The organism is Pantoea sp. X-Soil-ISGK-285, assembly GCF_059730815.1.
Window position 1 is genome coordinate 1 of sequence record NZ_AP035938.1, and the last position, 57143, is coordinate 57143.

General features: G+C 56.4%; 53 protein-coding genes. 39 read left to right on the top strand and 14 right to left on the bottom strand.

Annotated elements, in window-relative coordinates; all coding sequences use genetic code 11:
* The first annotated feature begins 324 nt into the window (after positions 1 to 324).
* From mnmG to AC6I8B_RS00095, 19 genes are all read left to right on the top strand, one after another.
* Positions 325 to 2214, top strand: a complete 1890-nt coding sequence (mnmG, locus tag AC6I8B_RS00005; protein ID WP_010258857.1) for a tRNA uridine-5-carboxymethylaminomethyl(34) synthesis enzyme MnmG — start codon at positions 325 to 327, stop codon at positions 2212 to 2214.
* Between the two features lie 48 nt (positions 2215 to 2262).
* Positions 2263 to 2880, top strand: a complete 618-nt coding sequence (gene rsmG / locus AC6I8B_RS00010) for a 16S rRNA (guanine(527)-N(7))-methyltransferase RsmG (protein ID WP_010258859.1) — start codon at positions 2263 to 2265, stop codon at positions 2878 to 2880.
* Between the two features lie 711 nt (positions 2881 to 3591).
* Entirely contained in the window at positions 3592 to 3972 is a 381-nt protein-coding gene (gene atpI, locus AC6I8B_RS00015) for a F0F1 ATP synthase subunit I (RefSeq protein WP_010258861.1), read from the top strand.
* Positions 3973 to 3980: 8 nt separating this feature from the next.
* A complete protein-coding gene (gene atpB, locus AC6I8B_RS00020; RefSeq protein WP_010258863.1) occupies positions 3981 to 4799 on the top strand; it encodes a F0F1 ATP synthase subunit A in 819 nt (272 codons plus the stop codon).
* A 105-nt stretch (positions 4800 to 4904) separates the two neighbouring features.
* On the top strand, positions 4905 to 5144 hold the full coding sequence (gene atpE / locus AC6I8B_RS00025; RefSeq protein WP_003849523.1) for a F0F1 ATP synthase subunit C: 240 nt from the start codon (positions 4905 to 4907) through the stop codon (positions 5142 to 5144).
* Between the two features lie 105 nt (positions 5145 to 5249).
* A complete protein-coding gene (atpF, locus tag AC6I8B_RS00030) occupies positions 5250 to 5720 on the top strand; it encodes a F0F1 ATP synthase subunit B (RefSeq protein WP_003849528.1) in 471 nt (156 codons plus the stop codon).
* A gap of 14 nt (positions 5721 to 5734) precedes the next feature.
* On the top strand, positions 5735 to 6268 hold the full coding sequence (gene atpH, locus AC6I8B_RS00035) for a F0F1 ATP synthase subunit delta (protein ID WP_003849530.1): 534 nt from the start codon (positions 5735 to 5737) through the stop codon (positions 6266 to 6268).
* A gap of 14 nt (positions 6269 to 6282) precedes the next feature.
* Positions 6283 to 7824 (top strand): F0F1 ATP synthase subunit alpha, encoded by a 1542-nt coding sequence (gene atpA / locus AC6I8B_RS00040; protein ID WP_010258868.1) that lies wholly within the window; start codon positions 6283 to 6285, stop codon positions 7822 to 7824.
* A gap of 52 nt (positions 7825 to 7876) precedes the next feature.
* On the top strand, positions 7877 to 8743 hold the full coding sequence (gene atpG, locus AC6I8B_RS00045; protein ID WP_010258869.1) for a F0F1 ATP synthase subunit gamma: 867 nt from the start codon (positions 7877 to 7879) through the stop codon (positions 8741 to 8743).
* 30 nt (positions 8744 to 8773) lie between these two features.
* The gene (atpD, locus tag AC6I8B_RS00050) at positions 8774 to 10171 is read left to right on the top strand and encodes a F0F1 ATP synthase subunit beta (RefSeq protein ID WP_010258870.1); all 1398 of its coding nucleotides are present in this window, start codon (positions 8774 to 8776) and stop codon (positions 10169 to 10171) included.
* A gap of 24 nt (positions 10172 to 10195) precedes the next feature.
* Positions 10196 to 10615 carry a F0F1 ATP synthase subunit epsilon gene (locus AC6I8B_RS00055; protein WP_010258871.1) on the top strand — a complete coding sequence of 140 codons (420 nt, stop codon included), beginning with the start codon at positions 10196 to 10198 and terminating at the stop codon, positions 10613 to 10615.
* Between the two features lie 160 nt (positions 10616 to 10775).
* Positions 10776 to 12146 (top strand): bifunctional UDP-N-acetylglucosamine diphosphorylase/glucosamine-1-phosphate N-acetyltransferase GlmU, encoded by a 1371-nt coding sequence (glmU, locus tag AC6I8B_RS00060; protein WP_179257263.1) that lies wholly within the window; start codon positions 10776 to 10778, stop codon positions 12144 to 12146.
* Between the two features lie 153 nt (positions 12147 to 12299).
* On the top strand, positions 12300 to 14129 hold the full coding sequence (gene glmS / locus AC6I8B_RS00065; RefSeq protein ID WP_010672188.1) for a glutamine--fructose-6-phosphate transaminase (isomerizing): 1830 nt from the start codon (positions 12300 to 12302) through the stop codon (positions 14127 to 14129).
* Positions 14130 to 14294: 165 nt separating this feature from the next.
* A complete protein-coding gene (gene pstS / locus AC6I8B_RS00070) occupies positions 14295 to 15338 on the top strand; it encodes a phosphate ABC transporter substrate-binding protein PstS (protein ID WP_010258875.1) in 1044 nt (347 codons plus the stop codon).
* Between the two features lie 87 nt (positions 15339 to 15425).
* A complete protein-coding gene (gene pstC, locus AC6I8B_RS00075) occupies positions 15426 to 16388 on the top strand; it encodes a phosphate ABC transporter permease PstC (RefSeq protein WP_022624789.1) in 963 nt (320 codons plus the stop codon).
* Positions 16385 to 17275, top strand: a complete 891-nt coding sequence (gene pstA, locus AC6I8B_RS00080) for a phosphate ABC transporter permease PstA (protein WP_010258878.1) — start codon at positions 16385 to 16387, stop codon at positions 17273 to 17275. Before pstC ends, pstA begins: the two co-directional genes overlap by 4 nt.
* Before the next feature lie 44 nt (positions 17276 to 17319).
* On the top strand, positions 17320 to 18093 hold the full coding sequence (gene pstB / locus AC6I8B_RS00085) for a phosphate ABC transporter ATP-binding protein PstB (RefSeq protein ID WP_010258879.1): 774 nt from the start codon (positions 17320 to 17322) through the stop codon (positions 18091 to 18093).
* A 17-nt stretch (positions 18094 to 18110) separates the two neighbouring features.
* Positions 18111 to 18845, top strand: coding sequence for a phosphate signaling complex protein PhoU (phoU, locus tag AC6I8B_RS00090; protein WP_010258881.1), 735 nt, complete (start codon positions 18111 to 18113; stop codon positions 18843 to 18845).
* Between the two features lie 107 nt (positions 18846 to 18952).
* Positions 18953 to 20191 carry an MFS transporter gene (locus AC6I8B_RS00095; RefSeq protein ID WP_010258883.1) on the top strand — a complete coding sequence of 413 codons (1239 nt, stop codon included), beginning with the start codon at positions 18953 to 18955 and terminating at the stop codon, positions 20189 to 20191.
* Between the two features lie 166 nt (positions 20192 to 20357).
* Here AC6I8B_RS00095 and xylB read toward each other — a convergent pair whose 3' ends face one another.
* Together xylB and xylA are read right to left on the bottom strand one after the other, a co-directional pair.
* Positions 20358 to 21800 carry a xylulokinase gene (xylB, locus tag AC6I8B_RS00100; RefSeq protein WP_497817544.1) on the bottom strand — a complete coding sequence of 481 codons (1443 nt, stop codon included), beginning with the start codon at positions 21798 to 21800 and terminating at the stop codon, positions 20358 to 20360.
* A 17-nt stretch (positions 21801 to 21817) separates the two neighbouring features.
* Positions 21818 to 23140, bottom strand: coding sequence for a xylose isomerase (xylA, locus tag AC6I8B_RS00105; RefSeq protein ID WP_003849568.1), 1323 nt, complete (start codon positions 23138 to 23140; stop codon positions 21818 to 21820).
* Positions 23141 to 23484: 344 nt separating this feature from the next.
* On the opposite strand from xylA, the gene xylF reads away from it, so the two are divergent.
* The 4 genes from xylF (at position 23485) to xylR (ending at position 28475) form a co-directional block, all read left to right on the top strand.
* On the top strand, positions 23485 to 24477 hold the full coding sequence (gene xylF / locus AC6I8B_RS00110; RefSeq protein WP_497817545.1) for a D-xylose ABC transporter substrate-binding protein: 993 nt from the start codon (positions 23485 to 23487) through the stop codon (positions 24475 to 24477).
* Between the two features lie 28 nt (positions 24478 to 24505).
* The gene (locus AC6I8B_RS00115; protein ID WP_497817546.1) at positions 24506 to 26026 is read left to right on the top strand and encodes a xylose ABC transporter ATP-binding protein; all 1521 of its coding nucleotides are present in this window, start codon (positions 24506 to 24508) and stop codon (positions 26024 to 26026) included.
* Positions 26019 to 27203, top strand: a complete 1185-nt coding sequence (xylH, locus tag AC6I8B_RS00120) for a xylose ABC transporter permease XylH (protein ID WP_497817547.1) — start codon at positions 26019 to 26021, stop codon at positions 27201 to 27203. The genes AC6I8B_RS00115 and xylH overlap by 8 nt, the downstream gene beginning before the upstream one ends.
* Positions 27204 to 27296: 93 nt before the next feature.
* The gene (xylR, locus tag AC6I8B_RS00125; RefSeq protein ID WP_163638502.1) at positions 27297 to 28475 is read left to right on the top strand and encodes a D-xylose utilization transcriptional activator XylR; all 1179 of its coding nucleotides are present in this window, start codon (positions 27297 to 27299) and stop codon (positions 28473 to 28475) included.
* 58 nt (positions 28476 to 28533) lie between these two features.
* Here xylR and AC6I8B_RS00130 read toward each other — a convergent pair whose 3' ends face one another.
* The 5 genes from AC6I8B_RS00130 to AC6I8B_RS00150 form a co-directional block, all read right to left on the bottom strand.
* On the bottom strand, positions 28534 to 29667 hold the full coding sequence (locus tag AC6I8B_RS00130; RefSeq protein WP_022624794.1) for an ROK family transcriptional regulator: 1134 nt from the start codon (positions 29665 to 29667) through the stop codon (positions 28534 to 28536).
* A gap of 305 nt (positions 29668 to 29972) precedes the next feature.
* Positions 29973 to 30713, bottom strand: coding sequence for a replicative helicase loader DnaC (gene dnaC / locus AC6I8B_RS00135; RefSeq protein ID WP_010258898.1), 741 nt, complete (start codon positions 30711 to 30713; stop codon positions 29973 to 29975).
* Positions 30713 to 31249 carry a primosomal protein DnaT gene (dnaT, locus tag AC6I8B_RS00140; RefSeq protein WP_010258900.1) on the bottom strand — a complete coding sequence of 179 codons (537 nt, stop codon included), beginning with the start codon at positions 31247 to 31249 and terminating at the stop codon, positions 30713 to 30715. The genes dnaC and dnaT overlap by 1 nt, the downstream gene beginning before the upstream one ends.
* Positions 31250 to 31360: 111 nt before the next feature.
* Positions 31361 to 32041, bottom strand: a complete 681-nt coding sequence (locus tag AC6I8B_RS00145) for a hypothetical protein (protein WP_497817548.1) — start codon at positions 32039 to 32041, stop codon at positions 31361 to 31363.
* Positions 32042 to 32116: 75 nt separating this feature from the next.
* Positions 32117 to 32803, bottom strand: a complete 687-nt coding sequence (locus tag AC6I8B_RS00150) for an autotransporter (protein ID WP_010258902.1) — start codon at positions 32801 to 32803, stop codon at positions 32117 to 32119.
* A gap of 153 nt (positions 32804 to 32956) precedes the next feature.
* Between AC6I8B_RS00150 and AC6I8B_RS00155 the strand changes: the two genes are divergently transcribed.
* The 9 genes from AC6I8B_RS00155 to AC6I8B_RS00195 all read left to right on the top strand — a co-directional run bounded on the left by AC6I8B_RS00155 (position 32957) and on the right by AC6I8B_RS00195 (position 42061).
* The gene (locus AC6I8B_RS00155; protein ID WP_045139480.1) at positions 32957 to 33523 is read left to right on the top strand and encodes a DNA-3-methyladenine glycosylase I; all 567 of its coding nucleotides are present in this window, start codon (positions 32957 to 32959) and stop codon (positions 33521 to 33523) included.
* Between the two features lie 110 nt (positions 33524 to 33633).
* Positions 33634 to 34296 (top strand): OmpA family lipoprotein, encoded by a 663-nt coding sequence (locus AC6I8B_RS00160; RefSeq protein WP_033768418.1) that lies wholly within the window; start codon positions 33634 to 33636, stop codon positions 34294 to 34296.
* A gap of 135 nt (positions 34297 to 34431) precedes the next feature.
* Positions 34432 to 35412: a LacI family DNA-binding transcriptional regulator gene (locus AC6I8B_RS00165; RefSeq protein WP_497817549.1), complete on the top strand. Its 981-nt coding sequence runs from the start codon at positions 34432 to 34434 to the stop codon at positions 35410 to 35412.
* Positions 35413 to 35477: 65 nt separating this feature from the next.
* Positions 35478 to 36503 carry a LacI family DNA-binding transcriptional regulator gene (locus AC6I8B_RS00170; protein ID WP_497817550.1) on the top strand — a complete coding sequence of 342 codons (1026 nt, stop codon included), beginning with the start codon at positions 35478 to 35480 and terminating at the stop codon, positions 36501 to 36503.
* Positions 36504 to 36642: 139 nt separating this feature from the next.
* Positions 36643 to 37392 carry a hypothetical protein gene (locus tag AC6I8B_RS00175; protein WP_010258907.1) on the top strand — a complete coding sequence of 250 codons (750 nt, stop codon included), beginning with the start codon at positions 36643 to 36645 and terminating at the stop codon, positions 37390 to 37392.
* Positions 37393 to 37401: 9 nt separating this feature from the next.
* A complete protein-coding gene (locus tag AC6I8B_RS00180; protein ID WP_010258908.1) occupies positions 37402 to 38367 on the top strand; it encodes a sugar kinase in 966 nt (321 codons plus the stop codon).
* 32 nt (positions 38368 to 38399) lie between these two features.
* Positions 38400 to 39680 carry an MFS transporter gene (locus AC6I8B_RS00185; protein WP_010258909.1) on the top strand — a complete coding sequence of 427 codons (1281 nt, stop codon included), beginning with the start codon at positions 38400 to 38402 and terminating at the stop codon, positions 39678 to 39680.
* 74 nt (positions 39681 to 39754) lie between these two features.
* The gene (gene ghrB, locus AC6I8B_RS00190) at positions 39755 to 40729 is read left to right on the top strand and encodes a glyoxylate/hydroxypyruvate reductase GhrB (RefSeq protein ID WP_010258910.1); all 975 of its coding nucleotides are present in this window, start codon (positions 39755 to 39757) and stop codon (positions 40727 to 40729) included.
* Between the two features lie 81 nt (positions 40730 to 40810).
* The gene (locus AC6I8B_RS00195) at positions 40811 to 42061 is read left to right on the top strand and encodes a valine--pyruvate transaminase (protein WP_497817551.1); all 1251 of its coding nucleotides are present in this window, start codon (positions 40811 to 40813) and stop codon (positions 42059 to 42061) included.
* Here the strand turns inward: AC6I8B_RS00195 and AC6I8B_RS00200 are convergent.
* Positions 42058 to 43509: an aminotransferase-like domain-containing protein gene (locus AC6I8B_RS00200; RefSeq protein ID WP_010258912.1), complete on the bottom strand. Its 1452-nt coding sequence runs from the start codon at positions 43507 to 43509 to the stop codon at positions 42058 to 42060. The genes AC6I8B_RS00195 and AC6I8B_RS00200 overlap by 4 nt on opposite strands.
* Before the next feature lie 167 nt (positions 43510 to 43676).
* On the opposite strand from AC6I8B_RS00200, the gene AC6I8B_RS00205 reads away from it, so the two are divergent.
* The 6 genes from AC6I8B_RS00205 to AC6I8B_RS00230 are packed head-to-tail and all read left to right on the top strand — an operon-like array spanning position 43677 to position 49399.
* Positions 43677 to 45143 (top strand): hypothetical protein, encoded by a 1467-nt coding sequence (locus AC6I8B_RS00205; protein WP_346438437.1) that lies wholly within the window; start codon positions 43677 to 43679, stop codon positions 45141 to 45143.
* A 17-nt stretch (positions 45144 to 45160) separates the two neighbouring features.
* Positions 45161 to 46435 carry an ATP-grasp domain-containing protein gene (locus AC6I8B_RS00210; RefSeq protein WP_010671607.1) on the top strand — a complete coding sequence of 425 codons (1275 nt, stop codon included), beginning with the start codon at positions 45161 to 45163 and terminating at the stop codon, positions 46433 to 46435.
* Positions 46423 to 47130 carry a class II glutamine amidotransferase gene (locus tag AC6I8B_RS00215; RefSeq protein WP_497817552.1) on the top strand — a complete coding sequence of 236 codons (708 nt, stop codon included), beginning with the start codon at positions 46423 to 46425 and terminating at the stop codon, positions 47128 to 47130. Before AC6I8B_RS00210 ends, AC6I8B_RS00215 begins: the two co-directional genes overlap by 13 nt.
* Positions 47131 to 47135: 5 nt before the next feature.
* On the top strand, positions 47136 to 47936 hold the full coding sequence (locus AC6I8B_RS00220) for a 2OG-Fe(II)-dependent halogenase WelO5 family protein (protein WP_497817553.1): 801 nt from the start codon (positions 47136 to 47138) through the stop codon (positions 47934 to 47936).
* Positions 47937 to 47965: 29 nt separating this feature from the next.
* Positions 47966 to 48466, top strand: a complete 501-nt coding sequence (locus tag AC6I8B_RS00225; protein WP_031591028.1) for a YbaK/EbsC family protein — start codon at positions 47966 to 47968, stop codon at positions 48464 to 48466.
* Between the two features lie 21 nt (positions 48467 to 48487).
* The gene (locus tag AC6I8B_RS00230; RefSeq protein ID WP_406548576.1) at positions 48488 to 49399 is read left to right on the top strand and encodes an EamA family transporter; all 912 of its coding nucleotides are present in this window, start codon (positions 48488 to 48490) and stop codon (positions 49397 to 49399) included.
* An 81-nt stretch (positions 49400 to 49480) separates the two neighbouring features.
* Here AC6I8B_RS00230 and ibpA read toward each other — a convergent pair whose 3' ends face one another.
* Complete coding sequence (gene ibpA / locus AC6I8B_RS00235) at positions 49481 to 49897, bottom strand: small heat shock chaperone IbpA (RefSeq protein ID WP_010258920.1); 417 nt, start codon at positions 49895 to 49897, stop codon at positions 49481 to 49483.
* Positions 49898 to 50187: 290 nt separating this feature from the next.
* On the opposite strand from ibpA, the gene AC6I8B_RS00240 reads away from it, so the two are divergent.
* Positions 50188 to 50556 carry a YceK/YidQ family lipoprotein gene (locus AC6I8B_RS00240; protein WP_223564587.1) on the top strand — a complete coding sequence of 123 codons (369 nt, stop codon included), beginning with the start codon at positions 50188 to 50190 and terminating at the stop codon, positions 50554 to 50556.
* On the opposite strand, the gene AC6I8B_RS00245 is transcribed toward AC6I8B_RS00240, so the two are convergent.
* From AC6I8B_RS00245 to recF, 5 genes are all read right to left on the bottom strand, one after another.
* Entirely contained in the window at positions 50531 to 51790 is a 1260-nt protein-coding gene (locus AC6I8B_RS00245) for a YidR family protein (RefSeq protein ID WP_497817554.1), read from the bottom strand. The two genes, AC6I8B_RS00240 and AC6I8B_RS00245, sit on opposite strands and share 26 nt — an antisense overlap.
* A 115-nt stretch (positions 51791 to 51905) precedes the next feature.
* Positions 51906 to 52715 (bottom strand): sugar-phosphatase, encoded by an 810-nt coding sequence (gene yidA, locus AC6I8B_RS00250; RefSeq protein WP_010258924.1) that lies wholly within the window; start codon positions 52713 to 52715, stop codon positions 51906 to 51908.
* A 99-nt stretch (positions 52716 to 52814) separates the two neighbouring features.
* The gene (locus AC6I8B_RS00255; RefSeq protein ID WP_010258925.1) at positions 52815 to 53294 is read right to left on the bottom strand and encodes a NanQ anomerase/TabA/YiaL family protein; all 480 of its coding nucleotides are present in this window, start codon (positions 53292 to 53294) and stop codon (positions 52815 to 52817) included.
* A 192-nt stretch (positions 53295 to 53486) separates the two neighbouring features.
* On the bottom strand, positions 53487 to 55895 hold the full coding sequence (gene gyrB, locus AC6I8B_RS00260) for a DNA topoisomerase (ATP-hydrolyzing) subunit B (protein ID WP_010258926.1): 2409 nt from the start codon (positions 55893 to 55895) through the stop codon (positions 53487 to 53489).
* Positions 55896 to 55913: 18 nt separating this feature from the next.
* Positions 55914 to 56999 carry a DNA replication/repair protein RecF gene (gene recF, locus AC6I8B_RS00265; protein WP_010258927.1) on the bottom strand — a complete coding sequence of 362 codons (1086 nt, stop codon included), beginning with the start codon at positions 56997 to 56999 and terminating at the stop codon, positions 55914 to 55916.
* Positions 57000 to 57143: the final 144 nt, after the last annotated feature.

A 57143-nucleotide genomic window follows, 5' to 3' on the forward strand; every position in this document is an offset into this window, starting at 1 on the left:
CCGGTAGTTATCCAAAGAACAACCGTAGAATGAATTTTGAGCTGTGGATAACATGCCATTTTGATCCCAGCTTATACGGGTCAGGATCACCGATCACTAACAGGTAGTGATCCTCTTCATCCTGTTGTTTCTGCTGTGCTTCTGGCACATATCCACAGAAAAGCGGGATCCTAATAAGAGATCTAACAGAAAGATCATATACAGATCTAAGATCCTTTCTTTTAAAACCGGACGATCCCGCGGCTTTCACCCCAGACGGAATTTGAGTAGAATCCACGCCCCAGGACGACGATCCTGCAAGTTCATCAACCGAGGTACCACTTCATGTTTTATCAGGATCCTTTTGACGTCATCGTAATTGGTGGTGGTCATGCGGGCACCGAAGCCGCAATGGCGGCAGCCCGAATGGGTCAGCAAACCCTGTTACTCACCCATAACATTGATACGCTTGGACAAATGTCCTGTAACCCGGCGATTGGTGGGATTGGCAAAGGACATTTGGTGAAGGAAGTGGATGCCCTGGGTGGTCTGATGGCCAGTGCGATTGACCAGGCGGGTATCCAGTTTAGGATACTAAACGCCAGCAAAGGTCCGGCAGTGCGGGCAACCCGTGCTCAGGCGGATCGCGTGCTCTATCGCCAGGCAGTGCGTACGGCCCTGGAGAACCAGCCCAATCTGATGATCTTCCAGCAGGCGGTCGACGATCTTATCGTGGAAAACGATCGTGTGGTGGGTGCAGTCACCCAGATGGGACTGAAGTTCCGCGCGAAAACCGTCGTCCTCACCGTCGGCACGTTCCTTGACGGCAAAATTCATATCGGTCTGGATAATTACAGTGGCGGTCGTGCAGGTGATCCCCCGTCCATTCCGCTGGCAAAACGACTGCGTGCGCTGCCGCTGCGGGTAGACCGCCTCAAGACTGGTACGCCACCGCGTATCGATGCGCGCACCATCGATTTTTCAGTGCTCAGCCCGCAGCACGGCGATAACCCGATGCCGGTGTTCTCGTTTATGGGCAATGCGTCTCAGCATCCGCAGCAGGTACCGTGCTGGATCACTCACACCAATGAGAAAACCCATGAGGTGATCCGCAATAATCTGGATCGCAGCCCGATGTATGCCGGGATCATCGAGGGGATCGGTCCACGCTATTGCCCGTCTATCGAAGACAAAGTGATGCGCTTTGCCGATCGTAACTCGCATCAGATCTTCCTGGAGCCGGAAGGGCTGACCAGCAATGAGATCTACCCGAATGGCATCTCAACCAGTCTGCCATTCGATGTGCAGATTCAGATCGTTCGTTCCATGCAGGGCATGGAGAATGCGAAGATCGTGCGTCCGGGCTATGCCATCGAGTATGACTTCTTCGATCCACGCGATCTCAAACTGACGCTGGAGAGCAAATTTATTCACGGCCTGTTCTTTGCCGGCCAGATCAACGGCACAACCGGCTACGAAGAAGCCGCTGCACAGGGGATGCTGGCGGGGCTGAACGCCGCCCGTCAGTCTGCGGACAAAGAGGGCTGGGCACCACGTCGTGACCAGGCTTATCTGGGTGTACTGGTTGATGACCTCTGCACGCTCGGTACCAAAGAGCCGTACCGGATGTTTACCTCCCGTGCTGAATATCGTCTGATGCTGCGCGAAGACAATGCCGATCTGCGTCTGACCGAAACCGGTCGTGAACTGGGTCTGGTGGATGATGCGCGCTGGGCGCGTTTCAATCAGAAGCTGGAAGCGATTGAACAGGAGCGTCAGCGTCTGCGCGATATCTGGGTCCATCCGAAGTCAGAGCACGTGACGGAAGTGAATACGGTACTCAGCGCGCCGCTGACCAAAGAAGCGAGCGGCGAAGATCTGCTGCGCCGTCCTGAGCTGACCTATCTGAAGCTGATGACGCTGGATGCCTTTGGTCCGGCACTGGCTGATGAGCAGGCCGCTGAGCAGGTTGAGATTCAGGTCAAATATGAAGGTTATATCGCGCGTCAGCAGGAAGAGATCGATCGCCAGCTGCGTAACGAGAACACGCTGTTACCGGTGGAGCTCGACTATCGCCAGGTGAACGGCCTCTCAAATGAGGTTATCGCCAAGCTGAACGATCACAAACCGAGTTCGATTGGTCAGGCGACGCGTATCTCCGGTATTACGCCGGCGGCCATCTCAATTCTGCTTATCTATCTGAAAAAACAGGGTCTGCTGCGTAAAAGCGCCTGATCTGAAAACGGGGCGAGGAGACTCGCCCCCGCTGAATGGACTTATGCTGTGATCAACACACTCACGTCGCTGCTACAGGCAGCCGGTATTTCCCTCTCCGATCAACAAAAACAGCAGCTGGTTGCCTATGTCGGCCTGCTGGATAAGTGGAACAAAGCCTACAATCTGACATCAGTGCGCGATCCGCAGCAGATGCTGGTACGCCATATCCTCGACAGCATCGTGGTGGCGCCGCATCTGCAAGGCTCACGTTTCATTGATGTGGGAACCGGACCAGGACTGCCTGGCATTCCGCTGGCTATCGTGATGCCTGATGCGCACTTTACGTTGCTCGACAGCCTGGGTAAGCGGGTGCGTTTCCTGCGTCAGGTTCAGCATGAGTTAGGACTCACTAACATTACTCCGGTGCAGAGCCGGGTTGAGGCGTTCCCGGCTGAGCCGCCCTTTGATGGCGTGATCAGTCGTGCATTTGCCTCGCTGACCGACATGGTGAACTGGTGTCATCATCTGCCGGGAAGAGAAGGGCGCTTCTTCGCGCTTAAAGGCGTGCGTCCGGACGATGAAATTGCGGAGTTACCGGCAGGCTACGTCTCTGATGCTGTGATTAAGTTGCAGGTACCGCAGCTGGAAGGTGATCGCCACCTGGTCATTCTTCGTCACCAATAGGCTTTCGACTGGCAGAGATTTAGCGTTTATCTGCCAGTGATTTTCGTCAGTTCCGGGATGAAAAAAGTGCAGATGATGCGCTATCAATAAAAGATTTTGATTAAGCCCTGGCTGACCGAAGGTTAAAACGCTGACGGAAATTATCCGAAAAGCTCTGTTACATTTAACGTTTAATTCACATTCAGTTATCAGAAATATCACTTGTATAGGCGGGTCGCTGAATAAAAGTAGTCACGGCAGAAAATATATCGCGGTAATAACTTTGCGTGCGTAATATCAATTACACGATTCTTAAGCACAGTTCGATGTCAATAGCGTGTTTTCTGTGAAAATAGTCTTGCAGATGCATTTTTATAATTTCAATACTTTGATTTTATTGAGTTAATTTGTAATACAGATTGTTCTTAAATAGCGCGAAGATAAAACTCAGTGTAGTGAAAGTGCTTATTATGTGATCTAAAGCACGCTTTAAAAGCAAGTTGCGAGAGAATTTTCAGTCAGATTAGGGTGAATCTCTGCAGGGTAATCTTTGGAAAAATAGCCCTCCGGAAAGAAATTTAAATAATTGTTCACCTTTTCGCTACTTACCGATTGAAATCGCAGGTGCGGCCCGTATAATTTGCACGGCTTTTGCTGCTTGACTCAACTGCGCAAAGGCAGTCTTATACGACACGCGACATACCCCTAACGGGGCAGGAGAGTATCAGCGTCATGTCAGTGTCTCTTTACAGTGTAAAATACGCCCGAACGGTGCTGATGATTCAGCTGGTGACGATAGTCATCATCGGTGCACTCTTTGCTCTTAAAGATGTCATCTGGGGTCTCTCTGCTCTTGCTGGCGGTGCGGCAGCCTGGCTGCCAAACGTATTGTTTTTGTTTTTAGCCTGGCGCCTGCAGGGGCAAACCCCAGCTTCGGGGCGAGTCGCGTGGAGCTTCGCTTTGGGTGAAATAGCCAAAGTGTTTGCGACCATCATTTTGCTCATTGTGGCGTTGGGTCTATTCGGAGCGGTTTTCTGGCCGGTCGGAATAACCTGGTTATCGGTGCTGGTGGTACAAATGCTGGCACCGGCGGTAATTAACAACAAAGGGTAAGAGGCATCATGGCTGCAGGAGAAATCTCTACTCCGCAAGAGTACATTGGTCACCACCTGACTCATCTTCAGTTGGACCTGCGTACCTTCGAGATAGTGAATCCGCACGACGCTCCCGCGACGTTCTGGGTATTAAATATCGATTCCATGTTTTTCTCTATGGTGCTGGGAATCATCTTCCTGGTTTTGTTCCGTAGCGTGGCAAAATCTGCCACCAGCGGTGTGCCAGGGAAAATGCAGGCGGCTATCGAACTGGTTGTCGGTTTCGTCGATAGTAACGTGCGCGACATGTATCACGGTAAGAGCAAACTTATCGCCCCGCTGGCTCTGACAATCTTTGTCTGGGTCTTCCTGATGAACTTCATGGATCTGCTGCCAATCGACTTGCTGCCATATATTGGCGAGCACGTATTGGGGTTACCGGCGCTGCGCGTCGTACCGTCTGCAGACGTGAACATCACGCTATCTATGGCGTTGGGCGTATTTATTTTGATTCTGTTCTACAGCATCAAAATGAAAGGCATTGGCGGCTTCACTAAAGAGCTGACGCTGCAGCCTTTTAACCACCCGATCTTCATCCCGATCAACCTGATTCTGGAAGGTGTGAGCCTGCTGTCTAAGCCTGTATCACTGGGTTTACGACTGTTCGGTAACATGTATGCGGGTGAACTGATCTTTATCCTTATTGCCGGTCTGTTGCCGTGGTGGTCGCAGTGGGTGCTGAATGTGCCGTGGGCCATTTTCCACATCCTGATCATTTCGCTACAGGCTTTCATTTTCATGGTCCTCACGATTGTCTATCTGTCGATGGCATCTGAAGAACATTGATTTTTTTCTCAACACTACTTTCCCTCTTGATTTCGGGTTGCAGCGCACACCGCTGAAGCCCGGAAGATGAAGGGAGCATTTAACTGAAACAAACTGGAGACTGTCATGGAAAACCTGAATATGGATCTGCTGTACATGGCTGCCGCTGTGATGATGGGCCTGGCGGCAATCGGTGCTGCGATCGGTATCGGCATCCTCGGAGGAAAATTCCTGGAAGGCGCTGCTCGTCAGCCTGACCTGATTCCTCTGCTGCGTACGCAGTTCTTTGTTGTAATGGGTCTGGTGGATGCAATCCCGATGATCGCTGTTGGTCTGGGTCTGTACGTGATGTTTGCTGTCGCCTAAAGCCCTGTGTTCACTCAGCGCACAATGTGCAAGGGTGAACGGATTCTGCCGCTTATCGTTGATAACGGCAGAAAAGTTAAATACTCAATCTAGAGGCATTGTGCTGTGAACATTAATGCAACAATCCTCGGCCAGGCTATCGCGTTCATCCTGTTTGTCGCGTTCTGCATGAAGTACGTATGGCCGCCGCTCATGGCTGCTATCGAAAAGCGCCAGAAAGAAATTGCTGAAGGCCTTGCTTCTGCTGAACGTGCAAAGAAAGATTTGGATCTCGCGCAGGCTAATGCGACCGACCAGCTGAAAAAAGCCAAAGAAGACGCTCAGGTCATTATCGAGCAAGCGAACAAGCGTCGCGCGCAGATTCTGGACGAAGCCAAAACCGAAGCTGAAAACGAACGTAATCGCATCGTGACACAAGCGCAGGCTGAAATTGACGCTGAACGCAAACGTGCGCGTGAAGAACTGCGTAAGCAGGTCGCGTTGCTGGCTATGGCTGGCGCCGAGAAGATCATCGAACGCTCCGTGGATGAAGCTGCTAACAGCGACATCGTTGATAAACTGGTCGCTGAACTGTAAGGAGGGAGGGGCTGATGTCTGATCTGATTACTGTAGCTCGCCCCTACGCCAAAGCAGCTTTTGACTTTGCTGTTGAGCATCAAAGTATTGAACGCTGGCAACAGATGCTGGCGTTTGCCGCAGAAGTGGCTCGCAATGAACAGATGGCTGATCTTCTCTCAGGTGCATTAGCACCCGAAGCGCTGGCAGCGTCGTTTAACGCAGTCTGTGGTGATCAACTGGATGAACCCGCGCAGAACCTGATTAAGGTGATGGCGGAAAACGGACGTTTGACAGCGCTTCCGGCTGTACTGGCCCAATACATCGAACTGCGTGACGCTCATGAAGCTACCGCTGAAGTTGATGTTATCTCCGCCAGTACGCTGAGTGACGACCAGCTGAATAAAATCAGCGCCGCGATGGAAAAACGTCTGTCACGCAAAGTTAAGCTGAATTGCAAAATTGATAAGTCTGTGATGGCAGGCGTGATCATCCGTTCGGGTGATCTGGTTATTGATGGCAGCGTACGCGGCCGTCTTGACCGTCTGGCTGACGTCTTGCAGTCTTAAGGGGACTGGAGCATATGCAACTGAATTCCACCGAAATCAGCGAACTGATCAAGCAGCGCATTGCTCAGTTCAATGTCGTGAGTGAAGCTCACAACGAAGGTACGATTGTTTCTGTAAGTGACGGTATCATCCGCGTACACGGCCTGGCCGATGTCATGCAGGGTGAGATGATTGCCCTGCCGGGCAACCGTTACGCTATCGCCCTGAACCTCGAGCGTGACTCGGTTGGTGCAGTGGTGATGGGCCCTTACGCTGACCTCGCCGAAGGCATGAAGGTTAAGTGTACTGGCCGTATTCTTGAAGTACCGGTAGGCCGTGGCCTGCTGGGCCGCGTAGTGAACACCCTGGGTGCTCCTATCGACGGTAAAGGCGCAATCGACAACGACGGTTTCTCACCGGTTGAAGTCATTGCACCTGGCGTTATCGACCGTCAGTCAGTCGACCAGCCGGTTCAGACCGGTTATAAGTCGGTCGATGCGATGATTCCAATCGGCCGTGGCCAGCGTGAGCTGATCATCGGTGACCGTCAGACCGGTAAAACCGCAATGGCGATCGATGCGATCATCAACCAGCGCGACTCAGGCATCAAGTGTGTCTACGTTGCGATTGGTCAGAAAGCCTCAACCATCTCTAACGTGGTTCGTAAGCTGGAAGAGCATGGCGCACTGCAGAACACCATCGTTGTTGTGGCGTCTGCTTCTGAATCTGCTGCACTGCAGTATCTCTCTCCGTACGCAGGCTGTGCGATGGGCGAATACTTCCGTGACCGCGGTGAAGATGCGCTGATCGTATACGATGACCTTTCTAAGCAGGCTGTCGCGTACCGTCAGATTTCTCTGCTGCTGCGCCGTCCACCAGGTCGTGAAGCATTCCCTGGCGACGTGTTCTATCTCCACTCCCGTCTGCTGGAACGTGCATCACGCGTAAGCGCTGATTATGTAGAGCGTTTCACCAATGGCGCAGTGACAGGTAAAACCGGTTCACTGACCGCGCTGCCGATCATCGAAACCCAGGCGGGCGACGTTTCTGCGTTCGTTCCGACCAACGTAATCTCGATTACTGATGGTCAGATCTTCCTGGAATCGAACCTGTTCAACTCCGGTATTCGTCCGGCCGTTAACCCAGGTATTTCGGTATCCCGCGTAGGTGGTGCTGCACAGACCAAGATCATCAAGAAACTGTCCGGTGGTATCCGTACCGCGCTGGCACAGTATCGTGAACTGGCGGCATTCTCGCAGTTCGCCTCTGATCTGGATGATGCAACCCGCAAACAGCTGAGCCACGGTCAGAAAGTGACCGAGCTGCTGAAGCAGAAACAGTATGCGCCGATGTCTGTCGCACAGCAGGGTCTGGTTCTGTTCGCTGCAGAGCGTGGCTATCTGAACGACGTTGAACTGGCAAAAATTGGCAGCTTCGAAGCTGCACTGCTGGCCTTCGCCGATCGCGACCACGCTGAGCTGATGGCTGAAATCAACCAGTCGGGTAACTTTAATAACGATATCGAAGCCAAGCTGAAAGGCCTGGTCGAGACGTTTAAAGCAACCCAGTCCTGGTAATGTCTGGCGGCTTGTCTGAAAAGGCAGGCCGCAAGGCTTTGAGGAGAAGCTAATGGCCGGCGCAAAAGAGATACGAAGCAAGATTGGAAGCGTGAAAAACACGCAGAAGATCACCAAAGCGATGGAAATGGTCGCCGCCTCCAAGATGCGTAAAACGCAGGAACGCATGGCGGCCAGCCGTCCGTATGCAGAAACCATGCGCAAAGTGATTGGTCACCTTGCGTTGGGTAATCTGGAATACAAGCACCCTTACCTGGAAGAGCGCGACGTGAAGCGCGTCGGCTACCTGGTCGTTTCAACTGACCGCGGGCTTTGTGGTGGTTTGAACATTAACCTGTTCAAAAAGTTACTGGCGGATATGAAGTCCTGGTCCGATAAAGGCGTGCAGAGCGATCTGTCGATTATCGGTTCAAAAGGGGCGTCATTCTTTAATGCTGTGGGTGGCAACATTGTGGCGCAAGTCAGCGGCATGGGCGATAAACCTACCCTGTCTGACCTGATTGGCCCGGTAAAAGTGATGTTGCAGGCTTATGATGAAGGCCGCATCGACAAGCTGATGATCGTCAATAACAAATTCAATAACACCATGTCTCAGACTCCGACCATCACCCAACTGCTGCCGTTACCGCCAGCGGAAGGTGAAGAAGAGATGAAGGCGAAGACCTGGGATTACCTGTATGAACCCGATCCGAAAGCGCTGCTGGATACCCTGCTGCGTCGTTATGTCGAATCGCAGGTTTATCAGGGTGTGGTGGAAAATCTGGCCAGTGAGCAGGCCGCACGTATGGTAGCGATGAAAGCCGCAACCGATAACGGCGGAAATCTGATCAAAGAGCTGCAGTTGGTGTACAACAAAGCTCGTCAGGCCAGCATCACCCAGGAACTTACCGAGATTGTCGGTGGAGCCTCCGCGGTTTAACCAGGTTTGGAATTAGGTAGAGGATTCAAGATGGCAACTGGAAAGATTGTCCAGATTATCGGCGCCGTTGTTGACGTCGAATTCCCTCAGGACGCGGTACCGCAAGTGTACAGCGCCCTCGAGGTTATGAATGGTGATGCGCGTCTGGTGCTGGAAGTTCAGCAGCAGCTCGGCGGCGGCGTAGTACGTACCATCGCAATGGGTACGTCTGACGGCCTGAAGCGTGGTCTGAGCGTCAACGACCTGCAGAAACCGATTCAGGTACCCGTCGGTAAAGCGACCCTGGGCCGTATCATGAACGTTCTCGGCGAGCCAATCGATATGAAAGGCGAGCTGAAAGAAGAAGATGGCAGCGCAGTAGAGATCGCCTCTATTCACCGCGCAGCCCCTTCTTATGAAGATCAGTCTAACTCGCAGGAACTGCTGGAAACCGGCATCAAGGTTATCGACCTGATGTGTCCGTTTGCTAAAGGCGGTAAAGTCGGTCTGTTCGGTGGTGCGGGTGTAGGTAAAACCGTCAACATGATGGAACTGATCCGTAACATCGCGGCTGAACACTCAGGTTACTCAGTGTTTGCCGGTGTGGGTGAGCGTACTCGTGAGGGTAACGACTTCTACCACGAAATGACTGACTCTAACGTTATCGATAAAGTTGCACTGGTCTATGGCCAGATGAACGAGCCGCCGGGTAACCGTCTGCGCGTAGCACTGACCGGTCTGACCATGGCGGAAAAATTCCGTGATGAAGGCCGCGACGTTCTGCTGTTCATCGATAACATCTACCGTTATACCCTGGCCGGTACAGAAGTTTCTGCACTGCTGGGTCGTATGCCATCTGCGGTAGGTTACCAGCCAACGCTGGCAGAAGAGATGGGTGTGTTGCAGGAGCGTATTACCTCCACCAAGACCGGTTCAATCACCTCCGTACAGGCCGTTTACGTCCCTGCGGATGACCTGACTGACCCATCACCAGCAACTACCTTTGCGCACTTAGACTCAACGGTAACGCTGAGCCGTCAGATCGCCTCTCTGGGTATCTACCCGGCCGTTGACCCGCTGGACTCTACCAGCCGTCAGCTGGATCCGCTGGTTGTCGGTCAGGAGCACTATGATGTTGCACGTGGCGTTCAGTCACTGCTGCAGCGTTATCAGGAACTGAAAGACATCATCGCCATCCTCGGTATGGATGAGCTGTCTGAAGAAGACAAACTGCTGGTGGCACGTGCGCGTAAGATTCAGCGCTTCCTGTCTCAGCCGTTCTTCGTTGCAGAAGTATTCACCGGTTCACCGGGCAAATACGTGACGCTGAAAGACACTATCCGTGGCTTTAAAGGCATCATGGAAGGTGAGTTTGACCACCTGCCAGAGCAGGCCTTCTACATGGTTGGCGCCATCGAAGAAGCCGTGGAAAAAGCGAAGAAACTGTAATAACGGTTTCCCGGGAGGAAGATTATGGCTATGACTTATCACCTGGATGTGGTCAGCGCAGAGGAGCAGTTGTTCTCTGGTCTGGTACAGAAAATTCAGGTGTCAGGTAGCGAAGGTGAACTGGGGATTTTCCCTGGCCATGCGCCGCTGCTGACTGCCATTAAGCCTGGAATGATCCGTATCGTGAAACAGCACGGCGAAGAGGAGTTTATCTACCTCTCTGGCGGCGTGCTGGAAGTGCAACCGGGCAGCAGCACCGTTCTGGCCGATACCGCTATCCGCGGTACCGATCTGGATGAAGCACGCGCTCTGGAAGCAAAACGCAAAGCAGAAGACCATATGAACAGCAGCCACGGCGACGTGGACTATGCTCAGGCCTCTGCCGAGCTGGCGAAAGCCATTGCTAAACTGCGCGTGATCGAACTGACCAAAAAAGCGATGTAATCCAGCTTTATGCGTCATGAAATGCCAGCCCTCGGGCTGGCATTTTTTTTGTCTGCTGCGCCTGATCTGCCTGTCCGCCTAATTTCGGCCTGAGAAAAATGTAGTAATCTCAATCCCAAACCGTTTTACTTTCACCCGTAAAAATTCACTCAGGATAGTTATGTCTAACAGTGCGATGAGTGTGGTGATCCTTGCTGCTGGCAAGGGCACCCGTATGTATTCCGATCTGCCTAAAGTTCTGCATACACTGGCAGGCAAACCCATGGTTCAGCATGTGATTGACGCGGCTAAAGGGCTGGGCGCACAGCAGGTCCATCTGGTTTATGGTCACGGCGGCGATCGCCTGAAGGCGACCCTCACTGACAGCTCGCTCAACTGGGTACTGCAGGCCGAGCAGCTCGGCACTGGCCATGCGATGCAGCAGGCAGCACCTGCATTCGCGGATGATGAAGATATCATGATGCTTTACGGTGACGTGCCGCTGATCTCTCAGGCGACACTACAGCGGCTGCGCGAAGCAAAACCGCAGGGCGGCATTGGCTTACTCACCGTGGTACTGGATGACCCAACCGGCTATGGCCGCATTGTGCGTGAGAACGACACCATCACCGGCATTATCGAACAGAAAGATGCCAGCCCGGCGCAGCTCACCATTAAAGAGATCAACACCGGCATTCTGATCGCCAACGGCGGCGATTTAAAACGCTGGCTGGCGCAGCTCACCAACAATAATGCGCAGGGTGAGTATTACATCACCGATATTATCGCGCTGGCGCATCAGGAAGGTCGGGTGATCAACGCGGTTCATCCGGCACGCATCAGTGAAACCGATGGCGTCAATAACCGGCTGCAGCTGGCGACATTAGAGCGCACTTACCAGGCTGAACAGGCGGAAAAACTGCTGCTGGCTGGCGTGATGCTGCGCGATCCGGCCCGTTTTGACCTGCGCGGGACGCTGACGCACGGACGGGATGTTGAAATTGACACCAACGTCATTATTGAAGGCCAGGTCACGCTGGGCGCACGCGTCAGAATCGGCGCGGGCTGCATTATCAAAAACAGTGTGATTGGCGATGACTGTGAAATCAGCCCCTATTCGGTGATCGAGGATGCGAATCTCGCCACTGCCTGCACCGTCGGACCTTTTGCCCGTCTGCGTCCTGGCAGCGAACTGGCCGATGCTGCCCACGTGGGCAACTTCGTCGAAATGAAGAAAGCGCGTCTGGGCAGAGGATCGAAAGCGGGGCACCTCTCCTATCTCGGTGATGCGGAGATTGGCGACAACGTAAATATCGGTGCAGGCACCATTACCTGCAACTACGACGGTGCGAACAAATTCAAAACCGTAATTGGCGATGATGTGTTTGTGGGCTCAGATACCCAGCTGGTGGCGCCGGTCAGCATCGCGGCAGGGACCACCATTGCGGCGGGCAGCACCATCATGAAAGATGTGACCCAGGCCGGTCTGGTCTATAACCGTAAAGAGCAGAATCACAAAGCGGACTGGCAGCGCCCACAGAAGAAAAAATAAATTTTAACGGCCCGCTTTAATGCGGGCCGATGCAGTGCAGTGCCAAAACTATAATCCCCACTCTCTACAAGGCTCGGGGAACCGGCAAAGCCGGATATCAGGTCGCATGACAACAGAAGTGGCGAAAAGCCATGTAGTCAGGAAAACATCATTATGTGTGGAATTGTTGGTGCAGTAGCGCAACGTGATATCGCAGAGATTCTGCTGGAAGGTCTGCGTCGTCTTGAATATCGCGGATATGATTCGGCCGGTCTGGCCGTGGTCGATCGTCAGGGGCACGTCACGCGCCTGCGGCGTTTAGGAAAAGTGCAGAAACTGGCGGAAGCCGCTGAGCAGCAACCGCTGATTGGTGGCACCGGCATCGCGCACACGCGCTGGGCAACCCATGGCGAGCCGTCGGAAGCGAACGCGCATCCGCACGTCTCAGAGCACATCATCATCGTGCACAACGGCATCATTGAAAATCATGAGCCATTGCGTGCTGAACTGATCGCGCGCGGTTATGTCTTTGCCTCTGAAACGGACACCGAAGTGGTGGCGCATCTGGTTCACTGGGAGCAGAAGCAGGGCGGTTCGCTGCGTGAAGTCGTACTGCGTGTGATTCCGCAGCTGCGCGGTGCCTATGGCATGGTGATCATGGACAGCCGCGATCCGTCACTGCTGGTGGCGGCCCGTTCCGGCAGCCCGCTGGTGATTGGTCGTGGCATGGGCGAAAACTTTATCGCCTCGGATCAGCTGGCCCTGCTGCCGGTGACCCGTCGGTTCATCTATCTGGAAGAGGGTGATATCGCCGAAATCAGCCGTCGCGATGTCACGGTGATCGACCGTGAAGGCAACACCGTGACCCGTGCCGAGATCGAGTCGAACCTGCAATATGATGCCGGTGACAAAGGCATTTACCGTCACTACATGCAGAAAGAGATCTACGAACAGCCCATGGCGCTGAAAAGCACCCTGAGCGGTCGGTTCAGCCAGGGTCAGGTTGATCTCAGCGAACTGGGCGCGGGCGCAGAAGCGCTGCTGAGCCAGGTTGAGCATATCCAGATTATCGCCTGCGGCACCTCCTACAACTCCGGCATGGTGTCACGCTACTGGTTTGAGTCGCTGGCAAACCTGCCCTGTGATGTCGAGATTGCCTCGGAGTTCCGCTACCGCAAATCAGCCGTTCGCAAAAACAGCCTGCTGATCACCCTGTCGCAGTCGGGTGAAACGGCAGATACTCTGGCGGCGCTGCGTCTCTCTAAAGAGCTGGGCTACCTGGGCTCGCTGGCGGTCTGCAACGTAGCCGGTTCGTCACTGGTGCGGGAATCTGACCTGGCACTGATGACCAAAGCGGGCACCGAAATTGGCGTCGCCTCTACCAAAGCGTTCACCACCCAGTTAGCGGTGCTGCTGATGCTGGTGGCGAAACTGGGCCGTCTGAAAGGGATGTCAGCCGAGACTGAGCATGAGATCGTTCATGCACTGCAGGCGTTGCCGAACCGGATTGAGCAGATGCTGGCGCAGGATAAGCTGATTGAGAATCTGGCGGAAGGCTTCTCTGACAAGCATCACGCGCTGTTCCTGGGGCGTGGCGATCAATATCCGATTGCCATGGAAGGGGCGCTGAAGCTCAAGGAGATCTCCTACATTCATGCGGAAGCCTACGCCGCAGGCGAGCTGAAACATGGCCCGCTGGCGCTGATTGATGCGGACATGCCGGTGATCGTGGTAGCACCTAACAACGAACTGCTGGAGAAGCTCAAATCCAACATCGAAGAGGTACGCGCACGCGGCGGCCTGCTCTATGTCTTTGCCGATCAGGATGCGGGCTTCAGCGACAGTGACGGCATGAAGATCATCCCGTTGCCGCATGTCGAAGAGGTCATTGCGCCCATCTTCTACACGGTGCCGCTACAGTTACTCTCCTATCACGTCGCCCTGATCAAAGGGACCGACGTCGATCAGCCACGTAACCTGGCAAAATCGGTTACTGTGGAATAACCGGGTGGGCCCCGTCGCGGGCCCACTTTGCTCTGGTCCTCTGTCATATAACTGTCATATTTCGTACATTTCACTGTCATCAAACTGTCCTATTTTCCCTCCTGCAGCAATCACAGATTCTTACTAAAACGGCCCCAAGCCTGACTTTTCTCCCCTGGAGGGAATATGACACTGATGCGTAGCACCGTAGCCCGAATCCTCGCCACCACCTTCGCCGTAAGCGCGGTATCTGCTTTTGCGGCAACCGATCTCACTGGCGCAGGCGGGACGTTCCCGGCGCCGGTTTATGCCAAGTGGGCAGCAGAATATCAAAAAGCCACCGGTAGCAAAGTTAACTACCAGGGTATTGGTTCATCTGGCGGCGTGAAACAGATCATCGCTAAAACCGTCGATTTCGGTGCGTCCGATGCGCCAATGAAAGATGAAGATCTGCAGAAAAATGGCCTGTTCCAGTTCCCTACCGTGATCGGTGGCGTGGTACTGGCGGTTAACCTGCCGGGTATCAAGTCAGGTCAGCTGACGCTGGATGGCAAAACCGTCGGTGATATCTACCTCGGCACCATCAAAAAGTGGAACGACCCGGCGATTGCCAAACTTAACCCAGGCGTGAAACTGCCAGAGACCAACATCAACGTAGTACGTCGCGCTGACGGTTCAGGCACCTCGTTCGTCTTCACCAGCTATCTGGCGAAAGTGAACCCGGACTGGAACAGCAAAATTGGTAAAGGTAACACCGTTAACTGGCCGGTCGGTCTGGGCGGCAAAGGCAACGACGGCGTCGCCGCGTTTGTTCAGCGTCTGCCGGGTTCAATCGGCTACGTGGAGTACGCCTACGCCAAACAGAACAACCTGACCTACACCAAACTGATCGATGCCGATGGCAAAGCGGTCGCCCCAAGCGAAACCAGCTTCAGTAATGCCGCGAAAGGCGCTGACTGGAGCAAATCGTTCGCGCAGGATCTGACCTTCCAGAAGGGCGCTGATGCCTGGCCAATCTCGTCAACCACCTTTATTCTGATCTACAAAGATCAGGCTAATGCGGCCAAAGGCGCTGAAGTACTGAAATTCTTCGACTGGGCTTACAAAAGCGGCAGCAAAACCGCCACAGCGCTGGATTATGCTGCGCTGCCAGAGAGCGTGACTGAACAGATTCGCGCCGCCTGGAAAGCCAACATCAAAGACAGTTCTGGTAAAGCGCTTTATCAGTAATTGACCGACCCTGACCGGACAGCAGTCCGGTCAGACTCAACGGGCGGCGTCATGCCGTCCTGATAACTTCTGAAGACTGAGACTTCTATGGCTGCAACGAAGCCGGCATTCAAAGCCCCAGGCAAACAAGGTGACAGAATTTTTGGCGCGCTGGTCAGGCTGGCTGCGCTGATTGTCCTGTTACTGATGGGCGGCATTATTGTCTCCCTGATCATCTCCTCGTGGCCCAGCATCCAGAAGTTTGGTTTCGCCTTTTTGTGGACCAAAACCTGGGATGCGCCCAACGAACAATTTGGTGCACTGGTACCGATCTACGGCACCCTTGTGACCTCCATTATTGCCCTGATTATCGCAGTACCGGTGAGTTTTGGTATCGCGCTGTTCCTGACCGAACTCGCGCCAGGCTGGCTGCGTCGCCCGCTGGGCACCGCCATTGAGCTGCTGGCGGCCATTCCCAGTATTGTTTATGGCATGTGGGGTCTGTTTGTTTTCGCGCCGCTGTTTGCCGAATACTTCCAGACACCGGTCAATGACGTGCTATCGGGCATTCCGATTGTCGGCGAGCTTTTCTCCGGCCCCGCTTTCGGTATCGGCATCCTCGCGGCGGGTGTGATTCTGGCGATCATGATCATCCCTTATATCGCCTCGGTGATGCGCGACGTCTTTGAGCAGACCCCGGTGATGATGAAAGAGTCAGCCTACGGCATCGGCTGCACCACCTGGGAAGTGATCTGGCGCATCGTACTGCCCTTTACCAAAAATGGCGTGATTGGCGGTGTGATGCTCGGACTGGGTCGTGCGCTGGGTGAAACCATGGCGGTGACTTTTATTATCGGCAACACCTACCAGCTCGACAGCCCGTCGCTGTTTATGCCGGGTAACAGCATCACCTCGGCGCTGGCCAACGAGTTCGCTGAAGCGGAATCGGGCGTGCACGTCGCCGCGCTGATGGAGCTGGGACTGATCCTGTTTGTGATTACCTTTATCGTGCTGGCGATTTCAAAGCTGATGATTATGCGGCTGGCGAAAAGTGAAGGAGCGCGCTCATGACCACAATTGAAATTCAGGCGCGCGCCGAACTGGACGCATCACGCCGTAAAATGCAGTCCTGGCGCAGCACTAAAAATAAAATTGCGCTGACGCTGTCGCTGCTGACCATGGCTTTTGGCCTGTTCTGGCTGGTGTGGATCCTGTTCACCACCGTATCGCGCGGCGTGGATGGGCTCTCCTGGTCCCTGTTCACTGAATCAACGCCACCACCCAATACCGCAGGCGGCGGGCTGGCTAACGCCCTGGCGGGCAGCGGATTACTGATTTTCTGGTCTACCTTCTTCGGCACACCGCTGGGCATCATGGCGGGTATCTATCTGGCGGAATATGGGCGCAAGTCGCCACTGGCAGAAGTGATCCGCTTTATTAACGACATTCTGCTTTCGGCACCCTCGATTGTGGTCGGCCTGTTCGTCTACACCCTTGTGGTATCGCAGATGCAGCACTTCTCCGGCTGGGCCGGGGTGATTGCGCTGGCGCTGCTGCAGGTGCCGATTGTGATTCGTACCACCGAAAACATGATGCGACTGGTGCCAGACAGCATGCGTGAAGCGGCTTACGCGCTGGGTACGCCCAAGTGGAAGATGATCGCGTCTATCACCCTGAAAGCGTCGGTCTCCGGCATCATCACGGGTGTGCTGCTGGCGATTGCCCGCATTGCAGGTGAAACGGCACCGCTGCTGTTTACGGCATTGTCGAACCAGTTCTGGAGCACCGACATGATGCAGCCGCTGGCGAACCTGCCGGTCACCATCTTTAAGTTCGCCATGAGCCCGTTCGCCGAATGGCAGAGCCTGGCCTGGGCAGGTGTGCTGATTATTACCCTGTGCGTGCTGGTGCTGAACATCGTGGCGCGGGTGATTTTCGCCAAAGGTAAACACGGTTAATTTCCGGCGCGGCCCTGTGCGGCGCCGTATAAGAGAGATGAATTATGAGTATCGCGACAGCATCAGCCGATAAAATTCAGGTCCGTAATCTGAACTTCTATTACGGCAAATATCATGCGCTGAAGAACATCAATCTGGATATCGCTAAGAATCAGGTGACTGCGTTTATCGGGCCATCGGGCTGTGGTAAGTCGACCCTGCTGCGGACCTTCAACAAAATGTACTCGCTCTATCCGGATCAGCGGGCTGAAGGGGACATTCTGCTGGATGGCGAAAACATTCTGGCGACTCAGCAGGATATCGCGCTGCTGCGCGCCCGGGTCGGCATGGTGTTTCAGAAGCCTACGCCGTTCCCGATGTCGATCTATGACAACATCGCCTTTGGCGTTCGCCTGTTTGAAAAGCTGTCGCGTGCAGATATGGATGCGCGCGTACAGTGGGCGCTGACCAAAGCCGCGCTGTGGAATGAAACCAAAGACAAGCTGCATCAGAGCGGTTACAGTCTCTCCGGCGGCCAGCAGCAGCGTCTGTGCATTGCCCGCGGTATCGCGATTCGCCCGGAAGTCTTACTGCTGGATGAGCCCTGCTCTGCGCTTGATCCTATCTCTACTGGCCGTATTGAGGAGCTGATCACCGAGCTGAAACAGGATTACACCGTGGTGATCGTGACGCACAACATGCAACAGGCTGCACGCTGCTCTGACCATACGGCTTTCATGTATCTGGGCGAACTGATTGAGTTCAGCGATACCGACACGCTGTTCACTAAACCCGCCCAGAAGCAAACCGAAGATTATATAACTGGCCGCTACGGCTGATCTGACAGGAGATCGACATGGATAATCTTAATCTGAATAAGCACATATCCGGTCAGTTCAATGCCGAGCTGGAGCATATCCGTACCCAGGTGATGATCATGGGCGGTATGGTCGAGCAGCAGCTGACCGATGCGATTACCGCCATGCATAATCTGGATGGCGAACTGGCGCAGCGGGTGATCGACGGTGACCAGAAGGTCAATATGATGGAAGTGGAGATTGATGAAGCCTGCGTGCGCATCATCGCCAAACGTCAGCCAACCGCGATCGATTTGCGACTGGTGATGGCGATCATCAAAGCCATTTCTGAGCTGGAACGGATTGGCGACGTGGCGGAGAAGATCAGCCGCACGGCGCTGGAGAAGTTTGGTCAGCAGCATTTGCCGCTGCTGGTCAGCCTTGAGTCGCTGGGTCGTCACACCGTACAGATGCTGCATGATGTGCTGGACGCTTTTGCACGCATGGATCTCAACGAAGCGATCACTATCTACCGTGAAGATAAAAAGGTGGATAAAGAGTACGAAGGCATTGTGCGTCAGCTGATGACCTACATGATGGAAGATCCGCGCACCATTCCCAGCGTGCTGACGGCGCTGTTCTGTGCCCGCGCCATTGAGCGTATCGGCGATCGTTGCCAGAACATCTGCGAAATCATCTTCTATTTCGTCAAAGGTCAGGATTTCCGTCACGTTGGCGGCGACCGGCTCGATGAATTACTGTCGGGCGACGACGGCAGCAACAGACCTTCCTGATAAATCTTCTTCCTGCGCCTGATCGGCGCAGGGATAAGCCTTTTCAATTGGTCACATCCTGAACTCTCTCTATAATTGCGGCACTTTTCTTTATGAGGTGCGCAACGATGTCCCCTTCTCCCCAATCTAAGCCCGGCGTAACGCCAGGCAAAGCGATGCTGGCTGCGGTCAGCGGTTATGCCATGGATGGATTTGACCTGCTGATACTCGGCTTTATGCTGCCGGCTATCAGTGTTTCGCTGGCGCTCAATCCATCACAGGCGGGATCGCTGGTGACCTGGACGCTGATTGGCGCGGTTATCGGTGGCATTGTATTTGGTCATCTCAGCGACCGCTATGGCCGCATCCGCATGCTCACCGTCACGATTCTGGTCTTCTCGGTCTTTACCGGCCTGTGCGCGGTGGCGCAGGGCTACTGGGATCTGCTCGCGTGGCGAACGCTGGCGGGTGTCGGTCTGGGTGGCGAATTTGGTATCGGCATGGCGCTGATTGCCGAAGCCTGGCCGGCGGAGAAGCGTAATCGCGCATCAGCGTGGGTTGGCATCGGCTGGCAACTCGGGGTGCTGATGGCGGCCTTTATCACACCGCCGCTGCTGACTATCATCGGCTGGCGCGGCATGTTTCTGGTCGGCTTGTTGCCTGCGCTGGTCTCGTTTGCCATTCGTCGCGGCATGGGTGAACCGGAGGCGTATCAACGGCAGGTTAAACATGTGCCGTCACTCTCTTTTCCGGCGCGCCTGAAACTGCTGGTGCGCGATCGCGCCACCGCCAAAGCCAGCCTGGGCATTTTTATCCTCTGTTCAGTACAGAACTTTGGTTACTACGGGCTGATGATCTGGATGCCGAGTTACCTCTCCTCCAGCTTTGGCTTCAGCCTGACGAAGTCGGGCCTCTGGACCGCGGTGACCGTGGTCGGGATGACCTTTGGCATCTGGCTGTTTGGCGTACTGGCCGACCGCTTCGCACGCTGGAAAATCTTCCTGCTCTATCAGTTTGGCGCAGTAGTGATGGTGGTGGTTTATGCTCAGCTGCGCGACCCGAACATCATGTTATTTACTGGCGCGATCATGGGGATGTTTGTTAACGGCATGATTGGCGGTTATGGCGCGCTGATTTCCGATACTTTTCCGCCGCAGGTGCGTGCCACCGCGCAAAACGTCCTGTTCAACCTTGGCCGCGGTGTGGGCGGCTTCGGCCCGGTGGTGATTGGTCTGCTGGCGAGCCAGTTCTCGTTTACGGCGGCGATTACCCTGCTGGCGCTGATTTATCTGCTGGATATTGCGGCGACGCTGTTCCTGCTGCCGAAGAAACAGGGTCAGGAAGATACGCTGGGCGCGATTGGCTGATGCTACCGTGATGGTATGGCTGGAGTAAGTATCATTCCGGCCATTCCGGGTCAGTAATATGGCTCACGATCACCTGTTCTGCCTTCATTACCCCTGGCATTACATGGCAGGGGGGATCCGTTAACAGGCGATTTAAATCCATAACAGGCAGAGCGTTCTCGCAGGTTTACTTCATCAGCGGCAGGAGCTGTTGATAAAGCGTCGCAAAGGTCTCCCGACGCGGCTGGTAGTGTGCTACCCGGGCCGGATCCGGCTGGTGTCGCTGCACCAGAACCGGGGTCGGCACGGTGATCTCTGCATCCAGCGCCTGCTGCGCCAGCCTGGCGGCTCCCAGCGCCGGGCCAACTTCCCCGCCATGGCAGTAATCCAGCGTCTGGCCGCTGATGTCTGCCAGCATCTGACGCCACAGTGCACTGCGTGCGCCGCCGCCGATCAACATAATGCTCTTTGGCTGAACGCCGCAGTCGTGCAGCGCGTCCATGCCCTCCGCCAGCGCAAACCCTACGCCTTCCAGCACCGCTCTCGCCAGCTCGGGACGGCTATGCTGATGGGTAAAGCCAAAGAAAGCACCGCGGGCATTCGGGTTATTGTGCGGCGTGCGCTCACCGGAAAGATAGGGCAGAAACCACTGGCCGGGCAGGTCATCGCGTGCGCGTTCAGCTTCAGCCAGCAGCTCAGGAACATCTCTGCAACCGGTCAGCGTCGCTGCCCAGTCCAGACAGGAGGCTGCGCTGAGCATCACCGACATCAGATGCCAGCGCTGGGGTAACGCATGACAGAAGCTGTGTACCGCGCGCTGCGGATTGCTGAGATAGCCGTCGCTCACCACGAAGTAGACGCCCGACGTACCCAGCGACAGCATGCCCTGACCTGGTTCGGTCATGCCGACACCAATCGCACCCGCAGCATTGTCGCCACCGCCCGCCGCCAGCGGCACGGCGTTCATCTTCCAGCGTGTGGCCAGTTCGGCATGTAATGTGCCGGTCAGGGCATTGCCCTCATAGAGTTGCGGCATCTGATCGCGGCTGAGGTCGCAGGCGCGCAGCATCACATCGCTCCAGTCACGCCGTGCCACATCCAGCCACATTGTGCCTGCTGCATCTGACATATCAGTGGCGAAGTCGCCACTCAATCGCCAGCGCAGGTAATCTTTGGGCAACAGCACGTGAGCGATCTGATTGAATATTGCCGGTTCATGTTGCTGAACCCACAGCAGCTTAGGAGCCGTGAAGCCGGGCATCATCAGGTTGCCGGTGATCGCCCGCGAATCCGGCACCTTCTGTTCCAGCTCACGGCACTGCGCCTCGCTGCGCCCATCATTCCAGAGCATGGCCGGTCGTAATACCTGGTTTGTACTGTCGAGCAGCGTTGCACCATGCATCTGTCCGCTCAGCCCGATGGCCTGCACCGCGCGCAGATCCTGCTGCGCGCTCAGCGCCTGCATGGTCAAATCCAGCGCCTGCCACCAGCTTTCGGGATCCTGCTCGCTCCACAATGGCTGCGGACGCGAAACCTGCAGCGGCGCTGTTTCCGTCGCCATCACATTGCCTTGTGCATCCATCAGCACCACTTTGACGCCAGAGGTGCCTAAATCGATCCCGATAAACATGCTCTGCTCCTGAGGGGTTAGAAATCAAACAGGTAGTGATTTACCAGATTTTCCAGCTGCTCCTGACGTCCGCTCTGATGCTGCGGATTGAGCTGCTGCTGCTGAGCATGCGCCGCCAGCGCCTCCAGTGAAAACTCGCCTTTCAAAATTTGCTGGCCGAACTCACCATTCCAGCCGCTGTAGCGCTGTGCCACACGCTTATCGAGTTCACCGTCGCTGATCATGCGAGCGGCGACTTTCAGCGCCAGCGCCATGGTATCCATCGCGCCAATATGACCGTAAAAGAGATCATATTTATCAGTGCTCTGACGACGCACTTTGGCATCAAAGTTTAAGCCGCCAGTGGTAAAGCCGCCCGCCTTGAGGATTTCGTACATCACCAGCGCATTCTCTTCCACGCTGACCGGGAACTGATCGGTATCCCAGCCGCACTGCGGATCGCCGCGGTTGGCATCCACTGAACCAAAAATGCCCAGCGCAATGGCCGTCGCAATTTCATGATGGAAAGAGTGACCCGCCAGCGTGGCGTGATTCGCCTCAACGTTAACCTTGATCTCTTTCTCCAGACCGAACTGTTTCAGGAAGCCATAAACCGTCGCGACATCATAGTCATACTGATGTTTGGTCGGCTCCTGCGGTTTCGGTTCGATCAGCAGCGTTCCCTGGAAGCCAATTTTGTGTTTGTGCTCGACCACCATCTGCATAAAGCGACCAATCTGCTCGCGCTCCTGGCGCAGATCGGTATTGAGCAGGGTTTCGTATCCTTCGCGTCCGCCCCACAACACATAGTTTTCGCCGCCCAGGGTTTTGGTCGCCTGCATGGCGCTGCAGACCTGCGTCGCTGCCCAGGCAAAGACTTCAGGATCGGGATTGGTAGCAGCCCCGGCTCCGTAGCGTGGATGGGTAAAGCAGTTGGCCGTGCCCCACAGCAGTTTCACGCCGGTCTCCTGCTGTTTCTCCAGCAGTTTATCGGTCATGGCGGCAAAATTCTCTTTGTAGCTGTGCAGCGAATCGCCTTCTGGTGAGACATCAACGTCATGGAAGCAGTACCACGGCACATTCAGCTTGTGGAAAAACTCAAAGGCCACATCCGCTTTCAGTTTTGCCTGCTGCAGCGCATCTCCGCTTTTCTGCCACGGACGATCAAAAGCGCCGACACCAAACATATCCGCGCCATTCCAGCAGAAGGTGTGCCAGTAACAGGCGGCAAAGCGCAGATGCTCCGCCATGGTCTTGCCGAGGATCACCTCATCGGGATTGTAGTGGCGGAAAGCGAGAGGATGAGTCGACTGGGTGCCTTCATAACGAACCCGATCGATCTGATCGAAATAAGCGTGCATGGTTTGCTCCTTAGCATCAGTACCCGAATGGCCTGCGTTGAAGCAATATTTGATATTGGCTGCTGCCTCAGCTCAATTACGATATTTCACTACGGGTGTCAGATAATTATTATTTGTGCGCTGGCTCGCAAAATAATGTTATTTACGGGGTGGTTTATCATTATCGCTCTCTTGTCCGAAAAAGATGAAACCTCGATCGCGCTCATAAAAAATGAAATAAACCAAAAAACGTAATAGCCGGATAAAAATCAGTAATTGCTGTAACAGGAAAATAAGGGCAACAATTCATCCGCCTGGTTTATAGGCCTGAAACGACAATAGCCTCAACCTACAGGATGATCACAATGAAGATGAAACATGCACTGCTCGCCGCCTGTGCGGCGCTGGCGCTGTTCAGCCAGACCAGCGTGGCAAAAGAAGTGAAGATCGGCATGGCGATTGACGATTTGCGACTCGAACGCTGGCAGAAAGACCGCGACATTTTCGTAAAACAGGCTGAGACGCTGGGCGCGAAGGTGTTTGTTCAGTCAGCCAACGGCAACGAAGAGACACAGATGTCGCAGATTGAAAATATGATCAATCGCGGTGTCGATGTGCTGGTGATTATTCCTTACAACGGTCAGGTATTGAGTAATGTTGTCGCTGAAGCGAAACGGGAAGGCATTAAAGTGCTGGCGTATGACCGAATGATAAATAATGGCGATATCGACTTTTATATCTCTTTCGATAATGAAAAAGTGGGCGAACTGCAGGCCGAGAGCATTGTGAAACAGGTGCCTAAGGGCAACTATTTTTTAATGGGCGGCTCGCCTGTGGATAATAACGCACGCCTGTTTCGTGCCGGACAGATGAAGGTGTTAAAACCCTATATTGATAACGGCAGCATTAAAATTGTTGGCGACCAGTGGGTCGATGCCTGGCTGCCGGAAAATGCCCTGAAAATTATGGAAAATGCCCTGACCGCCAACGGCAACCATATCGATGCGGTCGTGGCCTCTAACGATGCCATCGCAGGCGGCGCGATTCAGGCGCTGAGCGCGCAGGGGCTGGCAGGAAAAGTGGCGATCTCCGGTCAGGATGCCGATCTGGCAGCCATTAAGCGTATCAAAGCGGGCACCCAGACCATGACGGTTTACAAACCGATCACCGAGCTCGCCACCGAAGCGGCGAAAATTGCCGTCGAGCTGGGCGAGGGCAAAACACCTGCCAGCAACAGCACGCTGAACAATGGTCTGAAAGAGGTTCCGTCACGGCTGCTGAAGCCGATTCCGGTCAACAAAGACAATATTGAAAGCACCGTGGTGAAAGACGGTTTCCACAAACAGAGCGAACTCTGACTGCGCATAGCGTGAGGGAGAACAGTCGATGCTGCTGGAAATGAAAAATATCACCAAGCGTTTCGGTGCCGTGAAGGCGCTGAATGATGTCAGCCTGCAACTTGAGGCGGGCGAAGTGATGTCGCTGTGTGGTGAGAATGGCTCGGGCAAATCGACGCTGATGAAAATCCTGTGCGGACTCTATCCGCACGGTGATTTTGAAGGGCAGATTCACTTCTCTGGCGACGACATTCAGGCGCAGACCATTCGCGATACCGAGCGTAAAGGCATTGTGATTATTCATCAGGAGCTGGCGCTGGTGCGGCAACTGACGGTGATGGAGAACATTTTCCTCGGTGCCGAACTGAGCCGTTTCGGCATGGTGGATGATGAAACCATGACCCTGCGCTGCCAGCAACTGCTGGCGCGGGTCGGGCTGAATGTCTCTCCCGCCACCCGGGTCGGTGAGTTAGGCCTTGGGCAGCAGCAACTGGTGGAGATTGCCCGCGCCCTTAACAAACAGGTCCGGTTGCTGATTCTGGATGAGCCGACCTCTTCCCTGACGGAGCAGGAAACGGACGTGCTGCTCGGCATCATCCGCAATCTGCGTGAACACGGCATTGCCTGCATCTACATCTCGCACAAGCTGAATGAGGTTAAGGCGATCTCCGATACCATCTGCGTGATTCGTGACGGCCAGCATATTGCTACCCGTCCGGCAGCGGGCCTGAGCGAAGATGACATCATCACCATGATGGTAGGACGCGAGCTGACCGCGCTCTATCCCCACGCGCCGCATCAGATTGGCGACGTGATACTGAAAGTTGAAAACCTCACCGCCTGGCATCCGGTTAACCGCCACATCCGCCGCGTTAACAATGTTTCGTTCTCTCTCAGACGCGGTGAAATCCTCGGCATTGCCGGGCTGGTAGGCGCAGGCAGGACGGAAACGGTGCAGTGTCTGTTTGGCGTCTGGCCAGGACGCTGGCAGGGCGATATCTGGATCAATGGCAAACAGGTCAACATCACCGATTGCCGCGCCGCTATTGCGCACGGCATCGCTATGGTGCCGGAAGATCGTAAAAAAGATGCCATCGTGCCGCTGATGGCGGTGGGCAAAAATATTACCCTGGCGGCGCTGGACCAGTTCAGCCACCGGCTCTCAACGCTGGATGAAGCGCAGGAGCAGCAGGCGATCAACGACGCGATCGGTCGGCTGCGGGTGAAAACCTCCTCATCAGAACTGCCGATTGGCCGTTTGAGCGGCGGCAACCAGCAGAAAGCGATTCTGGCGAAATGTCTGCTGCTCAATCCAAAAATCCTGATCCTCGATGAACCGACGCGCGGCATTGATGTGGGCGCACGTCAGGAGATCTATCTGCTGATCAATGCACTGGTTCAGCAAAGTATCGCGGTGATTGTGATTTCCTCTGAGCTGCCGGAAGTGCTGGGCCTGAGCGATCGGGTGCTGGTGATGCATGAAGGGCAGATCAAAGCCGATTTGATTAACGATAACCTGACTCAGGAGCAGGTGATGGAAGCTGCCCTGCGGAGTGAACATTATGCTTAAAAGTGAAAGTACCCAAAGCCGCCTCTCCGGCACGCCGGGCAAACCGTCACCGGGCAGGTTCACACTGCCTAATTTGCAGGTTCTGGTGATGCTGGGCGCAATTGTGCTGATTGCCCTGTTCTTTACCTGGACCACAGACGGCTCGTGGCTCAGTGCGCGTAACGTCTCCAACCTGCTGCGTCAGACCGCCATCACCGGCATTCTGGCCGTGGGTATGGTGTTCGTGATTATCTCGGCGGAGATCGACCTGTCAGTCGGTTCTATGATGGGCCTGCTGGGTGGCGCGGCGGCGATATTCGACGTCTGGCTCGGCTGGCCTCTGCCGCTGACCATCGTGGTAACGCTGGTGATGGGATTACTGCTTGGCACGTGGAATGGCTGGTGGGTGGCCTACCGTAAAGTGCCTTCGTTTATCGTGACGCTGGCGGGGATGCTGGCTTTCCGCGGTGTTCTGGTCGGAATTACCGATGGCACTACGGTTGCGCCGATCACGCCAGGCATGTCGCAGATTGGTCAGAGTTATCTGCCGGGCGGCGTCGGTTTCGGCTTTGGCTTTGCCGGTCTGGCGTTGTTTATGTTGTGGCAGTGGCGGCTGCGGCTGCGTCGTCAGCAGCTCGGACTGGCGCAGGGCGCAGCCAGCGGCACCGTCGGGCGTCAGGCGATCACCGCCATCTTAGTGCTGGGTGCCATCTGGTTGCTCAACGACTATCGCGGCGTGCCGACCCCGGTGTTACTGCTGGCCGTGCTGTTGCTGGCGGGCATGTTTATGGCAACCCACACCGCGTTTGGCCGTCGTATCTACGCCATCGGCGGCAACATTGATGCTGCGCGCCTGTCTGGCATTAACGTGGCGCGCACCAAGCTGGCGGTGTTTGCCATCAACGGTGTGATGGTGGCGATTGCCGGGCTGATCCTCAGTTCACGGCTGGGCGCAGGCTCGCCGTCGGCGGGTAACATTGCGGAACTCGACGCTATCGCCGCCTGTGTGATCGGCGGCACCAGCCTGGCGGGTGGCGTGGGTTCGGTTGCGGGCGCAGTCATGGGGGCGTTTATTATGGCCTCGCTGGATAACGGCATGAGCATGATGGATGTGCCGACTTTCTGGCAGTACATCGTCAAAGGCGCGATTCTGCTGCTGGCGGTGTGGATGGATACGGCAACGCGGCGTCGGGTGTAATCGCGCGGGCGATCACATTGTGGCGCAAACAATTTTTTTGCCCCTTTCAGCCGTGTTATGCAATGCGCTGAGGATTTAAGGGAACGCGCCATCATGCATGATAAACGCTATCGCATTACCCTGCTGTTTAACGCCAATAAAGTGTATGACCGTCAGGTTGTGGAGGGCGTCGGTGAGTATCTGCAGGCGTCGCAGACTGACTGGGATATCTTCATCGAAGAAGATTTCCGCTGCCGCATCGACAACATCCGGGAGTGGCTGGGCGATGGGGTGATCGCCGATTACGACGATCGCTCCATCGAAACCCTGCTGTCGAATGTCTCCGTGCCGATTGTCGGCGTTGGCGGCTCTTACCACCGGCAGGAGGATTATCCGCCGGTGCACTACATCGCGACTGACAACGCCGCGCTGGTGGAGAAAGCCTTTCTGCATCTGAAAGAGAAGGGCATTAATCGCTTTGCCTTTTATGGTTTACCGGCCTCCAGCGGCAAGCGCTGGGCACAGGAGCGTGAACAGGCGTTTCGCCAGTTGGTGGGACGTGAACGCTATCAGGGCGTGGTCTATCAGGGCATGGAAACCGCGCCGGAAAACTGGCAGCACGCCCAGAACCGTCTCGCCGACTGGCTGCAGACACTGCCGCCGCAAACCGGCATTATCGCCGTCACGGATTCACGGGCGCGACACCTGCTGCAGGCGTGCGAACACCTGAAAATACCGGTGCCGGAGAAGCTTACGGTGATCGGGATTGATAATGAGGAGCTGACCCGCTATCTGTCACGCGTGGCGCTCTCGTCCGTGGCGCAGGGCTCACGGCAGATGGGCTATCAGGCGGCCAAACTGCTGCATCGGCTACTGGATAAGCAACCCTTACCGCTTCAGCGCATCCTGGTGCCGCCGGTGAAAGTCATCGCCCGGCGCTCTACCGACTTCCGCTCGCTGCGCGATCCGGCGGTGATTCAGGCGATGCACTACATCCGCTTCAACGCCTGTAAGGGGATCAAAGTGGAGCAGGTGCTGGATGCAGTCGGGCTATCGCGCTCTAATCTGGAAAAACGCTTTCGGGATGAGACCGGCGACACCCTCCATGCGATGATCCACCGTGAAAAACTGGAAAAAGCGCGCGAACTGCTGGCCTCTTCATCGCTCAACATCAACGAGATCTCGCAGATGTGCGGCTATCCTTCGCTGCAATACTTCTATTCGGTCTTCCGCAAAAGCTACGACACCACGCCGAAAGAGTATCGCCAGCATTTTGGGGAGAATGTGTTGTAGCAGGAAGCGTTCAGTCTGAGGTGGATGGATACCGGATGAATCAGGGCGGCTTGAGCCACTAGATCATCCGCTGCTCACTCTGCTCCAGCACCGCCAGCGCCAGCCCGTTGGCCGGATCGATCCGCTGCTCAGGAAAGTGCAGCAGGGTATGTGCGGCGGTAAAGGCCAGCGCGTTGCCGTGTGCGGTAGTGCGCACCGCCTTGCAGAAGACTTCACTGGCGTTCCACGGACAATCAATGATGATGGTGGCGGGATTGAGCAGCAGCATAATCTGACTCAGCGCCGCACCCAGATAGCCACCCGCCTGCGCCATCACCTCATCCACCACCCGTGGCGCGCTGTCGCGGTTCTGCCAGCTCAGGCCAGGCTGACGCTGCGCCAGCTGCTGTTTAACCGCAGGCTGGCTGACCAGCGCTTCCAGGCAACCGCGGCGGCCACAGCTGCAACGCGGGCCGTCGGGCTGGACAACCAGATGTCCCGCCTCGCCCGCCGTCCAGCTGTGCCCGGTAAATACTTCGCCATGCTGTACCAGTGCACCGCCAATTCCCTCGGAAATACGCAGATAAAAGTGACCGCTCTCCACTGATAATCCACGCAGCTGTACCGCCAGCAGCGCAGCGGCTTTGACATTATTCATAATGCGGATGGGGAGACTGACGTGCTTACTCAGCGCGCCCAGCAGGTCAACATCCTGCCATTCGAGGGGCAATGAAATATGCATCCAGCCGCGCCGGGGATCGACGATACCGGGAAAACCCAGGCCAATGCCGAGCAAATCAGGATAGCTTTTCATCAGTTCCCGGCACAGCATCGCCAGCTCAGCCAGCAGTCGGGTCGGGTTACTGGTATCGGTGCGCAGCGTCTTTTCAGCCAGCACCTGTGAAAAATAGTCGCAGACCCGCCAGTGGATGACGTTGCGTTCCACCATGATGCCTGCGCTCTTGAGTTTTTCCGGCCGCAGGGTAATCCCGATTTTAGGCCGTCCGGCGGACGCGACGCTGACCGGCCCCAGCTCCTCTATCAGACCCTGCTCCAGCAGGTCATCAATGATTAATGAGACGGTATTTTTGCTGAGTGTCAGCGCCTCCGCCAGATCCTGACGCGACGTCACGCGCAGCTTACGCAGCTGAGTCATCACCCGTTTCTGGTTATTCAGTCGCAGTAGTGCCGGGCCTTTGCCGTTCGTTTTCATTACGGGTTCACTCAACAGAGGAGTAAGAATTGAGTGTATCAGCCCATACGTATTCCACATCCCACACTTTTGCGGGCGGTTTCACACAACCTGATCGCCTGTGGCTAAGATCGTGACCGCGATCAGATCGTGGGATTAATGCCGGGTTTTCTGCTGCACCAGTGGCCGGACGTCGGAATGATCCTGACTCAGCGCGTCCGGCTGCGCCGGGCATGGGCGGAAGGGCAAAGGCGGTGTAGCTCGTCGTTATGAAGAGGGACTCCTGGCCCGATGAGCGCAGTGACCCGGCGCTGCCGGGTCACTGTTTAATATTCGTCGCCGCGTACCCGACTGCGATAGCTTTCCCAGTCGAAGCGCACCCACAGGCTGTTGCCGAGGCGCATACGGTCCATGACACGTTCGCCCAGCAGCGTATTCATGCCCGCATGGTCGAGGTTGGATAACATGCCGGTCGGGCGTTTCGAGGAGGATCGGCGATCGACAATCTGGTTAATAATCACTTTTTCGTAGCGCGATTCACTCTGCATACCGATCTCATCAATCACCAGCAGATCAACACTGCTGAGATCCTGAATCAGCCGCTCTTCGGTAATACCGCTGCTGCCGCTGAAGGTGCCCTTCATGCTCGACATCAAATCAGCAACCGTCACGATCAGCACGCTTTTACCGCGCAGGATCAGGTCGTTGCCAATCGCGGCGGCCAGATGGTTTTTACCGGTGCCGGGACGGCCTGAAAAGACAAAACTGGCGATGCTGCCATCAAATTCAGCGGCATACTGACGCGCCAGTTCCAGCGCCTTGCGCTGTCCCTCATTCTCTACCCGGTAATTATCAAATGAGCAGTTCATATGCAGCTCGCGAATGCCGGAACGGCCCATTACGCGCTGCATTTTCATTGCGCGATTCTCACGCACAATCGCCTCTGATCGCAGGCGACCCTGCTCCTGATTCCACGCCAGCAGCTCTTCGCCATTGGCAAATTTAGGACGGGTGCCTGCGGGCATCATTTTTTTCAGACGGTTAAAGAGATCGTTTGGCGTTTTCATCATTCACCTCGGAAACCATCGGGAATGGTACGGTCAGGATCGGGCAACTGCGTGATATCACGCTTCGGTTGCCCGCCGTTTGCGGCACGGTTCATCTGAATGCTGCGTGCCAGTTTCTGTTGCCACTGTACATGATGGAACATCCGGCCTTCCGCCTGCCAGTAAGCCACAAAGGCCGCCAGCTCGCTGGGGGTCACTGGTTCGCCCAGCGACACACCCCAGATCGCGGCCTGGCGCGTAAAGTCGGCATCCGGCTGCCAGCCCTGATACATGGCGAACTTACCTGCCGGCGTATGGATCGCGGCGGGGGAATCGTCATACAGGCTGTCATCCAGCGCCACATCATTCGGCTGCCGGGCGGCGGCTTCCAGCGCCAGCAGCTCAGCCAGACGCTTAGGTGTGATGGCGTACATCACCGGCGCATAATTATCTAACACCGCCAGCGTGCCCTTTTCCGCCTGCTGCAGGGCAGTCAGCGGATCCTGTCGGAAGGCATCCAGGCCAATGAGCGTTGAAGTTAAGATTTTAGCTGACATGAAAAGACCTGAGGTTAACGAACACCTTGCGCCGGGAACCCGTCGCCGACGCAGAAGTGTTTATTGTACCTTTTTTAATGATGCGGATCGCTTAAAAAGCAAGAGTGCGGATCAGTGCGAGGTGACCGGAGAAGTGGCGTGACGGGCCGGTGCAGATTCGGTGGCGTGCACGCTGACGGCAGCGGCGGCCGGACGGGTCTGCCATAGATAGCGAACCGAGGCCAGCCAGCACAGGCCGTAACCCAGCAGTTCGGTACCCTCTTCGGCCATGTTTTTCACCACGCGGTTGTAATCGCCCAGCATCAGGTGCTGCCACAACGCATGAATACCAAACAGTCGTGAGAAGACCAGCACCACTAAAAAGCCGGAGGCCATCACCGGCCAGCTGCGGTGTTGCAGCAGCCTGGCCAGCGCGTGCAGGGTTTTTTTCGGCGTTCGCAGCGCGACGGCCAGACAACCGGCCGTCACCGCCAGGGCGAACCAGATCCAGCTGCCATGCTGGATGGTATCAAACACAAAGTCGAGCTCACGGATCAGCATACAGCTATAGAAGCCCGCCACTAAGGTCAGCGCGCCGCGCTGAGCCGGACGGCGCTGGGCCGCAATAAAGAACAGGGCGGCAATCACCGCCAGCATGATTTCCTGGGTGGTTTCAGTAAAAGAGGTTTCGTGCAGCGCATCATTCATCCAGGCCACATCAATATAGATGGGCAATATCATCAGAGCGAGAAAGAGTGCTGCCAGTATGAAGACCGTCATTTTACGGCCAATAATTGTCAAATCGTTGCGCATAGTGTTACCAGTATAATGATTAGCGGACTCATTATATTTTAAACGCCCGATTCCCTTTCTCTTTTCATGCCCCGGTCAGAAGCTGGCGCTGAAGCCAAAGGTATAAAGTTGCTGCTCCTGGTTATTCAGCGCTTCGCTTTGTGAAAACGCGGCGAAAGCCGCCAGATTATCGTTCAGAGGCACTTGTGCACCGATGCTCAGATCGATGCCTTCGGACTGATCGGTGCCGTTCGTCGCCTCACGCCGGGGATTCTGCGGCGTGTCTGCCAGCAGATAGTGATAACTCAGCTGCGCCCAGGGCGATATCCATCCCTGCTGCGAATCGATGCGCCAGCCGACGCTGGCGCTCTGCTCACGACTCTGCTGATCGCTGTAGTCACATTGCAGACAGTTCATCTGCTGTGGATCAACGGCATACTGCGCCACCGGCCCGGTGGTAAATGACGGGGCAATGGGCAGGTCAACCCCAGCCCGATAGCGTTTTCCCAGCGGGGTGGTGCCTACGCTGCCGGTTTCACTGTGGACGGCGATGGGTGACGCGGTGGGAGAGTTGATGGCGGCTTCAAACAGGGCGCGGCTCTCATCGCTGAAGGCGAGTGGCGTCAGGGCGATCTTCTCCGCCAGAATCGTATCGTAGTCGGGCAGAAAGTCGGGATGCTGAGGCGCAGAGATGCCGCCGCGCGCAAAAGTCGGTTGCGTTAAGATTAACAGCCATACAGCACAGCAGATCCGCAGACCTTTCCAACCGCTTCTCGGCAACATCGCTTCTCCAGGCAAGGCTGAAGTTATTATCCGGCGTTTAAATTAAATTTCGGCCCGTCTCTGTTATTTAACCGGTGATCGTTTAACTATCAACCGATTAATTCTAAGATCAAGCGGACCGCTAAAATATTCTCGTTATAAAGGAACAAAGCGATGCAACGATGTGGTTGGGTAACGCAGGATCCCCTCTATCTGGCTTATCACGACAGGGAGTGGGGTGTGGCACAGAGAGACAAGCGTGCGCTGTTTGAGATGCTCTGTCTGGAAGGACAGCAGGCGGGGTTATCCTGGATTACCGTGCTGAAAAAGCGGGAAAACTATCGGGCGGCGTTTCACCAGTTTGATCCGCAGGCCATAGCGTTGATGGATGCGGCAGAGATCGACACGCTGATGCTCAACAGCGGCATTATCCGCCACGCCGGAAAAATCGCGGCGATTATCGCCAACGCCCGTGCTTATCTCCAGATGGAAGCAAAAGGGGAGGATTTCAGCCACTTCGTCTGGCAATTTGTCGATAACGTGCAAATCGTTCACCATTATCCTGACTATAGCCAAGCTCCCACCACGTCAGAGCAGGCCATTGCGCTCTCGAAGGCGCTAAAGCAGCGTGGTTTCAAATTCATCGGCCCCACAATCTGCTACTCCTTTATGCAGGCCTGCGGGCTGATAAACGATCATCAGAGCAACTGTTTTTGCCATCCTGACAACCAAAAGGCGTAATTCCCGCTAAATCAGGATTTTTCCTCACTACATTCCCGGCCACCAGGCGGCATAATCGTGCCACTTATGGGAAAGGTTTTCCCCTGTGTGTCGAATGTAAGGGAACAAAAATGCAGAAGAAATTAATCGCCATCACCTTGTTATTAAGCGGCAGTCTGGCCCTGCCAGGTTGTACCACCAATCCTTACACCGGCGAATCTCAGGCGGGTAAGTCAGGTGTGGGCGCAGGCCTGGGTGCGTTAGTGGGTGCCGGTGTCGGCGTACTCTCCTCGTCGAAGAAAGATCGCCGTAAAGGTGCGCTGATTGGTGCTGCAGGCGGAGCCGCACTGGGCGGTGGCGTGGGCTACTACATGGATGTGCAGGAAGCGAAACTGCGCGACAAGATGCGCGGTACGGGCGTCAGCGTGACCCGTAATGGCGATAACATCGTCCTGAATATGCCAAACAATGTCACCTTCGACTCCAGCAGCAGCAATCTGAAACCTGCCGGCGCGAACACACTGACAGGTGTTTCAATGGTGCTGAAAGAGTATCCGAAAACCGCGGTAAACGTAGTGGGTTATACCGACAGCACCGGCACCCGCGCGCTGAACACGCGTCTGTCACAGCAGCGTGCTGAAAGCGTCGCCAGCGCGTTGATCGTGCAGGGTGTTGCCAGCGACCGCCTGCGCACGCAGGGCGCAGGCCCGGATAACCCGGTTGCCAGCAACAGCACCGAAGCAGGCAAAGCGCAAAATCGTCGTGTTGAGATCACGCTCAGCCCGCTGGGATAAACGCGGTCGCCCCCGCCCGGGGGCGCCTTTTTTCTGTAAAGCATCGCGTTAAAAGTATCAGTAATGTTTCTGCGAATAGAGCCAGCAGAGGCTTTATGGTAGTCTGATCAAAAATTGATCAATGGACGCCTTCCCATGTCTCTTAAAGCCATCGCTACGGTTTTAGGTCTTTCCGTAACGACCGTCAGCCGCGCCCTCAATGGTTATCAGGATGTCGCTCAGGAGACGCGTAAACGCATCGAAGAGGAAGCGCAGCGGCGTGGTTATCGGCCTAATGCGGCGGCCCGGCGTCTGAAAACCGGCCGTGCTAACGCGGTGGGGTTCGTCTACCCGATCGGCGCCTCTCCCCTGAATGGCAGCGACTTCAGCGACATGCTGCTGGCGCTGGAGCATTACCTTGCCCGTTATGACATTAACCTGCTGTTGCTGGCGGATAAGCAGCAGAGTCAGGCGACGCTGACACGCCTGCTGCGCAGTGGCGCCGTTGATGCCCTGATCGTCGGCCACACCACGCCAGAAGACAGTCGGCTTCATGCTCTGCTCCAGACCAATTTTCGTTTTCTGGCGCTGGGCCGCAGCGATCTGCCATCGACCTATGCGTGGTTTGATGTTGATCACCTTGCCGGTTCACAGCTGGCGGTGGGCTGGTCGCTGGCGCAGGGACGGCAGCGGATAGCCTGGCTTGGCAGCAATGAAAACAGTACGCGGGTGCGTGACCGGCGTCAGGGTTATCTGACGGCGCTGGGGGAAGTTACGCCTTACGCGATGGCGGCGGTGGCACCGTCGCGTCGCGCCGGCTATCAGCAAACCCGGGAGTGGCTGGCAGAGGGGCCAGCACCGGAAGTGATCATCACCGACTGCGCTGCGCTGGCTGAAGGCGCGGCTCTGGCGCTGCAACTGGCGGGGCGTGCAGCGGGCGAGGGTGCCATTCTGCTGGCGGGCTGGGAAGGATTGCCGCGAGATGCGATTCTCGATCATCCCATTGTCGCCATTCGCCAGGCGACGCCGCATCAGGCCGGTGAACAGGTGGCTGAAATGGTCATCCGGCTGATTGATGGCGCACCGCCGGAAACGTTACAGACCCTGTGGCAACCCTGGCTGCAATTACCGGCGTAGCGCTTTTTGCGCCGGGCTTTGCTTGTGCTAGTCTCTGCCGGGTTTCTTATTACGCAGGATATCTCATGAAAATCAGGCCGCCTCGCGCCACCATCAGCGATGTTGCTCACGCGGCACGAACCGGTAAAACCAGCGTTTCACGCTATCTCAATGGTGAACTGCATCTGCTCTCTGCCGGTCTGAAAGCGCGGATCGAACAGGCTATTGCTGATCTCAGCTATCGCCCGAGTCAGATGGCGCGCGGCCTGAAGCGCGGACGTACCCGCCTGATCGGGCTGATTATCGCCGATATCACCAATCCCTATTCTGTTGATGTCATGAGCGGTATTGAAGCTGCCTGCCGCGAGCAGGGCTTCACGCTGCTGATGTGTAACACCAATAACGAAGTGGATCTGGAGCAGCACTATCTGCAATTGCTGAGCAGCTATCAGGTTGAGGGCATTGTGGTAAACGCAGTCGGGATGCGCGAAGAGGTGCTGAACCATCTGCAACAATCCCTGCTGCCGATGGTGCTGATTGACCGTAAAATCCCCGATTTTCCCTGCGATGTGGTGGGCCTGAATAACGCCGAGGCAGCTGAAACGGCAACGCGGCATCTGGTCGACAATGGCTATGATGCGCTGCTGTTTCTTAGCGAGCCGCTGGGCAGCGTCAACACGCGCCGTGAGCGCCTGCAGGCCTTCCGCCAGCTATTGGCAGAGCATCCGCAGGTTGAGCATGAGAATACGGAAGTGGCGCTGCATCAGCCCGCCGCGCTGGATCAGGCGCTGCTGGCCTTTCATCAGCGTCACACCGGCAAACGTTGCGCAGTGATGGTCGCCAACGGGGCGCTGACCCTGCAGGTAGCGCGATCGCTACAGCGACTCAATCTGCACTGGGGCCGCGATATCGGCCTGCTCGGTTTTGACGAACTGGAGTGGGCGGCGCTGGCCGGTGTCGGTATCACCACGCTGAAACAGCCCACCTGGCAGATTGGCTACAGTGCGCTGGAACGACTGATTACGCGCATCGAAGGCAGCGGATTGCCGATTGCCGAGCAGGTCTTCTCTGGCGAACTTATCGTTCGCGGCTCCAGCCAGCCTCTTAACTGAATTTCAGATTTAACCTTCCGTTTACGTGCTCGCTTCGTGAGCACGATCATAATTTCACAGTTTGCTGCTTTGCTTTGGAACCGGTTCCATTTAGGGTTTTTGTATTCGTTATGGGCAGAACCCTGCCATGGAGTAGAACATGAAACCTGACATCATCGTGGTGACCGCCGCATATGGCCACGCACAGATCGCCGCTCTCGGCGGTCAGCGTGCGCTGCTGCCGATTATCCAGCAGGCGGGCGCAGACGGGGTCGAAATCCGCCGCGAACTGCTTGATGACGCGGCACTGGCCGATCTGCCGGCACTGGCCCGGGCGGTGGCGCAGCATCAGCTGCACAGCAGCTATTCGGTGCCCGATACGCTGTTTTGTGACGGCGGCGAAATCAATCCCCGTATAACCCACTACGTTGAAGAAGCACGCCAGTTAAACGCTCAGCGGCTGAAAGTGGCGCTGGGAGAGTTCACTGGTGCGCTGCCTCGCGAAGCGTTGCAGGCGCTGCTGGCAGATCTGCCGTTTCAGCTGACGGTGGAAAATGACCAGACTGAGCATGGCCGACTGGCTCCGTCAGTCGCCTTTTTCACGGCGGTCAGGGAAGCGGATCTTCCGATCAGCATGACCTTTGATATGGGTAACTGGTGCTGGACCGGTGAGGATGCCGATCAGGCGGCGCAGCAGCTGGCTGCGCAGGTGGGCTATGTGCATGTCAAAGCCGCCGTGGCGCACCAGGATAGCTACCGCGCGATTGCGCTGGATGAGGCTGATGACCACTGGCGCACACTGCTGCAACAGTTGCCCGCACAGGCACCGCGCGGTATTGAATTTCCGCTGGAAGGCGACGATCTGACTGCGGTGACACGCCACTACGTGTCGCTGCTGCGTAACGTGTAAGGAGTGAAGATGACCACGCATCACACTATGCATCACAACGGTCCGCTTGATGTTGTCACTATCGGTGAAGCGATGGCGATGTTCATCGCCCGTGAAACCGGCGACCTGGCCGCAGCAGAGACCTTTGTTAAACGCGCGGCGGGCGCTGAACTCAATGTGGCGACCGGCCTGGCTCGTCTTGGCCTGAAAGTGGGCTGGGTCAGTCGTATTGGCGATGACGCTTTTGGCCGGTTTATTTGCCAGCAGCTGGAAAAAGAGGGTATCGACCACGCCCGGGTGACGGTCGATAAGCGCTATCCCACCGGTTTTCAGCTCAAGTCCAAAGTCGATGACGGCTCTGATCCGCTGGTGGAATATTTTCGTAAAGGCTCGGCGGCCAGCCATCTGTCGGTCGACGATTTTAACGCGGACTATTTTGGTTCGGCGCGTCATCTGCACCTGAGCGGTGTGGCGGCGGCGCTGTCAGAGAGTTCGCTGGAGTTGCTGAAGCACACCGCCAAAGAGATGCGCGCGCGCGGTAAAACTATCTCGTTTGACCCTAACCTGCGGCCGGTACTGTGGCGCAGCGAAGAGGAGATGCGTAAGCAGCTCAATCTGCTGGCGGAGTATGCCGACTGGGTACTGCCGGGCGAAAAAGAGGGGCTGATTCTGACCGGCTATCGTCAGCCAGAAGCGATCGCGGATTTCTATCTCGATAAGGGCGTGAAAGCGGTCGTGATTAAAACCGGTTGTGACGGTGCCTGGTATAAAACGGCGCAGGGCGAGCAGGGCCAGGTTGAGGCGATAAAAGTCGACAACGTGGTTGATACCGTAGGCGCCGGAGACGGCTTTGCCGTTGGCGTCATCAGCGCCCTGCTGGAAGGTCAGTCGCTGCCGCAGGCGATTCGTCGCGGCAACAAAATTGGTTCGATGGCGATTCAGGTCATTGGTGACAGCGAAGGTCTGCCGACGCGTCAGCAACTGGGCGACGTGTAGTTCGCGCCCCTCTACAGTCACAGGAGTTCCCGATGAAAAAGCAGACAATCGCGCCAAAACGCTGGTGGTTCATCATGCCCATCGTGTTTATCACCTACAGCCTGGCGTATCTCGATCGTGCAAATTTTAGCTTCGCTTCTGCTGCCGGGATTAATGACGATCTCGGCATCACCAAAGGTATGTCCTCGCTGCTGGGTGCGCTGTTCTTCCTGGGTTACTTCTTTTTCCAGATCCCGGGTGCAATTTACGCCGAACGCCGCAGCGTCAAGAAACTGATCTTCTGGTGCCTGATCCTGTGGGGCGGCTGTGCCTCACTGACCGGCGTGGTCAGCAACATTCCGATGCTGGCGGCCATTCGCTTTATTCTGGGCGTGGTGGAAGCCGCGGTGATGCCCGCGATGCTGATCTACATCAGCAACTGGTTTACCAAGTCGGAACGTTCACGCGCCAACACCTTCCTGATCCTGGGTAATCCGGTCACGGTGTTGTGGATGTCGGTCGTGTCAGGCTATCTGATCGAATCGTTTGGCTGGCGTGAGATGTTTATCTTCGAAGGGATTCCGGCGGTGGTCTGGGCGATCGCCTGGTGGTTCCTGGTGCAGGATAAGCCGGCGCAGGCGCGCTGGATGAGCGATGCCGAGAAAGCGGCATTGCAGGCTGAACTGCAGAAAGAGCAGGAAAATATTAAAGCGGTGCGCAACTACAGCGAAGCGTTCCGCAACCGCAACGTGATCATTCTCTGCCTGCAATATTTTGCCTGGAGCATCGGCGTCTATGGCTTTGTGCTGTGGCTGCCGTCGATTCTGCGTAACGGCACGCAGATGGGTATGGTAGAGGCGGGCTGGCTCTCTGCGGTGCCTTATCTGGCGGCGACCATTGCGATGGTGGTGGTCTCCTGGGCGTCGGATAAAACCCAGAACCGTAAGCTGTTCGTCTGGCCGCTGCTGCTGGTGGGCGCGCTGGCGTTCCTGGGCTCTTATCTGGTGGGATCGAACAATTTCTGGATGTCCTACACCCTGTTAGTGATTGCCGGTGCCGCGATGTATGCGCCTTACGGACCGTTCTTCGCCATTATTCCTGAGATGCTGCCACGCAATGTCGCCGGTGGCGCAATGGCGCTGATTAACAGTATGGGTGCGCTGGGGTCGTTTATCGGTTCATGGATTGTCGGCTATCTTAATGGAGCCACCGGCAGCCCGTCCGCGTCCTACATCTTTATGGGATCGGCCCTGCTGGTTTCGGTGTGGCTGACGCTGATTGTGAAACCGGCGCAGAACAAAGCGCCGCCGCTGCAGGGTGCAAAACCCGCCTGAAAGCGTAAACGTTAGCCTCTATTTCTCCGGGCGGCCTGCAAGCCGCCCGCTACTTATTGACCGGGAGCCACCGAATGAAACCCGCTGTAATTCTCTATAAAAAACTGCCCGACGATCTTTATGCTCGCCTGGCTGAACAGTGTGACGTGACGGAAATCAGCGATCTCTCGCCGGAAAGCCAGCAGGAACATGCTGCGGCGTTCCAGCAGGCAGAAGGTCTGCTGGGATCGGGCGGTAAAGTGAATGGTGAGCTGCTGGCGAAGATGCCCAATCTGCGCGTCTGCTCCAGCGTCTCTGTAGGCTATGACAATTTTGATGTGGATGCGCTGAATCAGCGTCACGTGGTGCTGATGCACACGCCGACCGTGCTGACCGAAACCGTGGCGGACACCATGATGGCGCTGGTACTGAGTACCGCGCGTCGGGTGCCGGAACTGGATGCCTGGGTCAAAGCGGGCAACTGGCAGAAGAGCATCGGTCCGGCACAGTTCGGCATCGACGTGCACCATAAAACGCTGGGTATTCTCGGCATGGGACGTATCGGGATGGCGCTGGCGCAGCGCGCCCACTTTGGCTTCGGTATGAAAATCCTCTACAACGCCCGCCGCGAGCATGAAGAGGCGCAGTCGCGCTTTGGCGCACAGCGTTGTGAGCTGGAGGCGCTGCTGAAGCAGAGTGATTTCGTCTGCATCAGTTTGCCGCTGACTGAAGAGACGCACCATCTGATCGGTGCCGCCGAGCTTGAACTGATGAAGCCGGATGCGGTGCTGATCAACGCCGGTCGCGGGCCGGTGGTGGATGAGAATGCGCTGATCGCCGCGTTGCAGGCGGGCAAACTGCATGCCGCCGGGCTGGATGTGTTTGAGCAGGAGCCGGTCTCTGCCGACTCTCCGCTGCTGTCGCTGCCCAATGTGGTGACGCTGCCGCATATCGGTTCGGCCACCCACGAAACCCGCTACGGCATGATGCAGGATGCGGTAGAGAATCTCCTCGCTGCACTCGGTGGAAGCGTCGAGAAAAACTGCGTGAACCCGCAGGCGCTGAAGTAATCCCCTCGCCTTTCCATTGCGCCCGCCCATGGCGGGCGTTATGGTGGACCCCCGATTCGCTATCACAAATATTTAACCGCTATGTCTTTTTCTCAGTTCGGCGACAAATTTACCCAACATTCCGGCATCTCACGTCTGATGGAAGATATGGGCGCGGGCCTGCGAACGCCCGGCACCATCATGCTGGGCGGCGGTAATCCGGCGCAGATCCCGGCCATGAACGACTACTTTCAGCAACTGCTGCAGCAGATGCATGAGGAAGGCAAACTCAGCGAGGCGCTGTGCAATTACGACGGCCCGCGCGGAAAAGCGACGCTGCTGGCGTCGCTGGCCGGGCTGCTGAGCGATCAGCTTGGCTGGCCCATCACCGCACAGAACATTGCGCTGACTAACGGCAGCCAGAGCGCTTTCTTCTATCTGTTCAATCTGTTCGCCGGTCGTCGGGCCGATGGCAGCAAAAAGCGGGTGCTGTTCCCGCTGGCGCCTGAGTATCTTGGCTATGCGGATGCCGGCCTGGAAGAGGGGCTGTTTGTGTCGGCGAAGCCGAACATTGAGCTGCTGCCTGAAGGTCAGTTTAAATATCATGTCGATTTTGAGCATCTGCCGATGAATGAAGAGGTCGGGCTGATCTGCGTATCGCGCCCGACCAACCCCACCGGCAACGTGATCACCGATGATGAACTGGTGCAGCTCGATGCGCTGGCACAGCAGCATGACGTGCCGCTGCTGATCGACAATGCCTATGGCGTGCCGTTCCCCGGCATCATCTTCAGCGAGGTGCGCCCGCTGTGGAACCCCAACATCATTCTCTGCATGAGTCTGTCGAAGCTCGGCCTGCCGGGTGCGCGTTGCGGCATCATTATCGCTGACGAGAAGACCATCACCGCGCTGAGCAATATGAACGGCATCATCAGTCTGGCACCCGGCAGTATCGGTCCGGCCATTGCCAATGAGATCATCCGTCGCGGCGATCTGTTGCGGCTCTCCGAAGAGGTGATTAAGCCGTTCTATCAGCAGAAGGTGCAGCAGACCATTGCGATCCTGCGGCGCTATCTGCCGGAAGACCGCTGCCTGATCCACAAGCCGGAAGGGGCGATTTTCCTCTGGCTCTGGTTCCGCGATCTGCCGATCACCACCGAATTGCTTTATCAGCGGCTGAAAGCGCGCGGCGTGCTGATGGTGCCGGGCCACTTCTTCTTCCCGGGACTGGAACAGGCGTGGCCGCACACCCATCAATGTATGCGGATGAATTACGTGCCGGATGCAGAGAATATTGAGCGGGCGGTGCAGATTCTGGCGGAAGAGGTTGAGAACGCCTGGCGCGACAGCTAATCTTGCGTATCGGTTAACGACAGCTGGCACCACTGTGCCAGCTGCTGAATCGCCTGTTCCACTTCCGCATTCCAGCCAAAACCGGCATTCAGCCGGAAACAGTGATCGTAGCGCTGGTCGGTGGCAAAAATGTGGCCCGGCGCAATGCCGATGCCCGCGTTGCGCGCTTTCAGAAACAGCTCGCGCACGTTCAGCGCCTGTCGGGGCATCTCAACCCACAGCACATAGCCTCCTTCCGGATCGGACACCCGGGTTCCCGCCGGAAATTCCCGTAACACTGACTGACGCATTTCACGGATTTGTCGTGCCAGCTCACGCCGCAGCTTACGCAGATGAGCATCATAGCCGCCGCTGCGCAGCAGTTCCGCCACCGCCGCCTGCGACAGCACCGAGGTGCCCATGGTTGAGGTATATTTCAGTGAGGCGATTTTGCGCATGTAGTTGACGCTGTGAACCCAGCCGATACGAATGCCTGGCGCCACGGTTTTAGAGAAGCCGCTGCAGAGAATGGCGTTGGGGCTGAAGGCGCGCATCGGGAAAGGGCGGCGTTCACCAAAGGCAGTATCGCCAAAAATATCATCCTCAATAATCACCACGTCGTTTTCATCCGCCTGCCGCGCAATATAGGCCTTATGCTCGTTGGGAATGCTTTTTCCCAGCGGATTGTTGACGTTGCACAGGGTGAGAAAGACCCGCACCGCCTTGCGCTGAAACAGCCCGGTGAGCTTCGCGACATCGACATATCCTTCCGGCCCGGCTTCCACTTCAATCACCCGTAAATTGAGGTTATGCAGCATCTGCAGCAGCACGAAATAGCAGGGTGATTCCACGGCGACCACATCGCCCGGCTGGGTCGTGGCGCGCAGCGACAGCGAGATCGCCTCAATGCAGCCGTTGGTGATCAGAATATCGTCAGCGCTGATATTGCAGCCGTAACCCACTGCCCGGCGGGCAATCTCTGTTTTCAGCGGCGCATAGCCGGTGCCCTTCACCGTATTCCCGAGCAGGGCCGGTTTGCTGTAGCCCATCTGACGCATCAGCAGGCCGATGCGCTTGACCGGATAGAGCGCACTGTCGCCGTTGGCCAGATCGAGACGCACCCGGCAGTCTGAGCCAAGCATCGCCAGATGGAGCTCTGTCTGCTCATCAAGCGGCGCGATGGCGCGCGGCTGTTCACTGACGGCGGGCAGCTGACGCGAAGAGGGCCGCTGCGGGGCAACAAAAAAGCCCGATTTGGGGCGGGCAACGGCGTAGCGCTCATCTTCCAGCGTGCGCAGTGTCTTCAGGGCGGTGGTAAGGCTGACATTGTACTGCGTCGCCAGCGTGCGCACCGACGGCAGACGGCTGTCAGGTGCCAGCGAACCGGCATGAATGGCCTGCTTGATCTGTTCTGCGATCTGGCGGTAACGACTGCTCTGACTCTCCTGTTCCCCGATAATATCGGCCATCTGTTCCACCCCATATCGCGCTGATCTGTGCATATTCAACAGAGTACATTCAAAGTACTTTAGGCTGCATCTCTTAATTATTCATAACGCTAAACGGCCCGGCGACCCCGTCAGCCCCGGGCTTCAGACCATAAAGTGATTCTGTTCACCTGAGGAAAACGTGAGAAATGAATAATCTGCCCGCCATGATGAAGGAGATGGAAGCGTATCTGTCACCCGCCATCATTGAGTCTGCTCAGCGCTGCTCTCTTCGCCTGCTGGCAGCGTTGCCGGATCAGCAGCAGCTGGAGAATAACCGTGTGCTGCTCGCCTATGGCGGGGGAAAAGACAGCAGCTACATGGTGGCTTACGTGCGTTACATTCAGGGACTGATCTGGCAGCAGCAGGGCAGCACCTTTCATCTGCGGATCAGCACCAATCGCCATGCGGCGATGAATCAGAGCGTAATGGAGAATATCCACCGCGTTTATCAGTCGCTGGCGATGCATGATGATGAACGGGTGGAGTGCCTGGTGGTGGATGGCCTGCTTATCCGGCCGTTTGACCGCGACCTGCCGATGCCGGAGAGCGTGCGGCAGCAGAACCGCAATGACGTGCTGATGAATGGCCACCGGTTTCGCGCCGACGCGCGCTCGACCTTCTGCAACGCCTGTAATCTCAGCATGGTGAACTCCTTTGGCCTGGCGGCAGACTATAACGGTGGCGTGGACCTGATTGTTACCGGCGACTCGCCACAGGAGCAGGCCGCCTATGTCGCCTGGGCGCGGCACCTCTCACGGCTGTTTGATGCGCCAGTGGCGGACAAAACCCGGGGCTTCAGCGGGTTTCTGCAGACGCTGGATGGCGTGGCAGAGCGCTACTTCAGCGATGTTTATGGCGCCGATCAGCTGACGCCTGCGCACCGCATCACCCACCAGCTGGCGCGCAATCCACTGTTCTTCAACATCTATCAGGACACCGCCTATGAAGCGGGCGCGCACTGGGCACTGCTCAGCGAATTTATGCGCTTCCGTTTTGATGCGCTGATGTTCAGTTTTTCCGAATCCGACTGCGGTAATCCGACGCTGATGGCGCACCTGCGCGGATTGCGGGCAGAAACGCTGCTGCAGCGTCACTATGCCGAAGGGATCCGCGAATATGTGCGCTTTGCGCTGGGACTGATGGTGAAGAAAGATTTTCCGCCCGCGCTAATCGATGAGATGGCGGCGCGCTATCAGGATGACGCCGCGATCCAGCGGCAGCGGCAGCGCGCGGCGGACTTCGCCATACAGGCGTTTGACCTCAGCGAAGATCAGCTGATCTGCATGATCTACTCCCCGTTCCTGGCGCAGGGAGAGCAGCTCGGACACTGGCTGGTGCAGCAGCAGATTACGCTGGATGAGGCGGCCATCCGCGATCTGCTTGAGCAACGCAGTGAAGATCGCGCGCTGGCACAGCAGTTAACCCGGCTCTCCGGCATGACGCTGACGCAGATGCGGCACTGCTGGCAGAGCAAGCCGGTCAGTTCGCTGCTTGAGGGCAAAAGCGCCGATCCGCTGTCGCGCGTGCTGCGTTTTGATCCCCACAAAGCGGTGATTCAGGTCAATAACGGTGTACTGAATGACATCGTGACAGAAATCATTTCCGGGCGTTAACCCGGTAAGGCGAGGCGATGAAAAAGATTTTTCTGCAAATTGGCGCCACCCGCGACGGGCAAAATCCTTACTGCGCGGTGGCGAAGCGCGACGGCTATTTTACCGTGCTGGCTGAAATGGGTGATTTCGTCGATTACCAGTCGTTAAGCCTGGCTCTGCCATTTGATCTGATCATTCGCCTCGATCGACCCGAGAATCCCTGGGAGGTGATGCAGGCCTATCTGCACGCCGGTTTACTGGCGCATCCGCTGGTGGTGCTGGCGGGCTTTGAAGCCTACAACGCCAGCGCCGGACGACTGCGCGAGATGCTGGCCGGGCCGGATGCGCCCGCCGCCTTTATTCCGCTGGATAAATATGCGCAGCGTATGGCGCTGAAAAAAGCCTGGCCGCGCTTCCCGCAGCCGGAGTTCCGCTTTTTCGCCTCGCCGCTCAGCATTCTGGATGCCGGACAGGCGCTGATCTATCCCTGCGTCGTAAAACCGGTGGATGGCGGCGGCGGCCTGGGTATCTGGCTGATTGAGCATGCCGATCAGCTGCATAGCGTAGTGAAACAGCTGGTGCAGACCATGAACTACGGCGGACGCGGCTTCAGCGGCTTTATTGTGGAAAGCGCGCTGATCGGCGATGAGTTTTCGTTGCAGGGCGTGGTGCATCAGGGACATCCCCAGGCGCTGACCTGCTGCCAGAAGGTGATTGAGCAGCACCGGGATGCTGAGGGCTGCGTCAGCTTTTATGAGTCGGGGCATGTGGCGATGGCGGCAGCGGCCCTGCCGGTCTCGTTCAGCAGCCTGATGACATTCTGTTGCGAAACCTTTGGCTACCGTCAGGGTGCATTTCATATCGATTTTATTGTGGTCAACGGCGTGCCGCATTTCCTGGAGATGGGGTTCCGGCTCTCCGGCATGGGTGTGGCGACGCTGGTGCAGGAGGCGACCGGCATCAACTGGGCGGAAGTCACCTTCCGGCTGGAGGCGGGTGGCGCGTTACCTGTCTTTGCCTTCACCACACCCGGTGCGGTCGGCCAGCTGCGGTTGCGGCAACCGGCGCAGCTGCAGGCTGCCGAACGCTGGATCGATCAGCATCAGCAGGGCGCGCTGTTACCGCCACTCAGATTGCCTGCGTTACAGGTTTCGTCACGCTCATCGCTCTATGCCGACCTGACGCGTCACGCGGGCATTCTGGCCACTTTCAGCCTGACGGCCACAGCGCGTGAGCCGATTATGACCACTTTTCAGCAGGTGATTGCCGCGCAGCCGGTGGCGGCCGGGAGAGATAAAGTATGTGCAGGATGATTCTGGCGCATGGCCGGTTCGACAGCGCAGAGATTCTGGAGGCGGCGCGCGCCATGAGCTGCGGTGAAAGCGCCGAACACGATGGCCCGATCAAATCACACCCTAACGGCTGGGGCTGTCTGTGGCTCGAAGAGGGTGAGATTCGTACCCTGCACGGCACCGGCGCGTTCGCAGAAGCGCTGCCCGGTATCGATGTGGATCGGCTGCGCAGCCGGTTTCTGGCGGTGCATGTGCGGCACGCCACGCTGAGTAAAAATCAGGGACTGGCGTTTTCTCATCCGCTGTGGCGCAACAGCGCCGGACATCAGTGGTACATGATGCATAACGGCTTTCTGCCGACGATTTACCGCCAGCTCGGTCTGGCCGAATCGCACTTCGATTCAGAAGAGTATCTGCGTTATCTGGTGGATCAGACCACGCCTGCCGATTTCACCCGCGACTATCTGCGCACAAAGATGGCGCAGGTAGAGCCGGGCGGCAGCGCAGGGAATGCCATTTTCGTCACCCGTGACAAAGCCTGGGCGTGGCAGTGGTATCCGCACGACACGCCCTGGCCCGACTATTTTACGATGCATTTTCAGCAACAGGATGGTTGCACGCTGATCGCCTCTGAACCCGTGGCAATACCAGGCAGCGCTGGCAACTGGCGGCGAATGAACAATCATGAACTCTATGAAATACCGTTTAGGGAGTGATAAACATGGCAATTTTCAATCAGTTCCGCGTGATTAACCCCAACATGTTTGTGGAATCGACCTGGCTGGATGACATCGTCACCGCACGGGTGCCGCTGCTGGTGCTGCGTAATTTCCTGACGCCAGAGGTGCGGGAAGCGGTGGTGACTGACCTGCAGAGCTGCCGGGAAAAGATCCGTGTCTCCCACTATCCCAATGGCGCGCTGACCACGCTCGGCCCCTATCTGGCGCGTCATACTGCGGCTCCCGATAACTACTTTACCGAGCTGCGCGATATCCAGCCGGCGTTGCCGCCCTCGCTGAATACGCTGCGCGAACAGATTTACTGCTGGGTTCAGCATGCGCTGCGGCTGGAAAGTTTACGCATCGCCCACGAACCGGGTTGTGGAGACTATGCCGGTTCTATCGTGCGCTTTCATGCCAATGGCGTCGCGAACCCGCTGCATAACGACAATATCGTGCGCGACGCCGCAGAGACCTCGCTGGTGGTGACGCAAATCCTGCATCAGCTCAGCTGCGTAGTCTGCCTGCAGGAGTGCAACGCGGGCGGAGCACTGCGTATCTACAACAAAAAGTGGTCGCCGGAGGATGAGCAGTTCAAAACCGTCGGGGAGCTGGGTTATCGCAGTGGGGTGATCGAAAACAGCGAGATCTGCGAATTTTCACCACGCAGTGGCGATATCTATCTGTTTAATCCTGCGTTTTATCATGAGATCGATCGGGTCGAAGGCGATACCCGTATCACCATGGGTTTCTTTTTCGGGCTGACCGATAAAAAAATGAAACACGCTATCGCCTGGAGCTAAGCCGGGCTGTGCCAGAACAGGAGAAGGGAATGACGACGTTTGAAAAAATTACTGCGCTGCTGGATCAGCAGCAGGCCAGCTACCGCGTGGTGGAACATGAGGCGATAGGGCAGACCGAACAGATCAGCCAGATACGCGGTAACCTGCTGGGCCAGGCGGCCAAAGCGATGGTGCTGGAGGTCAGCATGCCGGATGGTGCGCCATCGCGTCAGCTGCTGGCGATAGTGCCGGGCGACTGCCGGATCAATTTCAAAAGTGCGGCGCGCGCCATCGGCGGCAAAAAATCCTCTTTCGCCGCTCCGGAGCTGGCGCAGGCGCTGACGGGCTGTGTGATGGGCGCGGTACCGCCGTTTAGTTTTGATGACCGGCTGGCGCTGCGGGTGGATACCCGGCTGCAACAGGTCGGAACGTTATGGTTTAACGCGGGCGAGCTGGAGAAGTCGATCGCGCTGGCTGTAGATGATTATTTTCGCATCGTGGGTGAAGGCTGCTGTGCCGATATCGCGACCCCGATTGCGGTCACCGCCTGACGGCAGGACAAGGAGTTTCTGATGTCGGTAAAAGATATGCTGTTAGCGCTGTGCGTGGTGGTGGCGTGGGGCGTCAATTTTGTGGTGATCAAGCTGGGGCTGCAGGGTATGCCGCCTTTTTTGCTCGCCGGGCTGCGTTTTACCCTGGTCGCCTTTCCCGCCATTTTCTTTGTCCGTCGCCCGCCGATTCCGCTGCGCTGGCTGGTGGTGTATGGCATGACCATCAGTTTTGGTCAGTTCGCCTTTCTGTTCCTGGCGATCAAGCTCGGCATGCCTGCCGGTCTGGCCTCGCTGGTGCTGCAGGCGCAGGCATTCTTTACCCTATTGCTGGGCGCGTTGTTGCTGGCGGAGAAGCTGCGCTGGAATCATATCGTCGGGATTATCATCGCTACGCTGGGGATGTTTTTGCTGGCAACGGCAGGCATGGAAGGGCAGACCAGCGCCGGTATTACGCTGACCACCATGATGCTGACGCTGTCGGCGGCGCTCTCATGGGGGCTGGGTAATATCACCAATAAGATTATTATGCGGAACCGCAGCGTGCCGATCATGTCACTGGTGGTCTGGAGTGCGCTGGTGCCGATCGTTCCTTTCTTTGCCTGTTCGCTGCTGTTTGATGGTCAGGCCGGCATCGTTTACAGCCTGCTGCATATCGGCCTGCAGACCGTGCTGGCGCTGTTCTATCTGGCATTTGTCGCCACCATTGTGGGTTACGCCATCTGGGGGAATCTGCTGAGTCGCTACGAAACCTGGCGCGTCGCGCCGCTGTCGCTGCTGGTGCCGGTGGTGGGGATTATTACCGCCGCGCTGGTGCTGGATGAGCATCTCTCCGGGCAGCAGATGCTGGGTGCGGTGGTGATTATACTGGGACTGCTGGTCAATGTGTTTGGTGGCGTGCTGGGTCAGCGCTTAGCGATGCGAACGCAGTCGTAAGGACAAGTCCGCCTTCAGATATAAGGGCAAAAAAAACGCCGCTAACGCGGCGTTTTTAATGACTGTTTCAGAACCTCAATATTACTTCAGAATCTCAATACGGCGTGGCTTCGCCTCTTCCGGCACCAGACGTTCAAGATCGATGCTCAGCAGACCATTCTCGAGACGGGCATCGCGCACCACAATGTGGTCGGCGAGCTGGAATTTACGCTCGAAGTTACGCTCGGCGATACCCTGATACAGGTATTTACGCTCGGTCTGCTCTTCAGGATGGGCACCCCGCACGATCAGCACGTTATCGTGCGCCGTGATATCCAGTTCACTCTGAGCAAAACCGGCCACCGCAATAGTAATGCGATAGTGATTTTCATCGACCAGTTCAACGTTATAGGGAGGATAGCCGCCATTGCTCTGATTCTGATTAGATTCGAGCAGGTTAAACAGGCGATCAAAACCGATAGCAGAGCGATAAAGTGGGGTGAGATCAAAATTACGCATATTAAGACTCCTGAATTTCAGCAAGTTTTGGCAACCTTCCACTACTGGACAGGCTGGATATGGCACCCCACTGTCCCTTGCGGCAACGGTGAGTGCGTCCGTAAACTAAAAATGGGTGCCACAAGACCATTTTCAAGAGGGTGAAATGCAATTTTTTTCGCCAAATTGTGGAAATGGCATACACTCAGGACTACTTTTGCCAGACCCAGACGGACTTCGCCCCAGAGTGTTGACGTTGTCTGGCAAGCAAACTCAGCCAGGCTTATGCCATGACTGAAGGGATGATGATGATGAAATTGATGAAGACCTTACCTCTGGCTGGAGTGGTGTGCTGCGCAATGGCAACAACCGGCTGTTCCAGCGTGATGTCTCACACAGGTGCGAGTCAGGGCTACTATCCAGGCACCCGTGCCAGCGCTGACATGCTGTCCGATGGTGATACCAGCTGGGCATTGAAGCCGCTGGCGTTAATCGATCTTCCTTTCTCTGCCGTGCTGGATACGCTGCTGCTGCCGTGGGACTACTACCGCAGCGACAAAGATAAATCTCTCGACTCTCCACGTGAACGCATCCTGCAGAGCGAAAGGCTGGCGCATACGCAGGAAAGCCTGGCGCAGGCGCAGCCTATGCCCCCTATGCGGTCACTGCCGCAACCGTAAAGAGTTGCCGCCAGCCATTCACCTCACGCATATAAGCAATCTGTGTACCATCCGGTGACCAGACCACCGCGTCACCTGATGGCGCCTCTTCTGTTCTGCGGGGCAGACGCTGACATGCGCCGCTCTCAACGTCACATCGCATCACGCTGTTATCGCAGATAAAAGCGATCGCCTGGCCGTCAGGATGCCAGCTAAAGGCGGACTGAATGCTGTGGCTGAGTCGGGTGATCTGACGCGGTTCGCCGCCGTTGGGGGAGACCGTCCAGAGCTGGATCACCTCTGCGGCATCCGCCATCAGAAACGCTATCTGGCTGCCATCCGGTGCGGCGCGCAGCCAGTGGCGTGGTTGCAGAGCCACGCCACGGCTGTGCGTCAGGCGACGCTGCTGCACGCCAGCCGGTGGCGCAGGTAACTGCTGGCTGCTGCCCTCCAGCGGCATCTCTCCGGCGCGGGCGTAATTCTCCAGCGCATCAGGCAGATCAACAATAAAAACTTCAGGCCGTTTTTCACCCTGCGCCGTCAGCGTGTCGCCAATAAAGGCGATCGCCCAGCGCTGCCAGCTGCCGTCCGGCTTCTGGTAGCCACGCTCACCGACCCAGCACTCCTCACAGGCACGATTAATCTGGTCACTGCCTGGCAGCGGTTCCGCATGCGTCTGGCTCACCAGCAGGCAAAAAAAGGTGCCGTCATATTCGCGCGGATGTTGCTTTTCGGGCGTTACCGCGCAAAGGGGCACCGCGATGCCGACGTTGCGCAGATCGAGCCGGCTATCCAGTTCGTGCATCACGTGGTCATTGTAGGTAAAGCTCAGGCGAGAACCGTCGGGACTGAAGACATGTACATGCGAGCCGCCACGCAGCGCGCCAGGAGTAAACGGTGGCGTGATATCGCAGGCATCCAGATTCACCGCCGCACCGTTCTGAACGATTACCCCGCGCCGGTGGTGGAAGTCATACTGCCAGCTGGCATCGGGATGTTCCGGGCCATGAATGCAGACGTAGCGCGGTGGCAGGACGGGACTGACCGTGACGACGCCGACATGGGCACCATGTCGGGCCTGATAGAGCACCTCCACCTCACCGGTCATCACATTGACCCGCTCAATGGTCTGACTGGTAAACGACGCGCCCGATGGACGAACGTCAAACGCCAGCCACTGGCTGTCGGCAGTCCAGACATTAATATTGGTGAGCTGATGCTGACGGGCAGCAAAGGTGATCTGTTTTTCTGACATGATGAAACCCACGGAGAAAGAGTTGCCCGACAAATTACGCGATTCTGTTTTGCGGTGCAGCATTTTTGCCGGGTTAGGGGATCCGGGCCGAAGCGGCCCGGCAGAGAACAGGCCGTTACAGCACTAACTCTTCGATGGCATGCGCGACGCCATCTTCCATATTGGTTTTGGTGATGAACTGAGCAATTTTCTTAACAGAGTCAATGGCATTCCCCATTGCGACACCCGTTCCTGCGTATTCGATCATCGCCAGGTCATTCTCCTGATCGCCAATCGCCATTACTTCTTCCTGCTTCAGGCCGAGCTTCTCAGCCAGCATTTTGACGCCCTGGCCTTTATTCACCCGACGATCGAGGATTTCGAGGTAATAAGGCGCGCTCTTCAGGATGGTGTAGGTCTGCTGAGCATGCCCGGGCAGGCGGGCAATCGCCGCGTCTAGCAGGGCAGGCCGGTCGATCATCATCAGTTTCGGGAAGCGCATGGCACGATCCATCTCCTCCACCGCGCGGTAGCGCACCGGAATGCCGGTCAGGCTCGCTTCATGGATGGTGTATTCGCTGATGTCTTTGTTAGGGGTATAGAGATGGGTTTTGTCGAATGCCTGGAAATGTACGCCAAGCTCACGTGCCAGGTTCTCGATGTAGAGGTAGTCGTCAAAGGTCAGCGTCACTTCCGCCACGCACTCACCATCTTCGGCCTGATGAACCAGCGCACCGTTGTTGCTGATCGCGTACTGGCCGGGCGTCTGCATATCCAGTTCCATGAGATAGCGCTGGATACCTACAAACGGCCGGCCGGTGGTCAGCACAATCGACACCCCTTGCTGACGGGCGCGATCCAGGGCGGATTTCACCGCCGGTGTGATCTCATGTTGCGGGTTGAGCAGGGTGCCATCCATGTCGATAGCGATCAATTTAATAGCCATAGAGTCCTCGTAGCGTCTGGGTTTTGTTCAATGCTAGCGCGATTCAGCGCACATTGACCAGTTTCATGGCAGGCGAGAACGGCCAGCTGACCGCCAGCTTCAGGCGGTAAAGAGATCGCGGTGGATTTTAATCACGGCTTTTCGGATTGTTGCGGGTTCGCCAGGGGCGCAGCAGGGACGATGAATATCGTGCGGGAAAAAGAGCGCGAACATGCCGGGCATCAGCGTAATCACAGACTCATTCAATATCTTCTGATAAAAAACGACGTCTCGCTGCTGGGCAAAATCTTCGGTGATGTGCTGGTCGGGATGGGCGCGGGCCACGCCAATATTTTCGGTGCCTGCCAGCAGATACTGAATATCGATGTAGTTGAAGTGGGACTCCGCTTTACGTGCGCTGGCCGGTTCGGTCATCATCTCCTGCACCAGACAGAACATTTTGTTGTCGGGTAGGATCTCATATTTGCCGGTTTCCAGCTGGCTGAAATCTGTGCTGGCAATCCAGCTTATCGCCTGATCGACTACCGGATGAAAGGCGTGACGTTCTCTGTCCCAGTCGTGACGATCGCAAACAATCATGGTGTTACTCCCTGTGTGGAATAGTGCGCGGTAAATGCGCAAAGAGGGGCAAGAGTAAGGGAGCTGACCGGGTTAAAACGTGATCGGGATCGCAGCATGCGGGCAGGAAGGCACGCCCTGGCGGGTTTTCCGCCCGGACGGCACAAAAAAAAGGCCATCACCTGGGTGATGGCCTTTCATCTCTGATGCCGGTTAAATATCGATATTGGCGGCTTTCAGCGCATTTTCTTCGATGAAGGCGCGGCGCGGTTCAACCGCATCGCCCATCAGGGTAGTAAACAGCTGATCAGCGCCAATCGCATCTTTAATGGTGACGCGCAGCATACGACGGCTGTCTGGATCCATGGTGGTTTCCCACAGCTGCTCCGGGTTCATCTCGCCCAGACCTTTGTAGCGCTGGACCGAGAGGCCACGACGCGACTCTTTAATCAGCCACTCAATCGCCTGTTCGAAGCTTGCCACTGGCTGACGACGCTCGCCACGCTCGATATAAGCATCTTCTTCCAGCAGACCACGCAGCTTGCTGCCCAGGGCGCAGATTTTGCGGTACTCAGGACCCTGAATGAAATCAGCATCCAGCGGATAGTCAGTATCTACACCGTGGGTACGGACGCGCAGTACCGGCTCGAACAGGTTTGATTCGCGGTTTTCACGCACCTGTGCCAGATAGGTGCTGCCATGCGCTTCGCGTTCAGTCAGATAGCTCACCAGACCATTCAGCCAGGTTGTAACCTCTGCTTCGCTGGTCAGGTCGCTCAGCGTGTCGTGATAAATCATCGCACGCAGCATGGCCATCGGATAACGGCGCTCCATACGCTTGATCATCTTCTGGGTGCTGTTGAAGTCAGTGACCAGCGTCTCCAGCGGCTCACCGCCCAGCGCCGGCGCGCTGGCATTGGTGTGCAGCGTCGCGCCATCAAGCGCGATAGCGATCTGGTATTGATCCATCGCTTCATCATCTTTGATGTACTGCTCCTGCTTGCCTTTCTTCACTTTATAGAGTGGCGGCTGGGCGATATAAACGTGGCCGCGCTCAATGATTTCAGGCATCTGACGATAGAAGAAGGTCAGCAGCAGGGTACGGATGTGCGAACCATCGACGTCGGCATCGGTCATGATGATGATGCTGTGATAGCGCAGCTTGTCCGGGTTGTACTCGTCGCGACCAATACCGCAGCCCAGCGCGGTGATCAGCGTGGCCACTTCCTGGGAGGCGAGCATCTTGTCGAAACGCGCTTTCTCAACGTTAAGAATCTTACCTTTCAGCGGCAGAATCGCCTGGTTTTTACGGTTACGGCCCTGTTTGGCCGAGCCGCCTGCGGAGTCACCCTCCACCAGGTAGATTTCAGACAGCGCCGGGTCGCGCTCCTGGCAATCCGCCAGTTTGCCGGGCAGACCCGCCAGGTCCAGCGCGCCTTTACGGCGAGTCATTTCACGGGCGCGGCGTGCCGCTTCACGGGCACGGGCAGCGTCAATAATTTTGCCGACTACAATTTTGGCGTCTGATGGATTTTCCAGCAGGTATTCAGCCAGCAGCTCATTCATCTGCTGCTCAACCGCTGTTTTCACCTCGGAGGAGACCAGTTTATCTTTGGTCTGCGAGGAGAATTTAGGATCCGGCACTTTCACCGAAACCACAGCGATCAGACCTTCACGGGCATCATCACCGGTGGCGCTGACTTTGGCCTTCTTGCTGTAACCCTCTTTTTCCATGTAGGCATTCAGGGTACGGGTCATCGCTGAACGGAAACCGGCGAGGTGTGTACCGCCGTCGCGCTGTGGGATGTTGTTGGTAAAGCAGTAGATATTTTCCTGGAAGCCGTCGTTCCACTGCAGCGCCACTTCCACACCAATGCCATCTTTCTCGGTAGAGAAATAGAACACGGTAGGGTGAATCGGGGTTTTGTTTTTGTTGAGGTACTCAACAAACGCCCGGATGCCGCCTTCATAGTGGAAGTGATCGCTTTTGCCATCACGCTTATCATCCAGACGAATCGACACGCCGGAGTTCAGGAATGAGAGTTCACGCAGGCGTTTCGCCAGGATGTCATACTCAAAATCGCGCACGTTGGTAAAGGTTTCGTGGCTCGGCCAGAAACGCACACGGGTCCCGGTAATGTCGGTCTCACCCGTCACCGCCAGTGGTGCCTGCGGTACGCCATGGACGTAAATCTGCTGATGCACTTTGCCTTCGCGACGAATGGTCAGCTCCAGCTTCTGCGACAGGGCGTTAACCACGGAGACGCCCACGCCGTGCAGGCCGCCGGAGACTTTATAGGAGTTATCATCGAACTTACCGCCAGCATGCAGCACGGTCATGATCACTTCAGCGGCAGAAATGCCCTCTTCTTCGTGAATACCGGTAGGAATGCCGCGTCCATCATCCTGCACCGATACGGAGTTATCGGCATGGATGGTGACCACAATGTCACTACAGTGACCAGCGAGCGCTTCGTCGATTGCGTTATCCACGACCTCGAATACCATGTGATGCAGACCGGTACCGTCATCGGTATCGCCGATATACATGCCCGGGCGTTTGCGTACCGCATCAAGTCCTTTCAGGACTTTAATACTTGAGGAGTCATAAGAATTCGACATCAACGTTTCTCGCTCATTTTAATCTTCAGGTTGAACCGCTATTTTACCCTGTTCCACGCGGAACATCTTGCCCTTTTCGTCGGTCATGTCGATTACATGTCCGGCAGAAATTGCGCTGACAAACACCTGAGCCTGAGTGGCTTTTAACCGTTCCGCCAACAGGCGTCGGCGGCTCTCATCCAGCTCAGAAGCAAAGTCATCAATGAGGTAAATACAGCGGCGTCCGCTCTGGCTTGTCAGGAACTCGCCCTGTGCCAGACGCAATGCACACATCAGCAGTTTTAACTGCCCGCGTGAGAGTAAATCTTCTACCGGCGTCCCTTCAGCCCGAATACGAAAATCCGCTTTATGGGGGCCGCTGGCGGTATAGGTCAGTGCGCGATCGCGCTCGAAGTTACGTTCCAGCAGTTCGGCGTAGTCGCTCTCTTTGTCCCAGCCACGCTGGAATGAGAAGCGCAGCTCAAATTCCGGCAGAAACTGGCCACAGGTGGCGGTGATTTCCGCTGAAATCGCCGCGCTGTATTCCGCCCGCCACTGGCTGATCTGTTCAGCCAGCGGAACCAGCTCCTGATCCCAGGGACGAATCTGGCTGTAACGTGAGACCTGGCGCAGCGCCGCGTTCCGCTGTTTAAGCAGGCGGCGCATGTTGTTCCAGGCGTTAAAAAAGCCGGGGGTGTTATGAAAGCAGCCCCAGTCGACATAGGCTCTGCGATATTTGGGGCCGCCATTCAGCAAACTAAAGCCTTCAGGGGTGATTAACTGCATCGGCAACAGCTGCGCCAGCTCCGCGACCTTGTGACCATCGCTGCCATCAATGCGCACTTTGCTGTCACCGGCACGGTTTTTGGTCAGCCCGACTGAAATTTCCCGCTCTTTGTTTTCCAGACGCCCATGCAGCACAAACGCCGCCTCGTCGTGACGAATGACGCGTCCCGCCTGCAGGCTGCGAAACGAACGGCCATGCCCCAGAGTATGAATCGCTTCTAAAACGCTGGTTTTACCACTGCCGTTGGCGCCGACCAGGAAATTAAAGCCGGGTGCCAGCTGCAGGTCAGCCTGCTCAATATTACGAAAATCTTTGATAAGAAGGCGGGTTAAAGCCATGAATCAGTCCAGCGTGAAGGGCAATGATCGGGATGAAATGGTTTTGCCTTGTAAAAATTCAGGTCTTACCTTTAACAATCCAGGACGTCGACGGCGAAGCAGGTTTGCCCGATACTTCAGTCACCAGGCCGTCGGCGTCGCCGC

Bases quoted from the DNA above. Each gene is read 5' to 3' on its own strand.
- xylA (WP_003849568.1), bottom strand. From the start codon at position 23,140: ATGCACGCTTATTTCGATCAGATCGATCGGGTTCGTTATGAAGGCACC.
- yidA (WP_010258924.1), bottom strand. From the start codon at position 52,715: ATGGCTATTAAATTGATCGCTATCGACATGGATGGCACCCTGCTCAAC.
- AC6I8B_RS00215 (WP_497817552.1), top strand. From the start codon at position 46,423: ATGTGCAGGATGATTCTGGCGCATGGCCGGTTCGACAGCGCAGAGATT.
- xylR (WP_163638502.1), top strand. From the start codon at position 27,297: ATGCATGATAAACGCTATCGCATTACCCTGCTGTTTAACGCCAATAAA.
- phoU (WP_010258881.1), top strand. From the start codon at position 18,111: ATGGATAATCTTAATCTGAATAAGCACATATCCGGTCAGTTCAATGCC.
- AC6I8B_RS00245 (WP_497817554.1), bottom strand. From the start codon at position 51,790: ATGTCAGAAAAACAGATCACCTTTGCTGCCCGTCAGCATCAGCTCACC.
- pstB (WP_010258879.1), top strand. From the start codon at position 17,320: ATGAGTATCGCGACAGCATCAGCCGATAAAATTCAGGTCCGTAATCTG.
- AC6I8B_RS00130 (WP_022624794.1), bottom strand. From the start codon at position 29,667: ATGAAAACGAACGGCAAAGGCCCGGCACTACTGCGACTGAATAACCAG.
- dnaT (WP_010258900.1), bottom strand. From the start codon at position 31,249: ATGTCAGCTAAAATCTTAACTTCAACGCTCATTGGCCTGGATGCCTTC.
- AC6I8B_RS00200 (WP_010258912.1), bottom strand. From the start codon at position 43,509: ATGGCCGATATTATCGGGGAACAGGAGAGTCAGAGCAGTCGTTACCGC.
- AC6I8B_RS00240 (WP_223564587.1), top strand. From the start codon at position 50,188: ATGAAATTGATGAAGACCTTACCTCTGGCTGGAGTGGTGTGCTGCGCA.
- AC6I8B_RS00055 (WP_010258871.1), top strand. From the start codon at position 10,196: ATGGCTATGACTTATCACCTGGATGTGGTCAGCGCAGAGGAGCAGTTG.
- pstC (WP_022624789.1), top strand. From the start codon at position 15,426: ATGGCTGCAACGAAGCCGGCATTCAAAGCCCCAGGCAAACAAGGTGAC.
- gyrB (WP_010258926.1), bottom strand. From the start codon at position 55,895: ATGTCGAATTCTTATGACTCCTCAAGTATTAAAGTCCTGAAAGGACTT.
- AC6I8B_RS00185 (WP_010258909.1), top strand. From the start codon at position 38,400: ATGAAAAAGCAGACAATCGCGCCAAAACGCTGGTGGTTCATCATGCCC.
- AC6I8B_RS00225 (WP_031591028.1), top strand. From the start codon at position 47,966: ATGACGACGTTTGAAAAAATTACTGCGCTGCTGGATCAGCAGCAGGCC.
- AC6I8B_RS00230 (WP_406548576.1), top strand. From the start codon at position 48,488: ATGTCGGTAAAAGATATGCTGTTAGCGCTGTGCGTGGTGGTGGCGTGG.
- AC6I8B_RS00170 (WP_497817550.1), top strand. From the start codon at position 35,478: ATGAAAATCAGGCCGCCTCGCGCCACCATCAGCGATGTTGCTCACGCG.
- atpA (WP_010258868.1), top strand. From the start codon at position 6,283: ATGCAACTGAATTCCACCGAAATCAGCGAACTGATCAAGCAGCGCATT.
- mnmG (WP_010258857.1), top strand. From the start codon at position 325: ATGTTTTATCAGGATCCTTTTGACGTCATCGTAATTGGTGGTGGTCAT.
- ibpA (WP_010258920.1), bottom strand. From the start codon at position 49,897: ATGCGTAATTTTGATCTCACCCCACTTTATCGCTCTGCTATCGGTTTT.
- AC6I8B_RS00180 (WP_010258908.1), top strand. From the start codon at position 37,402: ATGACCACGCATCACACTATGCATCACAACGGTCCGCTTGATGTTGTC.
- AC6I8B_RS00115 (WP_497817546.1), top strand. From the start codon at position 24,506: ATGCTGCTGGAAATGAAAAATATCACCAAGCGTTTCGGTGCCGTGAAG.
- AC6I8B_RS00165 (WP_497817549.1), top strand. From the start codon at position 34,432: ATGTCTCTTAAAGCCATCGCTACGGTTTTAGGTCTTTCCGTAACGACC.
- AC6I8B_RS00150 (WP_010258902.1), bottom strand. From the start codon at position 32,803: ATGTTGCCGAGAAGCGGTTGGAAAGGTCTGCGGATCTGCTGTGCTGTA.
- AC6I8B_RS00210 (WP_010671607.1), top strand. From the start codon at position 45,161: ATGAAAAAGATTTTTCTGCAAATTGGCGCCACCCGCGACGGGCAAAAT.
- AC6I8B_RS00160 (WP_033768418.1), top strand. From the start codon at position 33,634: ATGCAGAAGAAATTAATCGCCATCACCTTGTTATTAAGCGGCAGTCTG.
- AC6I8B_RS00175 (WP_010258907.1), top strand. From the start codon at position 36,643: ATGAAACCTGACATCATCGTGGTGACCGCCGCATATGGCCACGCACAG.
- glmU (WP_179257263.1), top strand. From the start codon at position 10,776: ATGTCTAACAGTGCGATGAGTGTGGTGATCCTTGCTGCTGGCAAGGGC.
- atpD (WP_010258870.1), top strand. From the start codon at position 8,774: ATGGCAACTGGAAAGATTGTCCAGATTATCGGCGCCGTTGTTGACGTC.
- atpB (WP_010258863.1), top strand. From the start codon at position 3,981: ATGGCTGCAGGAGAAATCTCTACTCCGCAAGAGTACATTGGTCACCAC.
- AC6I8B_RS00205 (WP_346438437.1), top strand. From the start codon at position 43,677: ATGAATAATCTGCCCGCCATGATGAAGGAGATGGAAGCGTATCTGTCA.
- atpE (WP_003849523.1), top strand. From the start codon at position 4,905: ATGGAAAACCTGAATATGGATCTGCTGTACATGGCTGCCGCTGTGATG.
- pstS (WP_010258875.1), top strand. From the start codon at position 14,295: ATGACACTGATGCGTAGCACCGTAGCCCGAATCCTCGCCACCACCTTC.
- xylB (WP_497817544.1), bottom strand. From the start codon at position 21,800: ATGTTTATCGGGATCGATTTAGGCACCTCTGGCGTCAAAGTGGTGCTG.
- AC6I8B_RS00255 (WP_010258925.1), bottom strand. From the start codon at position 53,294: ATGATTGTTTGCGATCGTCACGACTGGGACAGAGAACGTCACGCCTTT.
- xylF (WP_497817545.1), top strand. From the start codon at position 23,485: ATGAAGATGAAACATGCACTGCTCGCCGCCTGTGCGGCGCTGGCGCTG.
- xylH (WP_497817547.1), top strand. From the start codon at position 26,019: ATGCTTAAAAGTGAAAGTACCCAAAGCCGCCTCTCCGGCACGCCGGGC.
- AC6I8B_RS00220 (WP_497817553.1), top strand. From the start codon at position 47,136: ATGGCAATTTTCAATCAGTTCCGCGTGATTAACCCCAACATGTTTGTG.
- recF (WP_010258927.1), bottom strand. From the start codon at position 56,999: ATGGCTTTAACCCGCCTTCTTATCAAAGATTTTCGTAATATTGAGCAG.
- AC6I8B_RS00095 (WP_010258883.1), top strand. From the start codon at position 18,953: ATGTCCCCTTCTCCCCAATCTAAGCCCGGCGTAACGCCAGGCAAAGCG.
- AC6I8B_RS00195 (WP_497817551.1), top strand. From the start codon at position 40,811: ATGTCTTTTTCTCAGTTCGGCGACAAATTTACCCAACATTCCGGCATC.
- atpH (WP_003849530.1), top strand. From the start codon at position 5,735: ATGTCTGATCTGATTACTGTAGCTCGCCCCTACGCCAAAGCAGCTTTT.
- ghrB (WP_010258910.1), top strand. From the start codon at position 39,755: ATGAAACCCGCTGTAATTCTCTATAAAAAACTGCCCGACGATCTTTAT.
- glmS (WP_010672188.1), top strand. From the start codon at position 12,300: ATGTGTGGAATTGTTGGTGCAGTAGCGCAACGTGATATCGCAGAGATT.
- atpG (WP_010258869.1), top strand. From the start codon at position 7,877: ATGGCCGGCGCAAAAGAGATACGAAGCAAGATTGGAAGCGTGAAAAAC.
- pstA (WP_010258878.1), top strand. From the start codon at position 16,385: ATGACCACAATTGAAATTCAGGCGCGCGCCGAACTGGACGCATCACGC.
- atpI (WP_010258861.1), top strand. From the start codon at position 3,592: ATGTCAGTGTCTCTTTACAGTGTAAAATACGCCCGAACGGTGCTGATG.
- AC6I8B_RS00155 (WP_045139480.1), top strand. From the start codon at position 32,957: ATGCAACGATGTGGTTGGGTAACGCAGGATCCCCTCTATCTGGCTTAT.
- AC6I8B_RS00145 (WP_497817548.1), bottom strand. From the start codon at position 32,041: ATGCGCAACGATTTGACAATTATTGGCCGTAAAATGACGGTCTTCATA.
- dnaC (WP_010258898.1), bottom strand. From the start codon at position 30,713: ATGAAAACGCCAAACGATCTCTTTAACCGTCTGAAAAAAATGATGCCC.